Genomic DNA, 57,671 nt, shown 5'->3' on the forward strand with positions numbered 1-57,671 from the left:
CAGGAACTTGACCACAACGACCGACACGAACAATACCTAAAGGCGGGTCACTTCTCAGTGCAAATCCCGGGTCAACTCTCAGCGCAAATCAACAGGCGGCGCCGTTCTGCCAGTGCGGGGAAACGAGAGTATAATTCTTCGCGGCGAGGGCGAAGGGCTATGTCGGATCGCGACCTGAGGCCAATCTCGAGGTTCTCGTCCACGGAAAGCGATTCAAACACATTGTCGCTCTGGGGGACATAACCCATTCCGCGCTTCACGAACTCGCTGGGCGCCATGCCTTCTACAAACGTCGAATCTAGCCTGATGCTGCCACTACGCAGCCGGGCCAACCCTATCAAAGCCTTTAGAAGAGTTGATTTGCCGGCACCGTTGGATCCGACAACTGCCACGATCTCATCATGGGAGACAGTCAGGCTGATATTATTCAAGATGTCAGGATCAGCCTCATAGCCGACTGTCAATTTCTCGGCGACGAGGAGCTCCGTCATCACAGCGACCCGAATTGCAGGTCGCCCATGTAGGCGTCGATGACCCGTGGGTCCGAGGAGACGGCTTCCGGGGTGCCTGAGGCAATCACACAGGCTTCAACCATCACCAAGACATGATGAGCGTAGGTCATGACCGCCTCGAGATCATGCTCGATAAATAAAAACGTGGTCTTCGACCGGCCCTGTAGGGAAATTATCGTTTCGAAAATCGTTGATCGTAACCCTTCGTTCATTCCGCTCATTGGTTCGTCAAGCAGGACCATGGACGGCTCGGTCATCAACACCTGAGCGAGGTTGAGAAGCTTTTTTTGACCGGCAGACAACGTGCCGGCATATTGATCCGCCTTCTTTTCAAGCCTCAGTTTCTCCAGCATTCCTTCGGCGGCGGCGCGTCCGATCGTTTCCCGATCACGGACGGATCGCGGCGCGACGAAGAGTGACGCCAAATGCTCTCCCGGTTGTCCCGGACATGCCACCATCAAGTTCTCGATCACGGTCATTCCAGAGAAAACTCGCGGAAATTGAAAGGACCGTGCCAAGCCGAGACGCGCAATACGATGGGGCGGCAGGCCCACGATACTCTGCTGGTTGAAAAGAATTTTGCCCTCATCTGCCCGGGAATGTCCGGTGATCAGATCGAACAGCGTGGTTTTCCCCGCGCCATTCGGGCCAATGAGCGCTGTCACAGATCCACGCTGAATGTCGAAGTTTACATTCGAGACGGCCCAACGTCCGCTGAAAGCTTTGGAGATACCTGCTACTCGCAAGATGGGCATATCAGTAGTCATGGTCGCGTGCCCGTCCTCTTCTGTTGCCCAAGAAACCATGGGGGTAAACGCGACTTAGGACGATCAGCAAAAATCCAACCACCAAGAAGCGGAGAGACGCCTGTTCGGTCGCGGAGAGCGACGTCTCGATGAGCCGTGACCCCTCCATCAGCGTCCAGAACACCACGCTTCCCAACATTATTCCCCAGTAGTTTCCGAGGCCCCCAATAAGCAGGATGACAAACCCGAAAAACGTAAAGGTCGGGTCAAAGATGCCTGGATATAAATATGTCACATCGAGAGCGATGAAGAATCCGGCCACCGCGGCGAGTGCTGCGCCTATTGCCAAAGATTGCATCCTGAACCACAGGGTGTTTTTTCCCAACGCGGCGATCGCTGTCTCGTCATCGCGAATGCCACGGAGGACCCTGGACCACGGCGTCCGTTCGAGCATCTTCATCAGTCCCGTTAGTGCCGCGAACGTGATCCACACAAACAGCAAGAGAGGGATTTGCTTGTATTCACCAAGACCGATCCCTGAGAATAATGAAGTGATCCACTCACTGGCCGATCGCCATTCCACATCGAAACCGATCAGGCCCTGGTTGCCGCCGCTGAAGTCAGTGTTTTGCAGGATGTGCCGAACGATCTCGGCAAATGCGATCGTCACGATTGCGAACTGATCCGGCCCGAGCCTGCTCGTTGACCATCCAATTACCATCGCGACAACGGCAGATAAAACCAGAGACGCCGAAAATGCCAACCATAGGGAAAACCCGGCTTCGGCGACCAGTATCCCTGCCCCGTAGGCACCGATTGCCATAAACCCTGCTTGGCCGAAATTCAGCAGACCCGTGAATCCGGTGTTAAGCTGGAGCCCGAGCGTGAGTATTCCGTAGATGCCCGCGATCACCCCGACATTGATCCAGAAATCCACGCTCATGGGCGGCGCTGCGCGCGAGCGAAGATGCCACGAGGTACAGCAAGGAGCATGAGAACCAGGAAAACCAGAGCCACGAGAGGCTTCCATTTTGCGCCGAGCAACAAAGCAGACCACTCCTGCGAGAGGCCAATCACCAAGCCCCCGAGCATTGCGCCGTAGATATTGCCAATTCCGCCAAGCGTGGCCGCGGCAAACAAGCTGAGCAACAAGGTCAGACCGAAATTTGGATTGAAACTTCCGACAGCTGTCGCATAGACAATGCCGGCGGCGCCAGCCAGCAGGCCCGACAAGAGCGATGTGAGATCTATGGTGTGCCCGACACCGATACCGCAAACTTCGGCAAGCAGACGATTGTCAGAAACCGCCCGCATCGTCTTCATCGCACCACTGATCCACAGGCCTATTGCAAGCATCGACAAAGCTGCCAGGGCCATGACGAAACCGAGCGCCTGTTGGGTCCCCACGCGAAAAGGCCCTAAAACCATCGTCGACAGGACGTCAATATCGAACGATCGTGACTCGCTGCCGCCAAAAAACTGAATCGTGAAGCGAATGAGAAAGCTTAATCCTATTGCGGACAAGAAGCATTGAAGTGTGCTTGCGCCAGCATTCCGTAATGGGCGCCAAACGAGTTTTTCGGCCAGAATCGAGAGAAGCGCTGTCCCCAAGATGGCCAGCAGCACCGACAGCGGCAGTGGCGTACCCAGCGCGGTGAACATCAACGTGAAGTATGCCCCAGCCACGAGAAAATCACCGTATGCGAGGTTCACGAGTTTCATGACGCCCATTATGAGCGTCAGCCCCATTGCACCGAGGCCGACGTAGCTACCAGTTACAAATCCGTTGATCGTCGCTTGCGAGACTTTCACGGTTCCAAAAAATGCAATCAAGCAGAGGAAGATAAAGAAGAGAGATACCAGCAGTTTCGCCGGTTTCGGCACTCCCGTGAAGTAGGCTTGCGCGGTAGCTGACACTCTCAAGCCTCGGCCACTCCTCCGGTTCGTCAAAGCTTACCTCACGTCGATTTGCCTGACCGTCACCTGCTCGCCGTTCCGATACTGGAATATATCATAAAGACCGCTCGTGGGATCTCCGTTCGGCGCAAAGCGAAATGCTCCCGACACCCCGATATAATCAATCGGTCTTCCCGCCGCGGCATCCTTCACGGCCTCCGCCAATGTCTCAAGGGTGAATTGCCTCGCCCCTTCCCTTGTCACCTCTCGGACCTTTTGGCGAATGAGCTCTGGATCGGTTGCACCAGCCTCAATGGCCGAAAGAACACAGAGAATGCCCGCATCGAACACGTTCGCCGCATAGGAACCGGCTTCCGCCCCTCCCGCCTGCCGCCAAAGTTCGTTGAATAATCGGTATGCCGGGGTTCCACGGGGGGATCCGCCGGCAACGCCGTAAGCCCCGTTGATGGCCCGCGCCGGAATGCTCTTGGGCACTCTGGCGAAAGACAACGCATCCGCAACAAACAGTTTGTTTGGGTCGAATTTACCGCTGCGGACGAGTGCTGCCCCGAGCCTCGCGTAAGTGTCGGGATAATCGATGACGACGTAGGCGTCGGGATTTTCGTCGAAAAGTTGAGCAGCCTCGGAATCGAAGGCTTGCTGCGTGGGATCGAATGCGATGCTCGAGACAATCGTTCCACCGCTTGCCTCCCAATCCGATCTGAACGTGCGAGACAGAGCGTCGCCGTATGGCTCGTTTCGAAAGAGGATCGCAACCCTCTTGCGGGCACCGACATAGGTCTCGATTGCCCGGACCAACGCCTTCGACTGGAGGTCATCCGGTGCGAGTGTGCGGAAAATCGTTCCGCCGTCTTCGACAGCGCGCAGCCGCGTGCTGGATGCCTGCGGCCACAACGTAATCCTTCGCTGTAATGTCACGCCGTTGAGGACGGCGATTGACTCGGGCGTGGTTGCCGGTCCGAGAATGCACGAGACGCCCTTGTCCACGAGCGTCCGCGCAGCAGAGACGGCCGCCTGAGGGTTTCCTTGAGAATCCGCGCTGACCAGATAGACCGAAAGATCAAGTCCGGCCTCCTTCGCAGCGATGTTACTCACCGACACCGCAAGTTTCGCTGCTTTTTCAACGGACGGCCCCATTTCCGACATCGGCCCCGATGCTTCAATCAACGCACCGATGAACATGTCTTTCGCATTGGCGATGCCCGCATCAACGGACACTAGGGCGACGCCCACCAGACAGCCTATGAAAATCGCGGCTTTGGGAAACAAACTCATCAGGAGAGCCCATTTTGTGTCCGAAACGCGATTAAAATCCAACGCTTTCAAAATATCAATGCAGGTCAAGTCCTGCGGAACTGCCTGGCATGTCCCATGGACAAACGGCAGCATTCGGTTTCTAATCGCTGCCAATCAAGCTCGTGACCCAACAGGCCCGATGAGACGAGCACCTGGGTTAAGCGATCGGCAAAAGCGATGTCTGCCGGCGTCTGACAGACGGGGCCGACGAATGCAGGCCTCTAAGTGGACTTTGAGCGGAGACGCTCCTCTCATTCATTTATTGTGACCACATCGCAGCATTGAGATGCGGGCCTCAAAGAAAGGCCGCGGCAAGCTTTCTTTTACAGCTGTATTGCCGACCTCACCCGGTCGGGATGATCGCCGGCAACAGGATGTAATGGGGCCAACGAAATTGAAGCAGCTACAAAACGGATTTTTTATTCTTGTGATCGGTTGCGCTATAGCGGACGGTGACTCAGACACGCTGGGTAGAGACTTCCAGGACGGTTGTCATGTGGAATGAGAGCGATCCGGACACCAGCAAGGGTCTCTATTTCGGTCCGTTTCAATTAATCGCCTCCGAACGTTTGCTGGCTAAGAACGGCAAACAGGTTGCAATTGGCGGCCGTGCGCTTGATATCCTCATCGCGCTGACCCAACGACCCGGCGAGATCTTGACGGGTGACGAGCTGACAAAGCTCGTCTGGAGGGGCCTCACGGTCGAAGAGTCGAACCTCAGGGTTCACATCGCCTCCCTGAGAAAGGCCTTGGCAGACGGCGAGGACGACACACGCTATGTATTGAACGTAGCAGGGCGCGGATATACTTTCGCAGCACCAATCCGTCGAGGGCCGGTCACACCTGAGAGATCACCGACTGCTGAGACGAGCGAGCTGCGTTCTCAGAGCCTTCCCCATGCATTGCCATCTCTTTTTGGTCGAACAGAGACAGTGAATGTCCTGTCGCTGCTGGTTTTGTCACGCCGCTTTGTCACAGTCGTAGGTCCAGGAGGCATCGGAAAAACCACCGTCGCTGTGGCGGTCGCTCATTCGCTTCGCCAGGAATTCGAAGGGAGCGCGATTTATTTCGTTGATCTCACTCTGGTCCAAGATGCCCAGCAGGTTCCAAATGCAGTCGCCTCAGCTCTCGGCTGTTTTGTCCAAGGCCCTGAGGTAGAACCGTTCATCCTGGCGTTTGTATCCGGGAAGAAGATCCTCGTGGTGTTGGACAATTGTGAGCATGTCATTTCGGCCGCCGCAGCCCTTGCGGAACGCCTTTTCCATGCTGCGCCATCGCTCCATTTATTGGCCACCAGTCGTGAGGCGTTGCGCGTAGAGGGTGAGAACGTGCACTTGCTTCTGCCTCTTGATACGCCGCGCGGCGAAGTGACAACGGCTTCCCAGGCCCTTGGCTCTCCTGCTGTCAAACTTTTCATGGAGAAAGCTGCATCTTCTGGGCATAGGTTGAGCCTTACTGACGCAGAGGCACCGACGGTCGCCAATATCTGCCGCCGCCTCGACGGCATCGCCCTGGCGATCGAGCTTGTCGCAAGCCGTGTCGGCACTTTCGGCATCCAGGGTACATTCGATCTCATGGGTAACGACGCCGAGCTCCAGTTGCAGGGGCGCCGCAATGCCGTACCTCGTCACCAAACGCTTCAGGGTATGCTCGATTGGAGCTACAATCTCCTGTCCAACATTGAGCAGGAGGTGCTGAGCAGGCTTTCGATTTTTGTCGGACAATTTACCTTTGAGGCTGCTATCGAAGTCGCCGGGTCCTCGGAAGACACAACCCGGACCACCAATGCCATTGCGAGCTTGGTGGACAAGTCTCTTATCTGGATATCGCCCGCCAACGGGATCGTCACGTATCGGCTTCTCGACACGACACGCGTTTATGCCGCCGCCAAACTTGCGGCCAGCGGCGAAACGGACGCGGTGGCGATGCGACACGCACAATATTTCGCCGACTTTTTGAAAATGCATGAAACCGATGATCTCGTTTCGCATGGGCACAATGTCGAGGCATACGCGCCGCATATCGGCAATATCCGCCAGGCGTTGGGCTGGTGTTTTTCCAGTTCTGGAAGTGTCTGCATCGGCATTGAGCTCACGTCCCATGCCGCTCCCTTGTTCCTTGCATCTTTCCCGCTGCTCGCCGAATGCAGTAACTGGTGCAGCAAAGCGATGGCGACACTTCTGCCGAGCGATCGCGGCCAACGAAGAGAACTCTACCTGCAGAAAGCACTCGCGCTTTCATCGATGTACCTGTGGGATGACAGCGAAAAAGTCAAAGCAGCTCTCGAACGTGGCCTGGAGCTTTCTGAAAAGCTTGGCGAGGATCGGCTTCAGCATTACCTGCTTCTCGGCTTGAATGTCTTCTTTACCCGTCGTGGCGAGTTTACGAGGGCCCTGGGCGTTGCAAAGCGCGCTGCAGCCCTGTCGGAAAAATTTGGGGGGGTGGCGGAGAACGCAATGAGCGAATGGGCCCTGGCGGCGTCCCACCACATTGCGGGAAATCAGTCCGCTGCTGTCATGCACGGTGAGCGGGGGTTTAGACTTGCTGTTAACACCGCCCCATCAGAATTTGTGTACTTTGGGTACGACTACCATGTCCGGGCGCTCGGCACATATGCTCGCTCGCTCTGGATCAGCGGCGCGCAGACGAAGGGTATCGCAAAGGCACGCGAGGCGATCTCGCGCGTGATTGATTCATCGCACCCGGTGCTGTTTTGCGCGGTCCTCCTGGATTCCATTCCGGTTCTGCACTGGGGTGGCCAATCTGAAGAGGCGTTTTCGTTTTGCGAACAGGTTATTGCTCACGCCCTCAGATACTCGCTCCATGCGCAAAAAGCTGTCGGCCTTGCGCTACGTGGTGAGCTCATGATTGCGCGCGGTGAGGTCGAACCAGGCGTCAACATGCTACGCGATGCGCTGAAGACAATGGGCGATAATCAATATCACGTGCAGACACTGGCGACACGGCGTGCGCTCGCCGAAGGCCTGAGACGGCTAGGTGATTACGACGAGGCATTGTTCATGATCAACGACGCCCTAAACCAGGCCGATCAGGCAAGCGCCACACTTTGGCTGCCAGCCCTACTGCACGCAAAAGGCGAAGTGCTAATGGCAATTTCGACACCTTCCGCCGAAGCAGAAGCTTGCCTCACCCGTTCCATCGAGATTGCTCGCCGGCAGAATGCTTTGAGCTGGGAACTAGGAGCAGCGACCTCGCTCGCTCGCATCTGGGCCCAAAAAGGAAAATCCGTGGAGGCAAAGTCTCTTATTCTAGCTGTGCATTCCCGGTTCAACGGCGACGTTGAGGCTTGGGAAGTCAGCTCGGCACGCCAGCTGCTCGACGAACTCCGGTAACATCCGTGCGCCTCGATTTGGGATCGCTTCGCCGCAGCGCTTCGGACCTTCACAACGATTCACAAATCTAAACTCGTATTTCCCGGTATAGGTGTGTTCCATGCGAGAGAACGGGAGATCTCGTGCTTCCGACCGGCCATTTGATGGAGGCGCGACGAATGCTCTCGGGATATACAGTTCCGCTGACGCCGGACGGTAAGTCCTCACTGACCCCGCCGCCACCTTGGCACTATTCCGGCGATTGCATCGCCGTCGAATACTGGGCGGATCCCGCCGCTGTCGCGGCCCTACTTCCTATGGGTCTGACGCCGGACGACGAATCGGAGGGGCGCACGTTCTTCTGGTTTCTCGACTGGCAGTTCACAGGCTCGAACGACGAGCACACGGACCCGGCCCGCTATCAGTACCGCGAGGCGTTCATTCTGGTGGAAGCACGTCTCGAAGGCCGCCCAGTCAATTTTTGTCCTTTCATCTTTGTCGATAACGATGCGGCGATCGCACGCGGCTGGATTCAGGGTTATCCCAAGAAACTTGGCAGCATCTATCAAACAAGGAGCTTTTCTGCGCCGGGTGCCGCCGCCTGCCCGCTTGAACCGGGAAGCCGTTTCGGCGCGAGTGTTTCATCTCACGGAGAGCGAATGGCAACAGCTCGGATCGAACTCCGGGAAAAGGTGATGGACCCGGCAAAGGTGTTCAATCGGCCGACCACGATACGGAGGTATTTCCCATCGCTGAGCGCCAGCCAGCAGGGCAGACCCGCGGTCGACGAATTGACGCTGTCGCTGATGGACAATCTTACGTTTTCGGATTTCTGGACGGGGTCCGCAGAACTTTCGATACCCCATGTCGAAGGTGAGGATATGGATGCCCTGGCGCCGCGAGAGGTGGGGCGAGGATTTCGCTTCGGCATGTCGTACTCGGTCTCCGATCTTCCCATACTCAAGGACTATCTGGCCTAGAGGGCTCGCTGCACCTGCTGGTGGTGCTGTGCGACCATGTCGTCGCACGGCACATGGCGAATTCGTGCACACAAGCGGACGCCCCCCATGGATGTCTGGTCCGGAACCGGTTCCCAGAGCGGCCGAAAGGCTATGTCGGTCTCCTTGTCCTTTCCATGCAATGGTCGTGCCCGTCCTACACCTAGGTGTGATTCTCGAACGGGACCATCGAAGCTAGTTTTCATGCGGAGAAAACAGCCTACCCAATCACATGCCCATTTCACGACCAGGTAGCGACGCGGTTTGATGCCGTTGTCGGTGACTGCAGCAAGGCGTGATCGGATTTCTGCAACAGAATTCCAGTTCAGTCGCATGACTTACTTTTTGTGCTCGCAAGATGCCGAGCCCTGTCTCAATGCAACCACACAGGAAGCCATAGCCATGAAACAGCTCAAGACCTATGTCACCCTTGCAGCCACCCTTCCATTCATCGCGCTGGCGGCGCCCGCGAACGCTGAAACGCTCAAGAATATCGTTCTGGTGCACGGCGCCTGGGTGGATGGCTCTGGTTGGAAACCCGTCTACGAAATCCTGACCAAGGAGGGTTTCAAAGTCACGATGGCCCAGGAGCCCGAGACGTCCTTCGCGGACGACGTGGCTGCAACCAAGCGCGTTCTCGACCTTCAGGACGGCCCGACACTTCTCGTCGGTCACAGCTACGGCGGCTCGATCATCACCGAGGCGGGCGTCCACCCGAACGTGACAGCGCTGGTTTACGTCGCCGCACACGCACCCGATGTCGGCGAAGACGAAGGCACCCTTGGAAAGAAAACTCCAAGCGTCCTGGCCAAGACCGAAGGCGCAATCAAGAAGACGCCTGACGGCTATACGTACCTGAACCCGGTCGACTTCCCGAAGCTCTTCGCTCCGGACATGCCAAGAGGGCAGGCAGAATTCGAGGCCCGGTCGCAGGTGCTTGCGGCAGCCGAAGTGTTCACCACACCGCTGACTGCAGCGGCATGGAAAACGAAGCCGAGTTGGGCAATCGTCGCGGGGAATGACCAGATCATCAACCCGGATCTGGAGCGCTGGTACTACGAAAGAGCGAAGAGCCGCACGATCGAGATCAAGGGAGCAAGCCACTCCGTATACGAATCCCATCCCCGGCAAGTGGCAGACGTGATCATCCGAGCTGCCCGCGAGGCTGAGCAAGACGCCTCGACCGCCAAGAAGTAACGCGCCTTGCCATATAGCCGCAACCGCTCGCCCACAGATGCGGAGACATTCCTCCGGACGCAGATCCCAATCGGTCAAATCGAAACCACGCGGTTGTCGACCGACTGACAAGCAGGAGCCCAGAAGACGATGAACTGGCAACGACACCGCGAAGAGCACCTTGCCCGCATCAAGGCGGGAAGTGCTCTGGCGAAGGGAAAAATCGTCGAGGCACGTGACGCGACCCGGCTGTTGGAGGCGGTGGTCCGTCCTGGCGATCGCGTGTGCCTTGAGGGTGACAATCAGAAGCAGGCTGATTTGCTCAGCAGCGCATTGCTGGCCGTCGACCGAACAAAGGTCAACAACCTTCACATGGTACAGTCCGGCGTGGTTCTTCCCAGCCATCTCGATCTGTTCGATCACGGCATCGCCAAGCGGCTCGATTACGCCTACTCAGGTCCCCAATCGGCACGCATTGCGAAAATGTTGTTCGGCGGCAAGATCGAACTGGGCGCGGTTCACACCTATCTCGAGCTTTTTGCCAGGTATTTTATCGATCTCACGCCCAATGTCGCGTTGATCGCCGCAGTCAGCGCTGATCGCGACGGCAACCTCTATACGGGACCGAACACGGAAGACACGCCCACCGTCGTCGAAGCGACCGCCTTCAAGGACGGGGTCGTAATCGCCCAGGTCAACGAGATTGTCGATCGGATCCCCCGTGTCGATATCCCCGGAGATCGCATTGATTTCGTCGTCGAAGCCGACAAGCCGTTTTTTGTGGAACCATTGTTCACGCGCGATCCGGGCGCTATCACGGAAACGCAGATTCTGACGGCCATGATGGCCATTAAAGGGATCTATGCTCCATACGGCGTGAAACGTCTCAACCACGGGATCGGATTCAGTACTGCCGCGATCGAACTCCTTCTTCCCACATTCGCAGACAAGCTCGGCCTTAGGGGCAAGATCGCATCCCACTTTGCTTTGAACCCCCATCCCGCGTTGATTCCGGCGATTGAATCAGGCTGGGTCCAACAGATCCACTCGTTCGGTTCGGAAGTGGGGATGGACGACTACATCCGCGCCCGACCCGATGTCTACTTCACCGGAGCGGACGGTTCCCTGCGTTCTAACAGGGCTTTTAGCCAGGTAGCTGGTCTCTATGCCTGCGATATGTTCATCGGCTCGACACTTCAGATCGACCTCGACGGCAACTCATCCACGATTACGACCCAACGTATCGCAGGCTTCGGCGGTGCGCCGAACATGGGTTCCGACCCGCGGGGTCGGCGTCATCCGAGCGAGCCATGGCTCCAGGCTGGCAAGGAAGCGGATCCCGATATCCCTGCACCATTGCGCCGCGGTCGCAAGCTCGTCGTTCAGATCGGTGAAACGTTTGGAGAAAAAAACGTCCCCCTGTTCGTCGAGAAGCTGGACGCGTTAGCCCTCGCTGAAAAACTCAAGCTCGATCTGGCGCCAGTCATGATCTACGGCGATGACGTGACGCATATTGTTACGGAGGAAGGCATAGCAAACCTCCTCCTGTGCCGGGATAGCCGGGAGCGTGAACAGGCCATCCGCGGAGTGGCAGGCTATACCGACGTCGGCCGCGCGCGCGACAAGAAGATGGTCCAGCACCTGAGGGAACGAGGCGTGATCCGACGCCCGGAAGATCTCGGCATCGACCTTCTCGACGTGGATCGAAATCTGCTGGCAGCTCGCTCCATCAAGGATCTCGTCCGATGGTCGGGCGGTCTTTATTCCCCTCCCTCGAAGTTTCGCAACTGGTGAAAGGAACACGTGATGGAAGATCTTACCTTTCACCACACGACCAACAGGCGGGCTTCCGGCGACAGAAGACTCGCAATCGTTGGTGTAGTGGCCTCCGGAAATCTCGAAGTCCTCGCCGAGCGTGTCCTGCCCGACAACCACTGCCAGGTCGAAATCAGGACGGCAGCCGAAGGGTTCAGAGAAGTCTGGACCGCTGTCATCGATGACTTTGTCGAGCGATACGCGCCCGGTGGGCTCAAGTTGTCCATCAACGATGGGGGCGCACGGCCGGATACGGTGATGCTGCGATTGGCGCAAGCGGTCAGCGTGATGGAGGAACAAGAATGAGCTCTGGAGAAAAAACGCGGCCTGCAAAACCGCAGGATATGTCTTCGAGCTGGTATGAGGCTTCGGCGCGCCAGCGTGTCGACTTTGTGCTGGATGCAGGAAGCTTCCAGGAATTCCTCGGACCGGAAATGCGGGAGGTCAGCCCCCACCTTCGCGTCTTCGATCTCCCCGAGCAATTCGACGACGGCATAGTCATCGGACGTGGCCTGCTCGCAGGATCGCCTGTGTTCATTGCGGCCCAGGAAGGCCGTTTCATGGGCGGCGCGTTCGGCGAGGTCCATGGGGCCAAACTGACAGGCCTCCTGCGCGCGGCCCGGGATGCGAAGTCGATACCCTTGTTGATCCTTTTCGATACTGGCGGCGTGCGGCTTCAGGAGGCAAATGCCGGAGAGCTGGCGATTGCCGAAATAATGCGGGCCGTTGTCGAAGCAAGGACCGCCGGCGTGAAGATCATCGGACTTATCGGCGGCCGCGCGGGCTGCTACGGCGGAGGCGGTTTGACAGCCGGCTGCTGCTCCGCTCTCGTCGTCTCCGAACAAGGACGCATTGCCGTTTCCGGACCGGAAGTCATCGAGACGAACCGAGGGATCGAAGAATTCGATGCCCGCGATCGCGCTTTGGTGTGGCGAACGATGGGCGGAAAACACAGACATCTGATCGGCGCAGCCGATGTCTTTGTCGACGACACGGCAGAAGCGTTTCGAGAGGCGGCGTCGACACTCGTAGAAACCGTAGCGGGTCTCACCCTCGAGACCCTTTTGAACGAGCAGCTTCGCCTCGAGAAGCGCTTGCAAAGCTTTGGCGCGTCTGGCGACGCGCTCGATATCTGGAAGGCGATCGGTGTGCCCGAGGCCGCTTCGGTGCCCGGAATGCCAACTGAAAAATTCATATCCCTCGCCGACAAACTGCGGAGCACCCACCATGACGCTCGATGAAATCTTGGCCTCGCTTTTTCCCGACGGCTGCAAGGTGGAGAACGACAACGGTATCCTTACCGGATACGGCTCCCTCCAAGCTGGAGGCCAGGGCCTGGTGATCGGGGTTTCGGACCGGACCGCATTGGGCGTAGACGAGGCGATCCGCCTTTCAAGCTTCGTCCTCGGCGCCCTGAAAACGGGCAGCGGCCCGATTCTTGTTATCGTCGACAGCGACAGTCAGCGGATGAGCAAGCGCGACGAGCTGCTGGGCCTGAATGAATTCCTGGCGCACCTCGCCAAATGCCTGATTTATGCCGACATACACGGTCGGCCGACCATCGGCATCCTCTACGGCCATTCCGCGGCCGGGGCGTTCCTCGCGACGGCATTGGCAACACGGGTGTTGGTCGGGCTACCGGGGGCATCTCCTGCGGTCATGGACCTGCCCTCGATGTCGAAGGTGACAAAGCTTTCTGTCGAGGTTCTCGAAGAAAAAGCGAAATCGACGCCGGTTTTCGCGCCCGGCCTCGAAAACCTGGCACAGACAGGGGCGGTTCACCGAATATGGAGTGAGACCGACTCTCTTGCGGCACAGCTCAATGCACTGTTGGCCGATCTGCCGGACATTCGTGATATTCGCGATTCATTGGGCAAGGAACGCAAGGGCCGTATAAAGGCTGCCGAAATTGCGGAGCGGGTTCATGCGCTCGCACTCGCACGGTAACATCGTGCCGCCGAGGCGGCACGATTTGGTATCGTTGGATCCGCAGTCATGGACCTCGATAATCGAGGACAATCCTTGCCTTTCTTCCGAGCCGCTGATTGCTGAATGGCGCAGACGCGGTTGGCCCGTGGTCGCTCGCAGGCCGGAGGCGGGAGGGCCGGCAGGCATTTCCGTCGGCCTGCCCTTGCCTCCATCTGCCGGAAAGAAACGGCTCTCCCTGGTAGTTCAAGAACATCAGATCCTGTCAGTTGATCGCCCTCCTGTTCTGGAAGCGGTCCACCCCAAATCACCCAGTGAATGGATTCCGACGCTGCGGGAAATCGGCGACTTGGCGTCCCGGCACGCGATCGAAGTCAGGGTCTTTGGCAGTCTTGGATGGAGTGTCATTACGGGTCTGGATTATCTGACCTCCAGCTCCGATCTCGATTTTCTGTTTTATCTCCATCGAAATACGAACGCCGTTTCCTTGGCCAACGATCTGGCGGGCATCCAGTCGATGGCTCCGATGCGATTGGATGGAGAGTTCATCCGCGATGACGGCGCCGGAGTTCACTGGCGGGAGTTTCTTGGCTCAACTGGCGACATTCTCGTCAAATCCATCTCGGGAACGATGCTGTGTCACCCGACGGCATTTCTGAACGGGGGTACGCACCTATGAGAAATTTCCTGATGCCCCCTCCCGCCACGCACGAACGATCACATGCCAGAGATAGGCGGCCAGCAAACCTCAACTACATCGCGTCCACAGCGACGGCCTGCCTTTTATTGGAGCTCGAAACCTGGCCGAAACCGGGGCTCGTCAGTCACATTGACTGCGGCAGCCACGACGACATGAATTGCGAGACGTTTCGTGAAAGCGCCGCAGCAATAAGCCCCTTCCTCGGAGCGCTGGCGGAAGCCGGGGCCCAGGACTGTGAAATGGGGCGCCTGCGGGTCATCGGCATCGAGGCGGAAGCCGCGATGCGTGCCGCCACCTCCGGCATCAATACCCATAGGGGTGCGATATTCGGGATGGGACTTTTGTGCGCGGCAGCGGGTGCGAGAGCAAGCGGCGTTGTCGCCGACGACCTTTCGCTTGGTGCAATCGTCTCAGAACGCTGGGGGCATGACATTCTCGACGGTCCTATCCTGTTGCACAGCCATGGCGACAGGGCGAGACGTCGCTTTGGCGCCGGCGGTGCGCGCCTCGAAGCGGCGGAGGGTTTTCCGACCGTCTATCGGGTTGGTTTGCCCGCCCTACGAGATGCCATCAAGGCGCGTCCGGATGATGCGGAGGCTGCTCGCGTCCAGACTTGTTTCGCGCTGATTGCGGCTCTCGACGACACCAACCTGCTTCATCGGGGCGGCCCGGATGGCCTTCTCTACGCGAAGCAACTCGCGCAGGAGTTTCTGGACGACGGCGGAATCCGTGCTCCGCAGTGGAAACGTCATGCCGCTTTGATCCATCGACAATTTCGCGATCGCTGGCTCAGCCCCGGCGGTTCGGCAGATCTCCTTGCGATGACGTTGTTTGTCGACGTGCATGAGAGACGGGAAATCTGATGGCACATACGATCTTACTCGCCCTGCTTCCTATTTTCTTTGTCATGGCGCTTGGCTACCTTGCTGGGCGCTTGGCTATCGTCGACAATCATCATGTTGAGGGACTGAACGTCCTCGTCATGACCTTTGCCTTGCCCGCGTCGCTGTTCGCAGCGACAGCGACCGCCCCGCGTAGCGAAATGCTCGCGCAAGCACCGCTTTTCCTCATCAGCAGCGGCGTCATGCTCGTCGTGTTTGCCGCCTGGTATCTACTTCAAGTACGCTACATGAAGATCGGCAAGGCGGACGCCTCGCTGCAGGCACTCACGATCGCGTTTCCGAATCTGGCAGGTGTAGGTCTTCCTATTCTTAGTGACGTGCTGGGTCCCAGTGGGACTGTGCCGCTCGCGATCGTACTCGCAAGTGGCTCGATCATCATTAGCCCGCTGTCATTGCTTCTCGTCGAGATGCATGTCGACAAGCCCGGCGGGAATAACGGGCAGCGGCCCAAGATCTCGCACAGTCTGTGGCATGCCCTGACGAAGCCTGTCGTCGTCGCCCCCTTGCTTGGAATACTATTTTCACTCAGTGGGCTGAAAACGGGTGATGTCGTCGATGCCAGTCTGCTTCTAATTGGTCACGCAGCCCCCGGCGTAGCGCTGTTCCTGACAGGTGTGGTCCTTTCCGCGGAGGCTTTCAAACTCGACAGGAAGGTCATAAGCGCGACCGTCATGTCGAACCTGGTGCGCCCCATCCTGACGACTGGCGTCGTACTGGTGTTGTCGATCCCGTGGGACGCAGCCAAAGTCGCCATCTTGCTGGCGGCTGTACCTTCCGGCTTTTTCGGGATCCTGTTTGCTGTCAACTATCGCCTTGACTCGCGTGCGACGGGATCGATGGTGATCGCAAGTACGGTCTCGAGCATCGTCACATTGGCCATCGCTGTGGCCATCCTCTTTCCGAGGTGAAAGCCCGCCATGCCAGTCGCCATCCTGTGTTCCGGACAAGGACACCAGAATTCTGCGATGTTTTCTCTCACGGAAAGTGCACCGGAAGCCGATGAGCTTTTTGCGTATTGCGCGAACTTGCTTGGCGGCGTCGACCCTCGCGAACTCGTCAAACGAGAATCGATCGAGACGCTTCACGGCAATCGAACCGGCCAGATACTTTGCACGCTGCAGGCGCTGGCGACATTCGAGACCTTTAAGTCGTACCTGCCTTCGCACATGATCGTTGCCGGATATAGCGTCGGAGAAGTTGCGGCTTGGGGCATAGCAGGGCTGTTCTCACCCAAGGAGACCCTGGACCTCGTTGCGCGCCGGGCAGAGATCATGGACGCCGAAAGTACTCCGGGTGACGGCCTTCTGTTCATACGTGGCCTTTCACGGAATGCGGTCGACATTCTCTGCGCTCGTTACGGAGCAGCAATCTCGATTATCAATCCCGGTGACGCTTTTATCGTCGGAGGTCGCCGACCTGCCCTGGACGCCATTGCCGAGGCAGCTCGTGCCGCAAATGCTCAAAGAGTTGCATTCATACAGGTCATGGTCGCGTCTCACACAAACTTGCTGCGCAAGGCTGCGGATGATTTCCGCGATGTCCTGCTTGCGGCGGTCTGCTCTCCGCAATCTCCGGGAGTTCGCCTGTTAAGCGGGATCGATGGCACGACCGTCGTCGATGCCCGGACAGGTCTTGCCAAACTCGCGCGACAGGTGTCGCAGACTGTCCTGTGGTCAGAGTGTCTCCGCAGCTGTGTAGAAGCGGGGGCAACATCGTTTCTCGAGTTCGGTCCCGGGAGAGCTCTAAGCGAAATGGTGGCTTCGTCTTACCCCGACTTCCCGAGCCGAAGTATCGACGAATTCAGCTCCATTGCGGGCGTCGTAAATTGGATCGGTTCGCATAGGGTGCCCTAAGCCATGCTCGCCACGACGGCGGCCGCGACCCCGATGTGGTCTAAGAGCGGCAACGACAGCTACAATCGGTGATCGGAGCATGCATGAATTCGCCCATTCACCTGCTTCTGTCTCTACAATCGAATGAAGGAGGCCCGGAATTGCGATCTTCCAGGCCTTCAGGGTTAGCGAACCCAGAATGTCATGCTGCCGTCGGCTGCCTGCTCGGCATTGACGACGTCGATCTTGACACCGCGCTCGCCGAGACGCCTGACCAGATCCTTGTTTCCCTTGATGGAAGCCTGGATGTGCTGAACCCCCGCATCGGTGCGCGGTTGAGCGGCGTCAGAACCTTCCGGCTGATCCCTGTAGTTTGCGTAATCATCGATATCCCGGACGTCAAAGTTGCTGCTGAACGTCTGCAGCGCTTTTTCGATCTTGGCGCCATCGTTCATATCCAGGCTGTCGGCTCGGCTCACGCCTGCGAAGGCGAGCGAGGAAACGACAGCAACCACTGCAAATTGCCCAAAGCGGCTCATTGTATATCCTTCCGATGAGTGTCACGAGCCGCAACTTGGGACTGCGGCCGATCTTGTTTCCCGTTCATCGCCGGACTTCGGCGACCCGAGAAGCTTATTGGCGGGAAGGCTTGCGAGAAATCATACGCTGGTCCGCGAAGACTAGACTTAGGGTTTGACCGGAAGCTCCAGACGCGAAAGCAAGTTCAGTTGGCCCACACTTAAGTGTAGTTCCGACATCCGTTACAAAGATCTAAATTAAACTGGTCTCTCGGGTCCTCCCACCGAGGGCACACTGGACCCGATCTCGCTCCGGCAACTTGGTTCTCCGCCCGCCGAGGCCGACGAAATCGGACCATCGGCAGGTCGCCTGCCCAGCCGGCGACCTGCCCGACGTGATGTCTATCCTAAGGAGGGCCACCCGACGGTCCTTGCGTCGCCAATTGGATTTGGCGCTGCGGCCAAAGAGCTCACGCTTACCCCGGAGCAAGCTACATTGAGGCTTCTCCAATAGGATTGATATTCGATGATCATCAGGCTCAACACTAACAAACGCTTGATCAAAACGAGACCCCGCTGGCTGGAAGCAGGCTTGGCTTGCTTTTTGGCAGTTGCATTTGGCGCATTGGTATGGGCTTCATTATGGCTCGACCAGAGGACCGATAATGCAGACGCTCAAACTGTCGGGACCTTTTCTCCTTCGGTACAGATCGCAAAGCCGTTCGCAAGTGACTCGGCTGGTTCGAAAGCGGACGCTCGTCGAACTCTGTGACCATTCGACCTGATCAAGCCAACGGGCTGCCCAAACGGTCTCCACGCGCGGGCGCTTCGGTTTGGTGGTACCTGGCGCTTTCTCTGACCGGGCCTCATCCGACACGAAAAAATCGAACTGCTGCGTCATTCACTCCCGGCCGACGCGAGGCCTTTTCCTCACCAGCCCGGTCGGCTACCGCGTGCAGATCACGCTCTGATGCCACACGGCACCCTGAAGTGGATGCACCCCGATTTCGACCAGAGCATCATCGGACACGAGTAGAGGCGGCTTGCAGCCAATGTACGCTATCGCACCAACCGGCGATTGTTGTCATGCATCGGACTTTAGTCCGGTTGATGAACGCACCTGTGCCCCTACCTCACCCCTCCCGACCGATGTCAGGTTGGGGTGCAACCAGCTCGTGAAGCGTCATGCAGATCAAGGACTCAGACCGAATTCTGTTCAACCGCGTATGGGCTCTCGGCGCCAAGGCGGTGAAGGACAATCGCGTCACAGCGCTGACCTATGTCATACTGAGCACGCCCACCTTGGAAGAGTATCAGAACAGCCATGGCCAGCGGATGACCGATCTGATCAAAGTCGTCCAGCTTGGGATCTCGCAACTTCGCGAACGCGGTGAACTGGAAGCCGAACTCGCGCAGCTGCCCTCGGTCCCGCGCCGCGCGTCCTAACCTGGATTACCTTCGGAATATTCATTGTCGGCCTCACGTCTCGCCCAAGCACGACCCTGAAACGCGGCCGTTGAATCGGAAGGAGAGCTGCATGCCCATCCCGAATTGCCTTCGCGGGTCAATTCCCCGCTACAAATCGATAACGAGCTCGCCGTCCGGCTGCGAGCAGCATGGGAGAAAGTTGCCAGCGGCAGGAGCGTCGATGGGATCAGGACGATAGCGCACTGCCCCGGAAATCAAGCCTGTCTCGCAAGTGTGGCAAACACCTGTCCTGCAAGACCAGCGCACAGGCACGTCGCATGCCTCAGCAAGCTCGAGCAGATTGTCGAACTTCGGGTTCCAAGCAACGCGCACACCACTGCGGGCGAACGAGATCACGGCACCTGCGCCTGGAGGTCCGGCCGGTTGGTGCGGCTGCCGGCCCGACGAAGCCGCGATCCCCGGAGTGATGGAGCGGCCCGATCCGAACGTTTCGGTGTGAATGCGGCTGCGCTCCACTCCGAGCTTCTCAATCCCCGCGGCAAGATCGTCCATGAAGCTTGGCGGCCCGCAGAGATAGAAGTCGCCGTCAAGCGGGAGCCGCAGCGACTGGACCGCTGCAAGGTCGAGGCGAGATCGCCTATCGTAATCAATTCCTGTCTTATCGGCCGGATCGGGTGCGCTGTAGCAGACAAGACGTTGGGCATTTGGAAGGAGTTGCAAAAGCCCTGTCACTTCATCCGCAAACGGGTGTTCTCGTTTGTTGCGCGCACCATGGAGCCACCAGATTTCCCGGCCCGAACGGTCGATTGCCAGGGCATGAAGCATGGCAAGGAGGGGCGTCGCGCCAATCCCCGCACTGAGGAAGACGAGCGGCGTCGCGCCCTCTGCCAGGGTAAAGCTGCCCCGCGGAGCGCTTGCCTGCACGGTCTCGCCGATGCGCAGCTCGTCCTTGACGTAGGCGCCGGCGACGCCGTGATCCTGCCGCTTGATACTTACTCTGTAAGACCTGTCATTTGACGAGCCTGACAGGGAATAGCTCCGCAGCAGGAGCGGAGCCTTTCTGGGCTGGAAGCCGAGAACAATGAACTGGCCTGGGAGAAAGTCCGGCAATCGCTTTCCGTCGGCTGGCTCAAGCTCCAGAGACGTCACGCTTTCACTCTCCGATGTCATTCGCGACACTTTGAACGAACGAAGTCCGTCCCACGCCGGCGCGATGGATTCCGCTCCCGTAAGGCCGGCGTTTCCAGGCGAAGATCCGTTCTCCTTAGATTGCGCCAGCAAGCTCTGGAACGATCGCCGCCAACCGGGGCTGAGCGCCGGTATCCGCAAGGCACGTTCCAATTGTTCGCGAGGGTGGCCAGGCTTGTAGAGCAGATCGTTGATATCGGCGACCGTCATGCGCTCCTCTGCCGATTCTACCTGTTCGACCTCGTCGCCCGCCTGAACCTTCCCTTCCTTCAGGACACGGAGGTAGAATCCTGGCCTTCGATGCGAGACGAGAAGGGCAGGCATTTCCGGCAATCCCATCCGGATACCGAGCCGATAGCAGGTGACACGCGGCTGGCTCACCTCGAAGATAGCTTCGCCGATACGGTATCGGTCGCCGATGCAGACTTCGGCGTCCGGAAGACCGTCGAGCGTGAAATTCTCGCCGAACTGGCCATGGACGAAGTCATGTCGGCCCAGTTGCTCCTGCCAATACCGATAGGAATCGGTCTGGTAGACATAAACAGCGCGGTGCTCACCGCCATGGCCGGCGCGATCCGCCTGGCCGTCGCCGTCGATGTTCAGGCGGCGCACCATGCAAGGCCCCTTGACGGGCATCTTCCAGATCGCGGTATTCACGAGCCGCCCCTGCCACTCGACATCACGCGGCAGGCCAACGTTGACCGAAAGCAAATGTACCATGACGCTCTCTTTCGATGACTATGACGAAAGTATTGGGGGGCGACGTCGGTCCGGTGTCAAGCCACGCGGCCTTCGCTTTGCCGGCGGCGGGTCGGAGCACAACGCGACGGCCAATCACGGCGATAGCCGCCTGAAGACTTGCGAAAAACGAGGCGATATCGCAGCGGCACAGCCGCCTTCAAAGCGCCGTTGAAGTAGCGGGAACCCATACCCGGGTGGCTGGCGTATGACCGGCCGTCATCGCCAAGCCGCCGATCATCGCCGCCATGACGACCAGAACAAGGATAAGTGGAAACGCGAATCCGGAAGGCTTGGGTTCATTGTGGATCATGGAAATCCTCCTGCGGCCCCGGCGGTGTCGAGGACACCGCCGGGTGCTGCCTGCTAGGCCGAGACGATGTAGACGATCGTGAGAGCATCGGGATCGACGATAACGATCCGGCCGTCCGCAAGGAGGAAGAAGCGGTAGCCTTCGTATGCCGGCACGATCTTCACGATACGCGGCGGTAGCCGTTCGAGGCGGACCTTCTTCGGAATCCTGGTTCCGACGGACACCGTGAAGTCGGCTTGCTTCACAGGCTGGACATGAACTTCCTTCACGACCTCTCTGATTTCAGTCTGTTGCTCGACTGTGACGTTGACGTTGGTCCTGGTATTGTTCGTGGTAGTATTGTTGACGTTCGTTTCGGTAGAGCTTTTGTTGGACGTCGACGTGTTCTGATCGGTCGACTGCTTCGACGTTTCACCGCTCTTCGTCATAGTGCCGGACGAATTGGAGTCGCTCTTCGAGCCTGTCGTGGCGGATCCGCCGCTCTCGTTCGTTTCCTCCTTGGACTTCTGCTCGGTCGTGACGGCGCCAGAAGCGTCCTGCGAACCGGACTTGGATTTCGTTTCCGTGGAAGACTTCTGTGTATCGGAACCTCCACTCCCCTTCTGTTCCGACGACTGGCCCTTGCCCTTCGGGCACGCGCCCGAAGCGTCCGGGGTACAGTCGCTACCCGTGGCTGCTGCGCCGGATTTCGACTGTTCCGTCTGCGAACCCGACATGGTGTCAGTCTTCGAACCGGAACCCGATTGCGTTTCGGCCTGCGAGCCAGACTGGGTCGTACCGCTGCCCTGTGCTGCAGCAGGCAGGGTGGCCAGTGGCGATACGCTGAGCGACAACGCCGCCACGACCAAGGCGAGATGATTGGTTCTCATGGTTGATCTCCGGGTAATGGGCACGACATCTCGTCTCCGCGTCCTTGCGAAGTGAATGCGTGTCCTTGTTTTTAGGAATGGACGGCAAGCGCCGCCTGGGGGTCAGTTTGGTGACATGGAGGTCACTGGATGACCTGGATCACCTTCCGCGAAGAAGGCTCGACGATTACGCGCTCATCGTTGACGATCGCATAAGAGTATTTGGGTTCATCGGGGATCGGCGTTACGACGACGGTCTCGGGGAGCGGCTGCCCGACGACGACCTTTTCCTTCACGACGACGTGCGTCTCGGGCGCGGGCGCTTGCTGCACGTAGGTGACCACCTTCTGCGGTGGCGGATCGATGACGCTGCCTGCTACACCGCCGACAATACCCCCGACAGCGGCGCCGACCGGACCACCAACGATAGCGCCGGTGGCGGCACCGCCGGCTGCGCCCGTGACGGTCGATGATTGAGCAAACGCAGTGCCGGACACCATCAGAAGGGCGGCCGCAATTCCTACTGCTTTGATATTCATTTGTTTCCTCCTTTAAAGCGGTCTTTTTCCGCTGCGGGATCAAACCGAAAAAGGAGGCGAGTGTTCCAGACCAGGGACTTCAGTCCGTGCGGATTAGGACCTTGGTCTGATCGCCCCGGGCGCCCTTATTGGCTCGGGAAGCGGCTCAGCATCCGGTCCTGGACATTGTGAAAGCCAACGATGATGGCAGCGATCGAAATCGCTTTATCCCGGTCAGCCGCATTCGTGATGTAGCCCTCGAGGAGGGCGACCGGTCCCAGCATTCGGATCGTGATGGCACTGCTGTCAATATCCGGCTCCGCTGATAGGGCGGCCTGGATCGCAGCGATGGTCGACGCAGAACTATGGCCTTGCGAGCAGCACTGTTCGTGGCCGAAAATGTCAGAACCAAATTTCATACTACCTCCCGGTTCCTCCCCTCAAAGGAACATCGTATCTATCGTGATACTAATATGAGTGACCCGGCCAAAGCCTGCCAGACGGACTTAGGTCCCATTGGACCATCGAACGCGTGGAAAGGCTCCTCAGTACAATTGGCTCGGGTCACTCCATGGTGGCTCGGCATGACGGCGCTTCGCTCCGACTGGCGTGCCAATACTCTTCGGTTGCATCGCCATGGCCGTGCACGGCGTGAAGTGGATTATCTCGACCTAGAATCGGGCTACAGCGTCAATCCCGGCTTGGGACCGGCTTTCCTTCATAGCGGACCCGAAAATTCCGCCTGTGAAAATCCTGCTCGAAGCAGACGAAGACGAGTTCAAGGTCATTGTCGCTGTCGCGCTTGCCGAGCAGGCTTAGCGTGACGACGATGACGCCGCTGTAGCCGCGCGTGAGATGGAAGGCGGCGTTTCGGATGTCGGTGGCTTTGGCATCCTTCCGCTCCTCGCGGCGCTCGTAGATAACCCAGAAGCGGGCTGCATCCCATGTCGCTCTCAAGATCTCGCTGACTTCGCTCTTGAACTCTTCGGCGTGCATTGCCGGCCCCCAGGACGTTGCGGTCTCCCCCGCATCGCTGGCGACATTGAGGTAGCCGTCATATTGACTGGCGCCGGAGAGCGCCTGTTCGATCATCTCGAAAGCCGAATTTTCAGTGATTACAGTCTTGAAGAGGATTGCCATCGAATCGCTGCCGTCGTCATGCCAGAATGGACATTACGAAGCTCGTCGAAAAACGCGAGCCCTTCGTAGCCGACCGCATTCTTCATATCGTTCATCCTGTAGAGTTTCAGTCCCCCAATCCGAGGACAGACTGAGGATGGACGAGTCCAGTTTCGCTTTCGATCGTTTGGGACATCTCGTCGTCCGCCCCACCTTTCGTCCGCATTCTGATCAACACCCCCTGCCCGTTCTGCGATTCGATGATGGTCTATGTTTTGCATGAGGAATTACGGCGCCAAGCCATTCGTGGAAGGGGTTTTTAAAGGTGATCGACAGGAAGCGCCGGCTTCCGTAACCACAAGCATGACATCGCTTGATTCCAGTGAAGTCAGGGGTAAATTCCAGCCTGAGAACGAATTGACCAAGTCGCTCGCGGGTGCCATCTTCCGCGATGGAAACAACGATACAAGCGGCAGATCTCGATTGCTTACACGCTGGATCAATGCCGCTCTTGCACTGAAATTTATTTCCTAGCATCGCAGATACTGACAAGAACGGAGAGTCTTGGATGCCAAGCCCGCAGCGTTCCGCTCTAGGATCGATTGTCTTGATCGCTGCCGTTGTCGCCTTCGGCGTCGGCGCGTTTGCCTATACTGCAGGGTGGCTTTCGCCCGGCCGCCTTACTTCCACAAAGCTCGTTGACGCCTTGGCGCCTCCAGACGGGGCCGCTCTGGGGCATCGGCGCAATCACGCGAAGGGCATCTGTTTCACGGGCGTGTTCGAAGCGAACGGGAACGGCGTTGAACTCTCGCGGGCAATGGTGTTCGCCGCCGGACAATATCCGGTCCTCGGTCGTTTCAATCTGGCAACTCCCGACCCGGATGCGGCGGATCCGACAGTGCGGGTGCGCGGGCTCGGTGTGCAGATCTCGACACCGGACAGGGACGTCTGGCGCATGGCCCTGATCGATCCCCCCGTCTTCGCGGTCTCCACTCCTCAAGGTTTCTACGAACTGCTCGAAGCGTCAAAGAGCAAGGATCCCGAAGCGATGAAGGGCTTCGTGACGGCCCATCCGGAGTTCGCAGCGTTCGGCGCATGGGCGACGACGGCTCCTTGGACCGCGAGCTACGCCGAAGAGACGTTCAACAGCCTAAACGCCTTCATTTTCGCGAATCGTGACGGCGCCGAGCATGCAGTGCGCTGGTCGCTGCGTGCGCAAGCCCAGGCGATACCGATTACGAGCGAGGATTTTGCAAAGCTCGGCCCCAACCATCTCGAAGACGAAATTGCCGAACGCGTCGCGAAGTCGCCGCAGCGCTGGACGCTCGTTTTGACGGTGGCCGAGCCGTCCGATCCCACGGCGGATCCGACCAAAGCGTGGCCGCCTGAGCGGCGAACCGTGGATGCCGGTACACTAATTGTCCAGAAAATCGAGCCGGAGGCCGACGGCCCGTGCCGGGACATCAATTTCGATCCGACTATTCTGCCTGACGGCATAAAGGTTTCCGATGATCCGTTCCCGGCAGCCCGTTCGGCCGCCTATGCCAGATCCTACGATCTGCGTACCTCGGAAGCGAGCCATTATCCCCGAACGACAGCGAGCGCAAAGCCATGACGGGCACCAACACGCACTTCACCATCGTCCAGCGTCTGTTGCATTGGCTGATGGCGATCGCCATCCTAGCAATGCTGTTCATCGGCGTCGGAATGGTGTCCACTGTCGGACGGCAATATCTGCCGCTGCTGGTGACACACAAGACACTGGGCATTGCCATTCTCGTTCTTGCCTTGGTTCGTCTTGTGGTCCGCTTCATATCAGGCGCACCTGCGTTGCCTGCAGATCTGCCCGAACCGATGAAACTTGCCGCGTATCTGTCTCACCTCGCCTTGTACGCGCTGATGATCGGCATGCCTCTGATCGGGTGGGCCATGATGTCCGCAGCCGCTTATCCTATCGTGCTGTACGGCGGAATAAGGCTTCCGGCAATCCTGCCGCAGAGCGACAGCCTGCACACACTCCTTTGGACCGCGCACCAGTATCTTGCCTTCGCCTTCTTCGCTCTCGTGTTGTTGCATCTCGCCGCAGCCCTTTTTCACGGACTCGTCCGCCGCGATGGAGTCCTTGGTACAATGTTGCTGGGCAAGTAGCGGCGTGTACCGGCTGAACTGTGGTCAAGGCTAAGAACGAAGTTGATGAGACGTCGAGATCCTGACCATCGACAGAGCCACGGCATTTGACATGACCGACACCGTTGTTCTCCTTCACGGCATCAGGAGGACTAGCGCTTCCATGCGCAAGTTCGAAAATTACCTGCAGACCCAAGGCTACATTACTCGCAACGTTGACTACCCTTCGTCCCGCTACCCCATTGAACGGCTGGCAGAGATCATTGCGGAGGAAGTCGAAGATGCGTCTGAGAGCAACGAAGAAGGCCGTCTTCACCTGGCGGGACATTCCATGGGCGGATTGGTCATCAGGGCCATGTTGAAGAACTATCGACCATCAAATCTCGGGCGGGTGGTGATGATCGGGACTCCAAATAATGGCAGTCAGGTCGCAGATTTCTTGAAAAAGGTGCCGCTGTATAAATCAGCCTACGGCCCTGCCGGCCAGCAGCTCGTTACCGATCAGAGTACATTCGCCCATATTTTCGGTCCGGTCGATTTCGAACTGGGTATCATCGCGGGTACCCGAACCATCGATCCCGTCTCGTCCTTGATCATTGGCCATCGAAACGCCAACGACGGTAAGGTGACGGTAGAAAGCACGCGACTTGTCGGAGCTGCCGACCATATCGCAATCGTGGCCAATCACACTTTCATTCCATCAAGTAAAATCATGTGGGCGCAAGCCCTTTCGTTTCTTCGAGATGGCAAGTTCCACCGATGAGCCCTTGACGGAACCTGCCTCCCATTTGGTTAGCGGGGGCCGGATTGATCGCGATCGCAATTTGGCTAGCCGGCGCGCTGCTTTTGGGATGGTTTGCCTCAAAATACCTTAATTGAGTCGGATAGGTCCGCCCTCGATCTCAGCCGACACCACCGAGGATGTATAATGTTCAGCAGGGGAGAAAACCCCATTCGATCTTCTCTTCGGAACGGTGAAAATCATCTACCCTATCGGGCCGATATCGACGGATTGCGCGCTATCGCCATCTTGCCGGTCGTCCTCTTTCACGCTGGCGTACCCGGTTTTGGTGGGGGTTTTGTCGGCGTCGATGTGTTTTTCGTCATCTCGGGATACCTGATGTGCAGCCTGATCACAGGCGAGATGGCACTCGGCAAGTTCAGTCTCGCGGGCTTTTATCAACGGCGCATCCGTCGCATCTTTCCCGCCCTTTTTGCCATGATGCTGACGTGCGCTGTCGTGGCATGGTTCGCCTTCATGCCACAGGAGCTTCTGTATTTCGCCCGAAGCATGACCGCCGCCTCCCTCTTCGCGTCGAATATTCAGTTTGCCAAGGAGGCGGCATATTTCGACATCGGTGCCCAGATGAAGCCGTTGCTGCACACTTGGTCACTTGCGGTTGAAGAGCAGTTTTACATCGGCTTTCCTCTTCTCATGATCCTGTTGCAGAGGCTGGCGCCGCGGCAGATCATGCCGGTCATGCTCGTCGCGCTGGCCGCATCCTTCGCTGCCAGCATCGGGGTGTTGAACCAAAATCCGACGGCGGGCTTCTACCTTTCGCAGTATCGCGTCTGGGAGCTTCTGATCGGCGTCATCCTGGGCCTGGGGGCCATTCCCGAGCTGCGCAGCGAAACAGGCCGACAAGTTCTGGCGGCGATCGGCCTCGTGCTGATCGGCATTGCGGTCTTCGTCTTTACGGAGAAAACGGCCTTCCCGGGATTTGCCGCATTGCTGCCCTGTCTCGGCGCGGCCTGCATCATCCATGCGCGCGCCGGCAACGGCATCGTCGGCCGACTTCTGGCGCTACGGCCGATGGTCTTCGTGGGGCTGATTTCCTATTCGCTCTATCTCTGGCACTGGCCCATCATCGTCTTTACGCGGTATTTCACGGATCATGAACTCACGCCCGCGCTGCGTCTCGTCGTTATATTGGCCTCGCTCGTTGTCGCCGTCGCTTCGTGGCACTTCGTCGAAAGGCCGTTCCGCAAGGGCCGTGTCCTGCTTACGGGCAGGCTTCTTCCGGCAATAGCGGTTCTGCTCGTCGGGGTAACGGCGGGTGCCGGGGCCTTGGTGGTCATGAGCGGCGGAGCGCCCGGCCGATTGCCGGCCGATGTCCGCGCCATCTATGCGGCAACCTATGACCGCAGCCATTTCTATCAGGCGGGCTGTTTCAGCGAATCCGATCACAAGGGGCCATCCGATGCCGATGTCGAAAGCGGCAGGGTCTGCGCCCTCGGTGACCTCAGCGATCTCGGTCCTGACTTCCTCGTCTGGGGCGATTCCCATGCCGCCGCGATGGCGCCGGCAATCGATGCCGCCGCGGCCGCCGGAGGCTTCGGCGGCATGTTTGCTGCCCACGCCTCCTGCCCGCCGCTTAACGACGTACCACTTGCGACCAAGGGCGACACGCGCCGTTGCGCCGCTTTTAATGACTCGGTGCGTGACCTGATCCGCGAGAAGCATATCCCGCTCGTGTTCATGCTGGCCTATTGGCCCAAATACGTTCACCAGTCCGAATTGCCGAACCAGGGCGATTATTTCGACGCTTCCATTCCCCCGAACCTCGCTGATTATTCAAAGCCCGTCGCAACGGCGCTTGACAACACCCTGGCGCAGTTGAAGCAGGAAGGCGTCAAGGTCGTCCTGGTCATGGACGTGCCTGAGATGGGGCATTTTGTGCCAGAAGCACTTGCCAAGGCCAAGCTTGAAGGCACCTCACCGGACATTGCCCCGCCTCTGTCTTACATCGCAGAACGGCAGGCGCTTGCTCGCTCCGTGCTGGAGAAATCTGCCGCCGAATACGACGCGATGATCGTCGATCCGCTGCCTTCCTTCTGCGATAACGCCCGCTGTCATGCGTCGCGCGCCGGCGTTCCGCTCTATATGGATGCCGATCACATCACCGCCTCTGCTGCCAAAAGCCTCGGCTACCTTTTCACATCCGTGTTCAAGGTGGCGCAAAACATCTGAACGAGCGCCAGGCGAAGCTGAGAATCCGGATCATTTTGCCGGAGGATCCCACCAATGTGCTCGGCTGTCTCCCCCGCCGCCGGAACTACGGATAACGTCGGACAGAGACGACAATCGCCGCGATACGGACATTCGACCGGCATGGCAGCCGCGCCATTCGGTTTGCACATGAATTTTCTCCTAGCGTTGCGGGCAAGCAGCGGGCGATCTGTCGACTGCCCGCCGCCCGCCTCTCAGGCTGCCAGCTTCAGTGCATCGGCAAGCTTGGCGAAATCGCCGGCCGAAAGCCCCGGACGGACGGCGAAGTCGATGACGGCCTGGAAGATTTCCGGGGGCGCATCCTTTTTCATGGCGCCCAAAAGTGCAGCGCGCTCGGCCGGATTGATCGCCGGGATCATGATGCGCATGAAGGCCATGCTCTTTTCCGGCGGCAGGGAGCCGATGATGCGCATCTCGATGCCGAATATTTCCTGGTCGTTGAAGTGACGCCACAGCAGAGGGCCGGTCACCGCCTCTTCCTCGTGCATATGCGCGAAATCGTCTGCGAGATACGCGGCAAAGGCGAGATAGAGCTTGCGGCCGCAGGCGGACTTGTGCAGCGGCCAGGCCTTTTCCCAGGCGACAACGAGTTCTTCCAGCTCCCGGAAGGCGGTGCGGTGGTCGTCGTGCTGCTCATCCAGCGTGACGGTCGAGACACCCTTTTCGGCGAGTGCCACGTGGATGTTGTCGTCCTCGTGCATGACGTGGGAAGCGGCAAGCATCAGGTAATGGCGCAGGTCGCCGATCAGGAAGACCGTCTCCTCGACGTTCTGGAAATCGGCCGTGCCGAGGCGGGCGAGCAGGTCGCAGCCGGCCTTGCGCAGGCCTTTGTGTATCGCGCCGTAAATATCGTAACGACCGTTGAGATCGGGGATGCTGGTAAGCGAGAATTCATGGCTCATGTTGGTCTTCCTCTCGTTGGCCGGCGCCTCTTTCTCTGCGCCGGGCTGATAAGCGGGAGATAGCCGAGGCCACTGCGAGGCGCTTCCTAAAACCATCCTAAGCAATTGGAACGATTGCTAAGAATATCCTAACTAACTATCATCGCCTGGTCTCAGGGAGGGAAGCATTGCTCGGGCCGGAACTGGTGGAATTCATAGAAAGTCCCGTCATGATACTGTTTGCGACGCGCGACGAGGCCGGCCGGCCGATGATCGGCCGCGGTTCCGGCGTGCGTGTCGACCGGCAGAGCGGGCATCTGCATTTTCTCGCCTCCCGCAGCCAATGGCCAAGAGCCGTGGGGGAGGCGCTGGTGGGCCGGCCGATTGCCACGACCTATGTGCGGGCCACCGACTACAAGGCCTGCCAGATCAAGGGCCGGGTCGTGGAGGCGGGGCCGGCAGATGAGGCCCATCGGGCACGGGGCGAGGCCTATGTCGCAGAGCAGCTCGCGCGCATGATGGCGCTCGGTGTCACCCGGATGCAGCTCTCCAGCACGCTCTCGGATCAGGAACTCGTCTGCCTGACGATCGCACCGCAGGCGATCTTCGAGCAGACGCCGGGGCCGGGCGCCGGACGCAGGCTGACGCCGGAAGCTGCCGCATGATCCCGCTCGATAGGCTGCGGGACAGTTTTGAAGGCGTCATCCCCTCCGTCATCGCCACTACCGATGACGACGGAATGCCCAATATTTCCTACCTCTCGCACGTGCATTACGTCGACGAGACGCATGTCGCGCTCTCCAACCAGTTCTTCTCCAAGACCGCCATCAATGTGGCGCGCAACGGGCTTGCGACCGTGATGGTGGTCGATGGCTATAGCGGCCAGCAGCACGTGCTCGACCTGGTGTTCACACGCTCCGAAACAGAGGGCGAGACATTCGAGCGGGTAGCGATCCATCTGGCGATACTGGAAAGCCGGATGAGCGGGATCATGAAGCTGCGCGCTGTCGACATCTACCGGGTGGAGGACTGTCGGGCCGTGCCTGCGGCCCATCCGCTGGTCGAGCCGGAGCCACTGTTTTTGCCCGACCTGATGGGCAAGGTGGCGCGGCTGACGGCGCGGATGTCGGATTGCATCGATCCGGAAACCCTGCTCGACGCCACGCTCGAGGGCCTGGGTGAGCTCTTCGGCTATCACCATTCCATGGTGCTGGTGCCGGACGGCGAACGCGGCGGCCTGACGACGATCGCCAGCCGCGGCTACGACCAGTTCGGCTTCGGTGCCGAGGTGCCGCTCGGGCGCGGCATTATCGGGGCCGCAGCCGAACAGCAGCGCAACGTGCGGATCACCGACCTCAGCCGCGGCCTGCGCTATATCCAGGCGGTGCGGGCCATGGCGGGCGTCGACGATGCGACGCCGATCCCGCTTCCGGCTCTCGACAAGCCGCTCAGCCAGATCGCGCTGCCGCTCGCCGCACGGGGAACGCTCGTGGGCGTGCTCTTCCTGGAATCGACAGAACGCTTCACCTTTCGGCACCGAGACGAAGAAGCGCTGACGGTGGTGGCAGCACACCTCGCCACCGCCCTCTCCTTCCTGTCTGATGGACCAGAGCGGCCCGAGACGAGCCGGGGCGCCGAGGGCGGTTCGCCGGTGGAGCACGTGCCGGCCGGTCGGCGGATCGCAGTGCGCTTCTATCAGCGCGACGGCTCGTTATTCGTTGACGATGAATACCTGATCCGCGGCGTGCCGGGCCGGTTATTACTGCACTTTCTTGAAGATTACCGGCGTAGCGGCAAGCAGGACTTCCTGAACCGCGAGCTCCGCCGCGACCGGCGCCTACAGTTGCCGGATTTCAAGGACAACCTTGAGACCCGGCTCATCCTTCTTCGCCGGCGGCTGGAGGAGAAGGCCGGGCCTATCGTGCTGGAACGTGCCGAGCGCGGCCGCCTACGCCTGTCGCTCGCCGGCCTACCAGAGATCGAGGTCATCGAGGACTAAGCCATCCTGGCATATCAGCTGCAGACAGCCTGCTCCTCACCCCGAGAAAGCCGATTTGACCGCCAGAGCACAAGGCGCCGTGGACGAGTTTCTCGATATGAAGAGGCTTTGGTGACAGGCATTTCCGGAGGCGCGCCCGGTTCAGACGAAGTTTTTGCAGCGCAACGCTCTCCCGATCAACGACGTTTCCGTCGGTGAGTGTGATGTGTGGTTTCGGATACACTACTTGCGCTCGACCTGTCATAAACTGTCACATTGTTGCGTGAGCTCATAGTCCATGCGATCCGATCTCGTTATCGTGACGCCTCGTTTTCCCAAGGATCGGCGCCTCAACGAAAAGGGATCATCATGAACATCAAGAGTATCCTCCTTGCCGCTGCAGCCGCTATGGCAGTGGTTTCCGGCGCTCAGGCTGCTGACGCGATCGTCGCTGCAGAACCGGAACCGGTTGAATACGTCCGCGTCTGCGACGCCTACGGCACCGGCTACTTCTACATCCCGGGTACGGAAACCTGCTTGAAGATCAACGGTTACATCCGTCTTCAGGTTGACGTTGCTCCGAACGCAAGCTCCATCAGCGCGAGCGGCGGCGGTTCCGTTCCGAACGATTCCGACTGGGACGCCCGCACGCGAGGCCAGGTTCAGTTCACGGCAAAGAGCGATACCGAATACGGCCCGCTCACCGGTCTCATCGTCATCCAGACGAATGCCGACAACGCGACAGACCAGAAGGCCCAGCTCGACTCCGCCTATATCGATATCGCCGGCTTCCGCGCTGGTCTCTTCTACTCCTGGTGGGACGATGGTCTCACCGGGGAAACCGACGACATCGGCTCCCCGGTCACCCTGCATAACTCCATCCGTTACCAGTATGAGACGAGCGACTTCTACGCCGGCATCAGCGTTGACGAACTGGAAGACAGCCCATTCTACCGTGGTGAAGCCGCCAACAACTGGGGCGTAGGAGTCGCCGTGGCTGGCAGGGCAGGTGTGTTCACGTATCAGGTCACGGCTGGTTACGACACCGACAACGAAGAAGGCGCCGTTCGCGCCATGGGTACGGTTCCTATCGGCCCCGGCATTCTCAGCCTCGCCGGTATCTACTCCAGCAATCCGAATGCCTATTACAACAAGGCTGAGTGGGTTGTCGCTGGCGAGTATGCTGTCAAGGCGACCGACAAGCTGAAGTTCACTCCGGCGTTCCAGTATTACGGCCACTACGGCATCGTCGGTGACGAATTCAACGACGACAACGATGCCTGGAAGGTCGGGTTGACGATCGACTACCAGTTCGTCGACAATTTTGCTGCGAAGATCTCCCTTCAGTATCTCGATCCGGATGGTGCCGAAGACGTCACGTCGGGCTTCCTGCGCCTGCAGCGCACGTTCTGATCCGAAATCCGGTCTCGGCTGTGACGAGGCGCGGATGATAAAGATCGAAGGCCTCACCAGCCGCGGGGCCTTCTTCGTCGAGCATTTTGGCGCTGGTAGACACCGCCCATGCACGCGCGTTCTATATCACCTGCCCGGTTGCGCAAGCGAGCGACATCGATGATGTCTTCGCGGCCAGTGGTCGGATCTTCCCTGTTCCAGGTGGTCCCGAGCCCTAATTCAACACTCCTGACCTTCTCCGGGTCGAACCCGCACGAAGCCGATGCGGGTTGAATCAACGCCTGAATCGGCTGCCCTACCTATCGCCGAGATGCCAGGCCTCGAACAACGGGCCAGAGACGCCTTGCACCGGATCGGTTTCGGGCAGCGCGACCTCGGCGATCGTTTTGAGGAATTCTGCGGTCGCAGCGCTTGTCTGAACGTCAGCGTGTTGGCCTGGTGGGTAGGCACCAACCACTCGAAAGTCACTGCTTGCGCCCAGGTTTTGATGTCCCGTCCCCGCTGGAAGGACGAGACAATCTCCAGCGTGCACCTCGAACACCTTACCGGTAGGGCCGCCGATCAGAAGTTTCGCCGTTCCTTTTCCGACACCAAGCACTTCGTGAGCACCCGCGTGATAGTGTTGATAATCGAAAACACCATCGCGCCAGACACCTTCCCATCCGTGCGAGGTGAATAGACGCGCGAATTCCTCACAACCATCATCGCAGATGAAGATTTCACGATAGACGATAACCGGAAGCGTCTGGTTGTTGGGCACCCAGTCGCTTTTATCAAAAAAGATCGTTTGCGCTTCCATGTCTTCCCCCATCACAAGAACAATGCGGAATAATACACCCGCGGAGCGGAAAGCCCGGCACTTGGGCCGAGCTTTGCTTCAATCCCGATGCTCGGGCATGTCTTTGAGCTGATCCTTGGTCCAGCCAGTCACGGCGTGAATGACGCCGTCCTCATCTCTCATCCAGTCGAAATCCTTGAATGGGACGGCAACTGGCTTGGCTCCAATACCGAGGAACCCGCCGACGTCGATAACGGCGAGGCTGGTCCCGTGGATGTGATCTATCGTTCCAACCTTCTGGTCATCAGCTCCGTAGACGGTCGCGCCTTCGAGGTTTGTCGGGGTGAGTTCATCCGGTGTCAGCCGAACATGATTGCTATGGTCCATGAGATTCCTCCTTTGTTGTGTGAGGCATGAACCGCACAAGCTCTCATTTGTTCCTCTTCGTCTCGGCAGGCGGCGCTCTCCGTTCGCCGCAATGCTTGACGTCACCGCCGCGTCAAGTAGCTTTCATGCTAAATTAGCTTTGCAGAAATCCACCACGTCGAGCGAAACAGCCATGGCAGCAGGAAACAAACCATCCCAGGCGGCGGCACCACAGAAACGTCGCCACAAATTCAATCCCAAGCGAGACCCGAAGCCACAGGTACTCGCCCAGGCCAATCGCACTGTTTTACGGATGGCTTCAGTGGTCGTGGTTGCATTTATCGTCGTTGTCGTCGCCGTTCAGGTATTCTGGTAGCCGCCCACGCGGTTCCGAGGCCATGAGCTCGAATGTGATAGGCCATGCCGATTCCGGATCGTAGGACCGGCAGCCAATGGCAATGCGGAATTGGCCTTTTGCCACCTAGCATGCAGGAATGTCCCTGTGGCGCTCGTTCCCTCGAAGTCGGCGGCGATCCTCTGCATAATCACATCTGTAGCTGCACGCGGTGTCAGCGCGCATCCGGCAGCGCACTTTCGCACGATCTAGAACGACCATGAAAATGTCCATGGATCATACCTCGTTGATTTGGCCATGGATTGTCTCCTTTCCGCGCATCCGGTCCCGCCAATTCCGCACACCCATCGGCACGATGCCGAATTCGGCCATCAGCTCTGCGGCCTGCCGGCTGCGGAAGAACTCATATTCTCCCGTCCGGAACGCCGCATCGCTCGCCATGTGCTCAATCTCGCCGGGTGCATTGAAATGCAGCGCAAGCCAGCTCACGCCTTCTCGCACACGTGAGAACAGGTCGCGATAGGCCGCCTCGATGCCCTGCGGCCATGCCCAGGGCGTTTCCAGTTGTAGGTCGACAATCGGATTCCCGCGCTGGCGCGCCCTTCTCGATGCTGCGTCGAATTCCGCAGTCGTCACCGGACCGACATAGTCCATGACGGAGAACGTCATGTAGTCCTTCATCAAGAGGATCGGCAGGCGGTAATCGGCACCCAGCCGCTCGTAGACGGTAACGAACTCGGGCATCATCGCGGTACCCATGTGGCAATCGAGGTGGGTCACATCGATGCCTGCAGCAAGCGCCGCCTCAATCTGGGCGCGCAGCTCGCGCTCCACCGCCGCCGGATCGGCGTTGCGGCGCACGTCGGGGACCTCGGCCCAGAAATAACCGTCGGGATCGGTGAGGCCCTTATCCGAAACACCGGTCAGCGGACGCCAGCGATAGGGCTTCATGTCCGAGTTGAGGGTCAGGTGCACGCCGAGATCGAGTTCCGGATTGTCGCGGGCGATGGCAGCGATTTCGGCAAACCACGGGCACGGCACCATCACCGAGCCGGCGGTGCACAGCCCCAGGCGGGCGAGCTCGAGGAAAGCAGTATTGGCGCCGTGGCTGATGCCGACGTCGTCTTCGTGAACGACAACGAAACGGGAATTGGATTGCGAGGACATTCTGGTCACCCTTTCTCGCGGCCGCCGCGACATGCGCCGGCTTCATCGAGTTCGGGGGACCAGGCGCCGTAGCACCGGATTCCAGGACGCTTCTGCGACGTCCCTTTTTCGCTCCATAGTGATTTTGCACCTGCAGGTCCGGGCTTGCAAGTCGAACGGGCTTCGCCCAGTTCTGCAGGGTCAAACACGAGGGGATATTTCGTCTTGTCACTCCCTGCGGCGGGGCGATCGAATAAGGAACTATTCCTCGCGGAATGCCCGGCTGAACTGATCAGTGAGCGGTTTGGCGAGAAACGACATCGCTGTCCGTTCTTTGGTCGAGACGAAAACTTCAACAGGCATGCCGGGAAGAAGCTTCTTGTTTCCAAGTCTTGCGAGCTCTGTTGCGGTCACGGCTACGTCGGCAAGGTAGAATATCTGGCCTGTCGCTGGATCTGTGCTGGTGGCTGCGGAGACATAAGCGATGCTGCCGTCAAGTTCCGGCGTTGCACGCTGGTTGAAGGCGGAGAAACGCAGCCTGGCGTCCTGGCCGATGAAAACCTGGTCGATATCGGTGGGGGAGAGCCTCGCCTCTATCTTCAGCGAAGCGTCGGCCGGCACCAGTGTCACCAGCTTTTCAGCCGGTGTAATGACGCCGCCGATCGTATGCACGAAAAGCTCGTTCACTGTCCCGGTCAGTGGCGCCCGAATATCTGTCCGTGACAGCCGGTCTTCGACAGCGATCCGTCGTTCCCGCAATTCGGATAGCTTCGGTTCGACGACACTCAGCTCTCGTTGCGCCTCGGTGCGCGCAGCTTCATCGATGGCAATGATCTGGACCTGGATCTCGCTCATCCGCGCTCGCGATCGTGCAATATTGGCCTGGATCTCCCCGCTCTCTCCCGTCAGCTTCGCGAGCTCGCGGTCGATCACGTATTTGCGGGACGTGTCGACCAGCTTCTTGTCCGCCAGGCCCTTGATCTTGCTATGTTCGACCCTCACGAGATCAAGTTCGTCGGCCTTTGCCTGATGCTGCGCGACGAGGCCTTTCAGTTCCTCCTCAAGTTGGGATATTCCGTACTGGAGCTGCTGTTTCTGATTTTGCCGGTTGCGACGATTGCCATCGAACAATCGCAGCTCGCCGGATGAGATAAGGGGAAACTCGGCGCTGAACGCCGGCTCGAAAACGAGTTCCTCCAGATTGTCCCGTTCGGCGATCAGGCGCGCCTGGCGTGCCGCGAGCTCGACGAGTTGCGTCTTGACGATCGACAATTCGGCGCGCGTCTGGGCATCGTCGAGGCGCAGCATGACCTGCCCCTTGCTCACGACGTCCCCTTCCTTGACTGCGATCTCACTGACGATCCCGCCATCGCGATGCTGGATCGACTTCAGGTTTCGATCGACCTTGATGACGCCTGACGCGATGATCGCGCCTTGCAGCTGGGTCGTCGCTGCCCAGCCGCCTGCTCCTGCAAAGAGCAGGAGGCCGAGCGCTATGCCGGCAAGAACTCGCGATGTGACAGGGAAAGTGTTGTTTACCTCGGGTGAGGGAGTAGATTGAGTTTTCGGTTGCTTTGCAGACACGTCTTGTCTCCCCCTCAGGTATTCTCGACGATCACGAGGAGATGGTGCCCCGTCAGATTGATCGTCATTTCGTAATGTTGATCCTTGTCCATATCGACTTCGATGAAGGTGCGGCTCATGTCATCCGTTCCCTCATGACGTACACGTATCGGCAGGGGCTCGGAGTCGGCCTTCTCGCCGTAAATATCCTCGAAGCGATCCTCCAGCCCGTCCATGACCTCCTCGAAGATCTTGTACTTGGACACGTCGATACGGTCCCCGACCATGAAGTCCAGAATCTGATGGACGACCTCGGCACTTTGGCTTGCAGGAACGCTGAACTCGAACGTGTCGCTGCCCGCCCCGCCCTCGACGACAATAGCCACCGGTCCGGCCCGGACGACGTCATCGCCCGAACCACCGATAATTTTTTCAAATCCCTCGATGCTGTCATGACCGACATCGAAACCGGTGGCCTTGCCGGTCGTCAGGTCGATAAGCACGCCGTGGGCGGCCTGGGAATAGTCGATCGTGTCGAAACCGTCCTCACCCCGGAAGTCGTCATCCGCCGCATCGGCAGCCGCGGCGACCGTGTCATCGCCCTTGCCGGCGAGGAAACAATCGGCATCGTCGCCGTCGCGCAGGAGGTCGTCACCTTCGCCGGTGCTGATGATCTCGAAGTTGCTAATTCCATCGGTGCCGATCTCCTGACCGGATGCGCTACCAGCAGCGAGATCAACGACGACGGACATGAGTGCGGCTGAGTAATCGAGCGTGTCCGTTCCGCTTCCGCCATCGTAGCTATCTGCCACGCAATCGAGGTCGCCTGTGACGACATCATCGCCATCGCCGCCGTTGACGACATCCGAAGCGCCTCCGCCGCTCAGATGGTCATTGCCGCCGTTGCCATGAATTTCTTCGGCCCCGGCACTGCCAGTAACCATGTCATCGTTTGCGCCAGCGCGTACGATTTCGAAGTTCGAAATCGAGTCGGTGCCGATCTCGGCTCCGGAAGCGATGCCATCTGCCAGATTGATCTCGGCTACCTCCACAAGCGCAGAATAATCGAGGCTGTCGGTCCCGGCTCCGCCGTCGTAAGTATCGTTCACCCGGTCGGCATCACCGGCAACCGTGTCGTTGCCATCCTCGCCGTTGACCGTGTCCTCGCCGCTGCCGCCGCGCAGCACATCGTTGCCGGTGCCGCCGGCTAGGCTGTCGTTTCCATCTCCCCCCTCGAGAACGTCGTTGCCGTCATCGCCTTTCAAAGCGTCATTGCCGGCGCCGCCGTGCAGGATGTCGCCATCGGCACCGCCACTCAGCAGATCGTCGCCGGCGTCTCCGAAGATACTGTCGCGACCCTCCTCGCCATACAGGCGGTCATTGCCGGCGCCTCCGAAGATGTGGTCGTCGCCGAGACCGGCGAGAACGATGTCATTGCCTCTGCCCGCAAAGATCGTATCGTCTCCGCTGCCGCCAACGATATTGTCGTTTCCATCGCCGGCATCCACGGTATCGCTTCCGTCTCTGGCGTCGATATTGTCATCGCCGGCCAATCCGTCGATATCATCGATGCAACTGGTACCGACCAGCAGGTCGTCTCCGTCAGTGCCGGTTATTGGTGCAGTCTCGACGACGGAGAAATGGGCAGTCTGCTGCACCGAGGCGGTGCCGTCGGTAATCTGGTAGTGGATGGTCACGGGACCAAGCCCTTCGGCCTGATAAGACCATCCACCGTCTGCCTGCACCAGCTTGCCGGATGAGACTTTGATGTCCTTGACCGACAGTGCGTCCCCATCGGGGTCCGATGTGCCGCGCAAAAAATCGGCCAAGCCGATCAAGGCAATCGTGCAGCCGGAAACATCGGCGAGTGTCACCGGGTTGCCGACCCGTGGCGCACGGTTGTGTGCCTTCTCCTGCTGAACCGGCTTGTCCTCTTTCGCCTGCGGTGTCGCTGAAGCGGCTCTGTCGGCACCTGTCCAGGCCTGATCCTTGGACATGCGCACGGGAACGATTGATGCTGGCTTGCCGACGGTCCAGGCATTGTCGTTGGATGCGTGGAAGGAAACGGAGATCCCGCCTGACGTTTTCAGGAGAGCAAGGCTCGGCAGGTTCAGCCTGCCGAATTCGATCGGCGGCGAGTCCGATTGCAGGTAGCTCACAGCGTTCTTGTGGTTGGACAGATGCACTCCTCCCGCCTTTCTTGGAGGCGGTGCCGCTTCCTCCTCGATCGCTGTTCCTGCCAAGGAGCCAGCGCTGGCGGGATCGGTCGCAGGCAGGCCCTCGTCGGCATCCATGGACGGGCGCTGAGCCGTCTCTCCTGCCGGCAGACCTTCGTGCTGCGCTGACAGCGCGCTCTTCAGATAGAGCGCGAATCCCGTGAGAAAGAGCGTCAGGAACATCGGCACTTTGCTGCTTTTGTCCTCATTCTTGAGAACATAGCGATCGTGCGCGTCGTGATCTTCCTTGACGGGTTTGGTTGCCTTGACCTCGATCATTCTGACATCCTCGCTGTCATACGCGAGCCGACCTGTGTTGCGGCCGCAGGTTTGCTGCCAGTGTCCGCAACCGATGGCTTGAGGATGTCGTCCTTGGGTCCGAACGCTATCATCTTTCCATTCTGGATGACGGCAACCATATCAACGGCGGCGAGTGCGCTCGGCCGGTGAGCGATGACGATTGCGATGCCACCGCGGGCGCGCACTGCCCTGATCGTCTGGGTGAGTGCCATCTCGCCCTCGCCATCAAGGTTCGAATTGGGCTCATCCATGATGACGATGAAGGGATTGCGGTAGAGCGCCCTTGCAAGACCGATGCGCTGGCGCTGCCCGGCAGAAAGCGAGATGCCCTGAGGCCCGAGGGCTGTGCGGTAGCCATCGGGCATGCGCACGACCATCTCATGAATACCCGTGGTTTGAGCGGCTTCGACGATCGCGCGCGGATCGACCTGCGGCTCCAGGCGCGAGATGTTTTCCTCGATCGTCGCGTCCAGAAGCGCCACATCCTGCGGCAGGTATCCGACGTGCTGGCCGAGATCCGCATCCGACCATTGCGTGAGTTCCGCATCGTCGAGCCTGACGCTGCCGCGAAGGGTCGGCCAAACACCGGTCAAGGCGCGTGCGAGCGTCGTCTTGCCGCCACCGCTTGGACCGATTATGCCAAGCGCCTGGCCTGCGGCGATCTCGAAGCTGACTTCGCTGAGAAGGACCCTTCCCGAGCCAGGCGCAGCGACTGTTATCTTCTCGACCTTCAGCGAGTGGGCAGGCGCTGGCAGCGCCATCGGCGCAACTGTGCCCGAAAGCGCGATGACCGTCTCCTTCAGCCGGTTGAAGGCCGTACGGGCGGCGACAAAACCCTTCCAGTTGCCAATTGCGAGATCCACGGGCGCAAGCGCGCGTGCGGAGGCAACCGAAGCGGCGATGATTGCACCCGCCGACAGCTCTCCCTTGATCGTCAACCAGGCGCCGAGGCCAAGCACGGCAGACTGCAGGATCATGCGGAGCACACGCGAAATCGCTCCGAACGTACCGCTGATATCGTTGGTGCGGGTCTGCAGCTCGAGATGGTCCTGATTGGCGCGGTTGAAGCGATCGACCGCGCGCCCTGCAAAGCCCATCGCCTTGAGGATATCGGCGTTGCGAGCATTGGAATCGGCAATGGCGTTGCGCTCTATCCCCGATTTATGCGTGGCGCTCGCCAAACGGCGCGTCATGAGTTCTGCCACGATCGTCAGTATCGAGAGGATGAACGCGCCGGCGAATGTGAGAGCTCCGAGATAGGGATGGAGCATGTAGACGAAGATCAGATAGAGCGGCACCCATGGCAGGTCGAAGAGGGCAACCGGGCCTTGACTGCCGAGGAAGGCACGAACCGTATCGACATCGCGTCCACGCTCCAGCGATTCAGCTGTCGAAAAGCCGAACCGCGGCATGTCGATCGCGACCTGATGCGCCATGGGAGCGATCCGACTGTCGAGCCGCGCACCCATGCGCACCAGAATTTGCGATCGGATGATGTCGAAGAATCCCTGGAACAGATAGAGGCCGATTGCCAGTGCCGAAAGTCCAAGGAGGGTTGGGACACTGCCGCTGGTCAGCGCACGGTCATAGATTTGCAGCATGTAGAAGGAACCGGTCAGCGCCAGAACGTTGATAACCCCCGACGTGATGACCAGGAACACCAATATGCCCCTTAATCCATGGGTCAGTTTCCCGATCTGTTTGCGCTTGCTGCCGGTGAGCGGAGTTTTGGGACGCATATCGTTCACCACTTCCTGCTTATATTGAGCTAAGCGGCGCGCCGGTCTGACCGGCGCGCCGCGTTTGGCGCATTACAGATTGAAGTCCGAAGTGGTGAGGTTGTGGTTCCCCTTTACGCTGAGGCGGAGTTCGGCACTGCTGTCGCCGTCAACGCTTGCCTGGACGACGGTGTAATCGCCATCGTCACGGGTCTCGTGGGTGACGATGAGTTGCGCAGCGCCGCTGAGCGTGGATCCGGCGACCAGTGTGAACGTCTGATTTCCGGAGACACCGTTGTTGGCGTCCGTGGCGCTGAGGTCGATCTTGTCTCCAGGCTGGAAGCCGATGATTGTATCGCCATCGGCATCCTTTTCGGACTGGAACACGAACCTGTCGTTTCCGGCCCCGCCATCCATGATGTTGACGGAAGCATTGGCGGTGATCGTGTCGTTGCCTGAGCCCGTGACGACGTTCTCTACGCTCCAGAGCGTGTCGTTGCCGGATTGGCTGCTCGATGCACTTCCTCTGCCCTTGAAGCCGCTTCCGAGATCGACCGTCAGGTTGGCGGTTATCGCTGCCATGTCCAGTGTGTCGCTGCCGGCATCGCCATAATAAATGTCGTCGCCGTCGCTTGCCTCGGCGATGAACGTATCGTCGCCGTCGCCGCCATGGGCCGTGTCGTTGCCGGCACCGCCGGAGACCATGTCGGCGCCCTCGTCGCTGAAGATGCGGTCGGATCCCGCATCACCATAGAGCATGTCGTTTCCACCGCCGCCCATAAGGTCGTCATTTCCGGCGCCGCCGAAGACCATGTCGTTGCCTGCCTCCCCACTGAGGAGGTCGTCACCGTCATCGCCCCGCATGATGTCGCTGCCGGCGCCGCCGGTCGCCACATCATTGCCGGCGAATGCTACGATCATTTCCCCACTTGCCGTGCCGACAAGCACATCGGCGGCGACAGTGCCGACGATCGTGGTTCCCGTTGCTGCTTCGGGAACGGGTGGTGTCGGCGTTTCCGGCGTCGGCACCTCTTCTTCTGCATCGACCTCGCCGTTGAATTGCGGCAGGCCGCCTTCGCTGGTGAAGCGAATGCTGTGCTGGCTGCTTGTCATTGTGGTCACGCCGTTTTCATCCGTCGTGATTTCGTAATCATCGGCACTCGTGCCCGCGGGCAGGTCGATGACGTCCTGCGGTCGCAAGGTGCCGACGATCGTGTCATTGCCACCGTTCGAGCGGAACACGATGCGGTGCGCAGAGGTGAGTGCCGAGATGTCGATCGTGTCATCACCGGCGCCGCCATCAATTGTGATCGTGTTCAGCCGCAGGCTTGTTGCCGAGAAGTCGCCGATCACCTGGAACGTATCGCCTCCGGCAGAGCCGGGTCCGGACGGATCGATACCGTTGATCCGGATCTCTTCGATCTCGCGCAACTCGGCGATAACAGAGGTGGCAAAATCGGTATTGGCGCCCCGCGTGATGACGATCTCTGTAGCGGCATTCAGGCTTGCGCCATTGTTGCCGGCCAATGCGTCCCATGCAGCGCGGGTATAGATGCGGTAGGTTTCTGCGACCGCGCTGTTGCCTGTGATCACGAAAGTGTCCCCGGCCTGCCCTTCCGTGCCGCCATTGACGATGTCGCGCCCGTCGGAATTGGCCAGCGACGTCGCTGTCGCGTTGTTGGCGTTCCAGTTGAACGTATCGTCACCGGCATCGCCGTTCAGGGTATCGTTGCCTGTGCCGCCGTTGACGATGTCGTTGCCGGCTCCGGCATTGACGGTGTCGTTGCCGCCAAGCGCATTGATCGTGTCCGCACCAGCGGTACCATTATGCGTCTGGCCGGCTGCGGCGCCGTTGATCACGTTTCCGGCAGTTGCGAGCGTGAAGTCGGAGATGTCGATACCGGCATTGTTGACCCCGTTGATCTGGATCGTGCCCTGGATGGTCGAGGCCGGCCCGTTCTCCCGGATGGTAATGATCGTGTTGCCGCCGCTGGCGGATTCGAACACCCGATTGGCGAAGTTCGCCGCCGTTATCCCCAGCCCGCTGAGGTCGATGCGATCCTGGTTTGCCGGCGTGCCGCCAGTGGCATCGAAGCTGTTGATGACATCGGCTCCGAAGCCGGTCGAATTGTAGATGATGGTGTTGACGCCGCCGCCTACATCGATCGTGTCGTTGCCGGCACCGCCGATGATGGTGTCGTTGTCGTCACCGCCATTCAGCGTGTCGTTGCCGTCGCCGCCGTCGAGCAGGTCAGCTCCGGCGGCACCATTGAGCGTATCGTTGTTGCCGCCGCCGAAGAGCTGGTTGGCGGCGCCATTGCCGTTGATCGTGTTGGCGAGCGTGTTGCCGCGTCCGGTGACCGCCGCGCCGATGAGATTGAGGTTCTCCACCTCGGCCCCGAGCGTGTAGTCGACGCTGGAGTCGACCCGGTCCGTGCCGCCTGCCGCCAGTTCCGTCACCACGTCGCCGGCATCGTCGACAGAATAGATGTCGTCCCCGACACCGCCCAGCATGGCGTCGGCACCAAGGCCGCCGTTCAGCGTGTCATTGCCGCCAAGCCCCGTCAGCGTATCGGCAAGATCGCCACCGGTGATGACGTTATTGCCATCGTTGCCGGTGCCGACGAACTGGTCGGCGTCGACACCCGTATAGGTCAGGTTCTCGACATTGGCGAAAGTGGCCAATGTGTAGAGTGCCGCTGTCGTCTCGACCGTGTCGGTACCGCCAGCCGCGGCCTCGACGATCAGATCCTCGCCGGTATCGTCGATATAGGTGTCGTTGCCGGCGCCGCCGACCAGCGTGTCGATATCGTCGCCGCCGTCGAGCGTGTCGTTACCGGCGCCGCCGACGAGCAGATCCTCACCAAGCCCGCCATTGAGCGTATCGTTGCCCTCATGGCCGAACAGCAGGTCGAAGCCGGTATTGCCGGTCAGGGTATCGTTAGCCGTCGTGCCTGCGAGTGCCGTGTTGATGCCGACAGCCGCCGTCCGCTCGCCGTTGTCATCCGTGCTAAGCGCATAGTCGCCGGTCAGAACATAGCCTTCGAAGGTACTGCCGTTGAAGTTGATGAACTCCACCGCTTCGCCGGCGGTGTCGAAGTGATCGGTGACGGTTGCCTGCTGGCCGTTGAACTGGATGATCAGGTCGTCGTTGCCGCCGCCGGCGGTCACTTCGAACATGTTGAGCCCGGTAAGAGCGGCCGGTAGTGCCGGCGGCACGGTGCCTCCGACAGTGATGCGGTCGGTACCGGCTGTTTCGTTGATGACGTCGATGCCGTCGCCGAGATTGATGACATAGGTGTCGTTGCCAGCGCCGCCGTTCAGTGTCTCGGTGGCGCTGGAGAAGGCGATCGACAGGTTATTGATCCCGACAAAGTCGCCGCTGTTATTAGTGCCGGCCACTACGAACCTGATTGCCGAATTGGCACCGAACGGTCCGTTCAATGGCAAGTTGATTATCGATCCTGTGTTGGATGCGCCGGTTATGGTCTGGATCGTCTGATTGAAGTTGACGCCATCGGCGGCAAACAGAACCGTGACCGTTTCTCCCGCGTCGAAGCCGCTCTCATTGTAGGTGTAGCTGATGGTGGCGCTCGATGCGCCCGACAGATTGACGGATCGGGTGATCGTCGCCGTGCCGTTGCCCGGATCGTTGTCATCATCGCGCAGGCGCAACTCGTTGGTACCGTCGTCAATGCGGATCTGGCCTGCGGCTGCGCTGTTCGTATTGCCGTTGTCTCCTGTTTCAACCCAAGACGTCGCCCATACTGCCGTCCCAGTCGATCCATTCAGCACGGTGTTGTCGAAATTATCGGCATAAGTGCCTGAGGCGCCTGCCGTGCTCGGCCCACCAACGAGGATGTCGTTGCCGTCGCCGCCGTTGAGGACGTCGTTGCCGCCGAGGCCTAGCATCAGGTCGTCGCCGGTTGTGCCATTGAGAACGTTGTTGCCTTCGGTACCGACGATTATGCCGACGCTGCCATCGGTAAATTGCAGGCGCTCTACATTTCGCAGCCGGTCGGAGCCATCGAGGTTGAGCTCGGTAACGTCTGTGACGGTGACCTGCCCATCGGCAGTCGCGCCGAACGTATAGTCGCCCCTCGCACCCTGGAACACTGCCGTATCGACATCACCAGCCGTCGTATCGGTCCGGATGGTCCGCACGATCGCCAGTTGGCCAGGGTTTATCGAACCGTTGAACATCGCGGCAGCCAGCGTCGTCATGCTGTTGTGCAGCGCGATCGGCTGACCGGTATGTTGCGTGTCGCCTGGTGCAAAGACACCGATCTGGACGTCGAGCCATTTGTCGCCGTCGATAATGTCGTCTCCGGCAAGGCCTTTCATGATGTCACTGCCGTCGCCACCAAGGATGATGTCGCCGGCGCTGAATTCCGTCACTCCCGCGCCAAGGATTTCCTGGAGGCCCTGGATGAGAGCGATGCCCTCGGCCGTCAGCGCACTGCCCTGATAGCCCTCGGTGCCGCCCTGAGTTGCGGGGAGCCGCTCTGCTGCGAGCGTGTTCGTGCCGGTCAGGACATCGCCGAATTTCGTGCCCGACAGACCTTCGACCGACTCGTATTCGTCGAGCGCAGCATTCTGGGGCAGCGTTGGTGCCTCGTCGAAGACGATCGGGATCGACAGATCGGCGTTCACGAAGTTCGGGTTGTCCTTGTAGGTCGCCCAGTCAAAACCGGACATGCCCACCATCTTGCCGCGACCGGCGCTGCCGACGAAGATATCGTCGCCGCCCTCGCCGATGAACTCGTCAAAGCCGCCATCGCCCAGGAACACATCGTGGCCATCGATCTCGTCATGCGAGAAGATTTCGTCGAAGTTATCCCCGGGTGCACCGTCGAATGTGCCGGTTTCGATCCAGTCATTGCCCTCGTTGCCGAGGATGCGTTCGGCATTCTTGTTGCCGTAGATGAAGTCGTTGCCGGTGCCGGCAAAGACTTCCGAGCCCATGTCCGTGCCGAGGAAGATGAAGTCCTGGCCGTCATTGCCCATGACGAGGTCGAGACCGGGGCCGGCGTGAACCACGTCGTTGCCCTTGCCGGCCTTGATATTGTCGTCGCCGCCGCTGTCGACGATGATGTCGTCGCCGTCGCCACCGTTGATGATGTCGTTGCCGAAGCCACCTTCGAGCCGGTCGTTGCCGCCATCGCCGAACAGCGTGTCGTCACCGATACCTGCGATTATGGTGTCGTTGGCTTCAGTGCCACCCATGACCACATGGTCGCCGCCGGTGTAGCGCAGGTAGTTGGTGTCTGCGCCCGGTGTTGCCGGATTGTTGCGGATGACAAGCTGCGTCAGGATGCCGTCGCCAACCGGATCGGTGCTCTCCAGAGTACCGTCGCCGTCGAGATCGTTGAACTGCCTGGTCTGGTTGACCTCGAGAATGAGACCGGGGGTCGAGAAGACATCGGATGGCAGGTGGGTCGCATCGGTATTGCGCATGATCATCGCGGCGAAGGAGTTGTTCTCCATCTCGCCGAAGAGATGCAAGCCATCGAGGCGCTGCAGATAGTAGAAACGGTCGCCGTTCTGCAGCTTTTCCATCTGCATTTCGAAGACGAAATTGAAGGTCGAGCCAAGCATGCCGCCGAAGGGCATGATCGCTTCGGCCAGGCCGCCGATCCAGAGATCGACATCGTTGAGGCCGCCAAGCGAACCGCCGGCATAGGCCCCGGTTGCGTTGAGGAAGTCGAGCCGATCGAGCGGAACCTCCATTCCACCGACCGACACGCCGGTGATTAGGGTAAGTGCGGCGTTACGTTTACCCTCAAGGGTCGTCTCGTCGGTGATCAGGGAATGCGTGCCATAAGCCGCGACGAAGTTGATGATCGAGGCCTCGTGCTTCAGATGGCCGGCGAAATCGACCCAGCTCTCATAGGGCTTGAGCAAGACATCCTGATTGGTCGCGTTGTAGAACTGCGTACGGGCCGCATTCAGCGACGGTACGCCGGTGTCACGGCCGCGGGCCAGGTTGATGGTGGCAAGATCGAGCGGTAGGCCGAGCAGGTTGTTGCGCAGGGCGCTGGTGACGAACTCGTCGATCTCGTTGCCCGCCTGCCGCGTCATGCCGCGAACGATGGCACCTGCCGAAATATCGGCATCGACAGTTTCCGTGCCGCCGTTGTTCTCGAACTGTAGGGGATTGAGGAAACCTTCGATCAGGCCGATATGGTCTGGGTTGAAGTTCGGATCGAAACGGTCGATTGATTCCGTCAGCATTGAGTGGCCGAAACGATAGACCACATGCGCGAATTCGGCGACGATCGACGGATCGATGGTGACGTCGTAGCCGTCGGGAACCAGGAAGACGTTGATGTTCGGCTGGATCTTGCGGGCGAATTCTTCGAATACGAGATGCTGATACTGCATCTCGGTGCCGAACTTGGCAGCCTGGAAGAGGCGTTCGCCGTCCCAGACGAGGCCAGCCGCCGTGGCTGGAACCTCGGCAACGTCGTCAATGAGCCATTCGTTCAGAAAGGCCACTGCCTCTGCCTGTGACGCGCCGCCGCCCAGCATGGCAACGGCATCCGTGAACACAACATCCTTTGTGTGTTCCACCAGCCGGTTGTGCTCCGAGTGGAACACGTGGTGCACCGCAGTCAGGCCGATATTCTCGTTGGCTCGGCCATCGCCGGCGACATAGTGCGCATCGAGCAATTCGTTGTCGTAGACTCCAGGCTCGTTGCCCGGGTTATCAAGTCCGATCTCGATGTCGCCGTCGGCCAGTCCACCCGGCACCGCATTATGCGCGATATCGGCAAGGAAGGCGTGGCCAGTCAGGATCGCATTTGCCGGCACGGCAACGCCCAATCCTCCATTGGCCAGAGGATTTCCTTCGACAAGGCCTGTGGTGGTCACCATCTGCGGGAAACCATTCGGTCCGCGGATGAATTCGCCATAGGGGTCCGTGGCGAGCAACGGAACGTTGCCGACATTGGCGTCGGCAAGCTGGATGCCCAGCATGGAAGCGGCCTGCGCCTTCAGGTCCGCCCATGTCGCCATGCCGCCATTGCCGCCCTCGATGAGCTTGCCGGTCGAGACCGGGTCGCCGGCAGCGTTGAATACATAGGCCCTGAGGAAGACTTGATGAGACGGATGGGACGTATAGGTCTGATTCTGATCGACGAATGAGGTCGTCGTGTTTACCGGACGATCGGTATTGTCGGCAGCTTCGTTGACGGCCGTTGCCGGGTCGTCATTCATGATGCCGTCGGCGCCGGGGCCGGCAAGGGTGGCGCGTGTGAGCACCATAAAATTGGTGTCGCTTCCTTCGACATAGAGCGGATCGTCGGGCATCAACGGGATGAAGACCGTGCCATTGCCGCCCTTGGCGACGAGGTCGAGACCGTGATCGAAGAATTGACCGAAGAGGGTGAACCAGGAATTGAACGGCGCCGACAGGCCCTCGTCAGGCGCGGCGTTGGTGATGACAACATTGACGCCTTCGAGTTCGACGCCGTTTGCCTCGAGCAGAGCCATCAAAGCGTCATCTTGCGCATCAAGCGCCGCTTGCGCGGTCGCCAGATTGGCCGCGGTCGCGGCGGCGGCGTCCTGCAGGGCCTGATTACCGGGGCTTGCGGACGCGGCGGCCTGTGCCTCGGCGTTTAGCCGCTCGGCCGTGCCCACGTCGTTGAACAATGGACGCAGCGGCTCGTAGGCCGCCGTGATCTGGGCGGTCACCGTCATCTGCTGCGCTGCCGGGACAATACCGGCGCGCTGCAGAGCCGTCAGGATCGCCGAAGGATTGCCGAGCGTCTGATCGACGATCAGGTTGGAGATCGTGCGGACCGTGGGGTCGAAGACGTCGCTGGGCCCCGCCGTGCCGGGTCCGTCATTGTCGACACCTGGCTGGTAGGTCACGGGAACCAGGGCGCCTCCCGGTCCGCCCGGCACCATGACCGTCTTGAACTGCGTACCGAGGTTTTCGGGAAACTCGTTGTCGGCCGCGCCCCATTCCGGATGCAGCGGATTGTTGTATGTGCCGTCGACAGTGCGCAGGCCCCAGGCGAGATTATAGGTCGGGATCGAGCCGCCAACTCCGAAAAGCGGCTTTGCCACGTTGTTCGGATCGCCGGTCGATGTGCCTTGCCGGAAAGCGGCATCGGCTTCCGCAATCTTGATCTGCTTCAAGATGAAATCGAGATCCGATCGAATATAGGTGACCATTTTACTCCCCCCTTTGGATTGCTCAGGAAACGGTTCGTTCCGGCAATGCTTCTTTCCGGCCTGCGATGGCAGACAGAGGCAGCTCTGCTGCAGATCTTCTACCGGCGTTTCGGAGATGAATTTGCGAAAGCCGATAGAAAATCTTCAGGATTGTCTGCGACGATCAAATATTGTCTTTTGGCAAGGCGAAGAGATAGTTCCAAAGGTCCGCAGACATTCACGGACTTTGGTCTTCAGGAGGCCGGGACGTTAGGCCCGGAAGAAAAAGTGACTTTCGTCCCGTTCACGAAGATCTGCGGCGGCTTGAGTTCCAAGATCCTGGCAACTTGGCACAGCCTTGATTTGACGAAGCAATTTTTGATTGTGGCGGGACTCGTCATCTGCAGTTCGATGGCAATCCTGGGAGAGTGGCTGAACGGCCAGATTGCGGCAAATCAGCTGAGAAGTCGGGCCGAATCCGGCGCCCTTTACATGGAGGGCTTTCTTGCTCGTCACATCGAGGGCACGTCGAGCGACCCCCAGGTGGCCGAAGCCCGCCGCAAGGAACTCGACGATCTGTTGATCGGCACCGATCTCGCGCGCCGTGTCGAAGGCTTCAGGATCTGGCGCAGTGATGGGGCAGTGATCTACAGCACCGACAAGTCTCTCATCGGGAAAACTTTCCCGTCGTCGGATATCGACCTGGCTTTTTCGGGCCAGGTCGTCGCCCAGCTTGAAGACGGCCATAACGACGGTGAGGAAGGAGAGGCGACCACCGGCCGACCGTTAATCGAAATCTACGCGCCGATCTATCGTTCCGGCACGCGCGACATCATTGCCGTAGGAGAACTCTACGAGGACGCCGCCGAATTCGTCGTCCAGCGAGCCCGGGTCCAACGCCAGACCTGGGCAATCGTCGGCGCAACAACATTGGCCATCATGGCGTTGCTGTTCCTCATCGTTCGACGCGCGAGCAATATCATTGCCAATCAAAGGATGACGCTGAAATCACAACTGGCCGAGGCTCAGACGCTGGCCAAGCAGAACACCGAGCTTCGCAAGGCCGCCGATCGGGCGCGCATGGATGCCTCTAAGTCCAACGAGCAGCTTCTCAACCGCATTGGTGCGGATCTTCACGATGGTCCTGTTCAGCTGCTCAGCCTGCTGATCCTCAAGCTTGGAGAAAATACAGAGGCACCGGTTTCATCGACCCCCGCGACCGTCGAGAACGCATCCGGGGTGCAAGAGGCCGATCTTGCTCCCTCACGTATCGCAAGCCAGGTGCTTACAGAGTTGCGTGAACTGTCGACAGGGCTGGTCTTGCCGGAGATAGAACATTTGCCGCTGAAGGCGGCCCTGCGCATGGCGATCGACCGGCACGAATATGCAACCGGTTCGAAAGTTACATCGGAGTGCGACGAGTTGCCCGAGCGTGTCGCGCATCCTTTGAAGATCTGTCTCTATCGGGTGGTCCAAGAGGGGCTCAGCAACGCATTTCGGCATGGCGGCGGCCGTGACCAGCGGGTCTCTGCTTCGGCAGACCTGTCGGCCATCACTGTCGTCATTGCAGACGGCGGCCCGGGCTTTGGAAAGAGCACCCCGAGAGGGAACCACAGACCGCTCGGCCTGCAGGGCATCCGCAATCGCGTTGAGGCCTTCGGCGGCCGTGTTCAGATTCGCCACGGCCCGCGCTCGGGAACCGAGCTTGAGGTCGTCGTGCCGATGGAAGGCAACAGTATCTAGTGGCGCTGAATGGTGTCTGTTCCACTCTCAAGCTTTTGAGCGGCGAGTAGGACTTCCAGCCGATTTCGCGCGTTCAGCTTCTGCATGAGTATCGTCATGTAGTTTTTCACGGTCTTCTCGCCGATCTGCAGGTCGGCTGCGATCTGACGGTTCGTGAATCCCCGCAACAGCATGCGGATGATCTGGCCCTCGCGGATGCTGAGCTTCACTTCCGTACCCGTCACTTTTCGCAGCGAGGCTATCTTGAGCTCTTCTATGACCTTGCAGGCAAAGGCGGGAGTGATGAACATATCGCCTCGGTGGACGGTTGCGATGGCCTGGATGAGCTCCTTGGCGCTACTGCCTTTGAGCACATAGCCGCTAGCGCCGGCATTGAGTGCTCGCACAGCGTAATCGCTGCCCGTCATGGCTGTGAAGACCAGGATCTTTGTTCGTATTTTTTCGACAAGTTTCGAGATTGTGTCGAACATGTTTCCCGGCATTATCAGATCGACGATAAAAACGTCGGGCGCCAGGCGCAGGCCAATCTCCAATGCCTCCTCAGCGCTCGACCCGGTCGCCGCGACAGCAAACGCCGGCTGCTTCCTAAGGATCTCCGTCAATCCTGCCAGCATTAGCGGATGGTCGTCGACCAACGCTACTGAGATTGGACTCATGTTATGCACCCTGTACCCAGTAATTGCTTAATTTGTATTCGCAATTTAATTTCCTGTCTATGTAGCCATTTATGGCTATTACTCTCATGGGTGGAGTATAATTCCAATCGCATACCGCCCTTGCCGGAGCTGCGTTCAATCCAGGCGCAATCCTAAGTCTGCCTCGGGTATGGCGAACCGTGTCATTGGCGGTGCGCGCATTCCGCGAAAGCAACGCTGAAAGCGCGAACTTTCCGCGCCGGTCAAAACGCTTGCCTATTTCGGGCTCGACCGCAACGAACTGAAGCAATGGAAATCTGGTGGAGACGATGAGGGCACGTCTTGCAACGTCGAGAGCCGTCACCTTCAGGCGGACGGCACCTTCTCGGCACCGGTGGAGGATGCCGCAAATCGGCAGGCTTGGAACGATAAGGCTGTTGTAAAATACGTTCGAAGGCGCGACAGCCGACAGTCAATCTTCTATCGGAAATGAAAAACCAGCTTTCACCCGATCCATCACCACCATGGTCTTGAAACCCTTAATATCGTGGTTCTCATAGAAGAACCTGCGTGTGAAGGCTTCGTAGTCCTCCATGTCCTTCGCGGTAATCACCAGGATGAAATCGGCATCACCCGTCACGTAGTAGCCGATCATCACTTCCTTGGTGGCGCGGATCGCCGCCTTGAAGCGATCGACGATGTCTGCCCGTTCGCGCTCCAGAGAGACAAGAACAATCATGGTGATGCCGCGCCCGGTAGCCTTGGGCGAGACGATGGACACGTCTGCCTCGATCACTCCTTCCTCACGCAGCCGCTTCAGTCGTCGCTGACAGGCAGTTGGCGAGAGATTGACGATCTGTGCCAGTTCTTCCGAGGTTAGGCGGTTGTTCTTCTGGACGGCGTCAAGCAGTGCGCGATCGGCCCTATCGAGAGTGGTCATGCAGAAATCCTGCGTTAAGTGTGCAAATTAAGCCCAATTCCTGCACAGAACGTCAATTCAATGCAGCCTCTCGATCATGATGCACGGCTAGTCTCCTTGTAAACCCACCTGGAGCTCCGCATGAAGGGTATCGCCAGCACTGCGCTGAAAAACCTGCAACGACCCGATCTGATCGAGCGCCGCGCGTTTCTCGACGGCAACTGGGCACACCGGCGAGAGACGCTCAGCGTCATCGATCCGGCAACCGGTGAGCACCTCGCCGATGTCGCGGCCTGCTCGCTCGAAGATGCCGATGCCGCCGTCGACGCCGCGAAAAATGCCTTTCTCGATTGGCGTGACAGGCTTCCAGTCGAACGGGGCCAGATCCTGCGTTCCTGGAGCAAGTTGATGCGCGACAACGCGCAGGACCTTGCAGTCATCATGACCGCTGAACAGGGAAAGCCGCTGGCAGAATCGCTTGGCGAGATTTCCTATGCCGCAAACTTTCTCGACTGGTTCGCGGCTGAAGGCGAGCGTGCCTATGGCGAAACGATACCGAGCCACCTGCCGGGCAGCCGCCTTTCAGTGCAGATGCAGCCGCTTGGCGTGACGGTTGCGATCACGCCGTGGAATTTTCCCTCTGCGATGATTACCCGCAAGGCGGGTGCCGCGCTCGCAGCCGGCTGCACGATGATCGTCAAGCCCGCCCCGGAAACACCTTTGTCTGCTCTTGCTCTGGCAAAGCTTGCTGAGGAGGCCGGGATGCCCGCCGGCGTATTCCAGGTTCTCACCGGGGAGGCGGCCCCGCTTGCGCGCCGCCTGCTCGAACACACGGATGTGCGTGCCTTTTCCTTCACCGGCTCGACGGAAGTCGGGCGGATCCTGCTGACGCAATCGGCGGCGACCGTGAAGAAGGCCTCGCTGGAACTTGGCGGCCACGCACCTTTCATCCTGTTCGACGACGCCGAGCTTTCCAAGGCTGTTAGGGGCTGTGTGGGCGCAAAATTCGCGACGTCGGGACAGGATTGCCTCGCCGCCAACAGGATTTACGTCCAGCGTGGGCACTATGATCGTTTCGTCGAAACCTTCGCCAGGGCGACCATGGAGCTCAACGTCGGTCATGGCCTTGCAGCCGGCACCGATATCGGGCCGATGACGCGCGCTTCGGTTGCCGAAAAATGCCGCCAGCAGATCGCGCAGGCGCTTTCGGCCGGTGCGCGTCTCGTCTGCGGCGGACAGGACAGCCCGCTTGGCGGCAATTTCGTGACACCGACCGTGCTCGCCGATGTCACTGACGAGATGCTGATTGCCCGCGATGAGACCTTCGGCCCGGTGGCAGCGATACTGCCCTTCGATGACGAGCAGGAAGTGCTCGCACGTGCCAATGCCACGGAAATGGGGCTGGCTGCCTACGTCTACACCAACGATCTCAGCCGCGCGATGCGTCTGACCGACCGGCTCGAATACGGCATGATCGCCGTCAACACACCGAAATTCACCGGCGCCCCGATACCATTCGGCGGCTGGAAACAATCGGGCCTTGGTCGCGAAGGTTCGCGCCACGGCCTCCTGGAATATCTCGAAGCAAAATATGTCTGCTTCGGCAACCTCGCTGCATGAAAGGATCCGCGCCATGACCGTCAATCCCAATCAGATCGCCGAGATGGACCGTAATTCGGTCCTGCACCCTTTCACGCAGCTCAAGGATTTCGCCAGCGGCAAGATGGGCGATCCGACGATCGTCGAAACCGGCAAAGGCATCCGTATTCAGGATGCGCACGGCAAGCAGCTGATCGACGGCTTCGCCGGTCTCTACTGCGTCAATATCGGCTATGGCCGTACCGAGGTCGCCGAGGCCATTTCGCGCCAAGCCTATCGCCTCGCCTACTACCACACCTATGCCGCCCACACGACGGATGAGCTCGCGATCCTTTCCGATCGGCTGGTGAAAATGGCGCCCGGCAAGATGAGCAAGATTTTCTACGGCATGTCAGGCTCCGACGCCAACGAAACGCAAGCCAAGCTCGTCTGGTATTACAGCAACCTGCGCGGCAAGCCGAACAAGAAGAAGATCATCTCCCGCGAACGGGGCTATCATGGTTGCAGCGTCGTCTCCGGCTCCATGACCGGCATGAGTTTCTACCATGACCATATGGACCTGCCGCGTGCGGGCATTATCCACACCGGTGCACCGCATTTCTATTGGGGCGCCGAAGCCGGCGAAACGGAACGCGAGTTTTCCAAACGCCGCGCTGACGAGCTCGAAGCCCTGATCCTGCGTGAAGACCCGGACACGATCGGTGCCTTCATCGCCGAACCCGTGCTCGGCACCGGCGGCATCACGCCGCCGCCACAGGGCTATTGGGAGGAGGTACAGAAGATCCTCAAGAAATACGACATCCTGCTCATCGCCGACGAAGTCATTACCGGTTTCGGACGCACCGGCTCGATGTTCGGATCGCAGCATTACGGCATCGAACCCGACCTGATCACCGTCGCCAAGGGTCTCACCTCCGCCTATTTTCCGCTGTCGGGCGCAATCGTCGGCGAAAAGGTCTACAAGGTGATGGAAGAAGGGGCTGATCGCGTCGGCTCTTTCTCGCATGGCTACACTTATTCAGGTCACCCGATCGGCGCCGCAGCGGCGAACGCCGTTCTCGACATCGTCGAGAAGGAGGATCTGCCGGGGAATGCCCGCACCGTCGGCAGCTATTTCCAGGAGCAGCTCAAGGCCAAGTTTGCTCAGCTCCCGATCGTTGGTGAAGTGCGAGGCGTCGGCCTGATGGGCGCCATCGAATTCGTGGCCGATCGGGAAAGGAAGACACGCTTTGCGCCCGGCATGACTGTCGGTGCACGGATCTCGAAGGCGGCGCGCAGTCGGGGGCTGATTGCCCGTGCCATGCCGCATGGCGATATCCTGGGTTTTGCCCCGCCGCTCGTCACGACGAAGGAAGAAGTCGACGAAATCGTCGCCATTGCTGAATCCGCCGTCCGTTCCGTGATGGACGAATTGATCAAGGCTGGCGAGAAGATCTGATGGAAGCATGGCCGGCGGGCGAGAAACTCTCGCCCGCAACTGCCGATTTGCGAGCAAAGTCGAGATGATCGTGATTATTTCTGAAGCAATCACGGCTCGACATGCATAGCGCTTCATCTTTTCAGAAGAAGCGTGCATAATGTCATGAAATGATCGTCCTCAAAACGAGACAATTTCATGCGACGTCAAGCCAATCCGCTGAACACTTCTCCGACAACGGCGACGAAGCCGGTGGTCTGGCGACCAAGTCTCGCCAAGCAAAAAGGCGAGACGAAGCATGCAGTCCTCACCGAGCGCATCATCGCCGATATCGATGCCGGCGTGCTCAAGCCAATGGATCGCATGCCGACGCATCGCGATCTGGCGCGTGAACTTGGCCTTTCCGTCCAGACCGTCAGCCTGTCCTACAAGGAGGCTGAACGGCTCGGCTATCTGAGCGGTGAGATCGGTCGCGGCACTTTCGTGAAGACACGGGTTACGGACCGGGCCGGGCGCATGATGCTTGATCATAGCGCCAACGAGGTGCTCGATCTTTCCATTATCCGCGGCGTCTATCTCGATACACATGAGACCGCATCGCGCGAGATTCTTCGTGAGCTCGCCGATGGCGACAATGCAAGCTTCATGCGCCCGTGCCGCCCCGTCGCAGGCCTTGATCGCCACCGAGAAACGGCGCGCGCCTGGTTGCGCATGCTCGGCGTCACTGCCGGGGTAGAGCGCATCCTCGTCACCAATGGTGCTGCCCATGCCATTTTTCTCGCCTTAAGCTGCATTGTCCGCTCCGGAGACGTCGTCTTGTGTGAGAATCTCACCGATCATGGCATCATCGGGCTTTCGAACGTCCTTGGCTTCAGCCTGAAGGGTTTGCCGACAGATAGTGAAGGCATTTTGCCCGATGCGTTGGAGGCCGTTTGTGCTGCAGGCGGTGTCCGAGCCCTGGTGCTGGTCCCGACTCTCAACAATCCGACAGGTCATGTCACGGGCGCGGCCCGCAGGAGCGAGATAGCCGCGATTGCGGCGCGATATGGCGTCTTCGTCATCGAAGATGAGGTCTATCGCCCATTGATCGAGGAAGACCTGCCGTCGATCACTGAGATGCTGCCCGACCTCGGCTTCTTCGTCACGAGCTTCACCAAAGCGGTGCTGACGGGGTTGCGCGTTGGCTATCTCGTTGTTCCACCCGCCTATTCCATTCGCGCCGCCTCGATCCTGCGTGTGTCGAGCTGGAGCGGCACCTATCTGACCGGCGAAATCGCCACGCGCTGGGTCGAGAACGGCACGGCTCAGCGGTTGGTCGAAATCCAGCGTGACGAAGCGCGAGCGCGCCAAGCTATCGCCAGTGAAATCCTCGGAGACCATATCGCCTCCAGTCATCCGCTCTCGCTCTGCGCCTGGCTCAAGGTTCCGCCGTACTGGACCGAGGACGGGCTGGTCCGTTCACTGACCAACCAGAATGTCGCGGTCACGCCGTCCGAACCCTTCATTGCAGGCCCCGGCCATGGCG

At 59.3% G+C, this 57,671-nt stretch carries 46 protein-coding genes (1 of these 46 running past the window's edge); 24 read left to right on the forward strand and 22 right to left on the reverse strand.

The window, feature by feature from the left end; genetic code table 11:
* Positions 1-71 precede the first annotated feature (71 nt).
* From FHX06_RS10965 to FHX06_RS10985, 5 genes are read right to left on the reverse strand one after another with little or no spacing between them, the layout of a single operon-like run.
* On the reverse strand, positions 72-491 hold the full coding sequence (locus FHX06_RS10965) for an ATP-binding cassette domain-containing protein (protein WP_246715532.1): 420 nt from the start codon (positions 489-491) through the stop codon (positions 72-74).
* Complete coding sequence (locus FHX06_RS10970; protein WP_183879251.1) at positions 491-1,279, reverse strand: ABC transporter ATP-binding protein; 789 nt, start codon at positions 1,277-1,279, stop codon at positions 491-493. The genes FHX06_RS10965 and FHX06_RS10970 overlap by 1 nt, the downstream gene beginning before the upstream one ends.
* Positions 1,269-2,201 (reverse strand): branched-chain amino acid ABC transporter permease, encoded by a 933-nt coding sequence (locus FHX06_RS10975; protein WP_183879253.1) that lies wholly within the window; start codon positions 2,199-2,201, stop codon positions 1,269-1,271. Before FHX06_RS10975 ends, FHX06_RS10970 begins: the two co-directional genes overlap by 11 nt.
* Positions 2,198-3,175 carry a branched-chain amino acid ABC transporter permease gene (locus FHX06_RS10980; RefSeq protein ID WP_312866569.1) on the reverse strand — a complete coding sequence of 326 codons (978 nt, stop codon included), beginning with the start codon at positions 3,173-3,175 and terminating at the stop codon, positions 2,198-2,200. The genes FHX06_RS10975 and FHX06_RS10980 overlap by 4 nt, the downstream gene beginning before the upstream one ends.
* 36 nt (positions 3,176-3,211) lie before the next feature.
* Positions 3,212-4,564: an ABC transporter substrate-binding protein gene (locus FHX06_RS10985; protein ID WP_183879257.1), complete on the reverse strand. Its 1,353-nt coding sequence runs from the start codon at positions 4,562-4,564 to the stop codon at positions 3,212-3,214.
* Positions 4,565-4,965: 401 nt separating this feature from the next.
* On the opposite strand from FHX06_RS10985, the gene FHX06_RS10990 reads away from it, so the two are divergent.
* The 11 genes from FHX06_RS10990 (at position 4,966) to FHX06_RS11040 (ending at position 17,173) form a co-directional block, all read left to right on the forward strand.
* Positions 4,966-7,824, forward strand: coding sequence for an ATP-binding protein (locus tag FHX06_RS10990; protein ID WP_183879259.1), 2,859 nt, complete (start codon positions 4,966-4,968; stop codon positions 7,822-7,824).
* Between the two features lie 122 nt (positions 7,825-7,946).
* Positions 7,947-8,783, forward strand: a complete 837-nt coding sequence (locus tag FHX06_RS10995; RefSeq protein ID WP_312866510.1) for an acetoacetate decarboxylase family protein — start codon at positions 7,947-7,949, stop codon at positions 8,781-8,783.
* A gap of 420 nt (positions 8,784-9,203) precedes the next feature.
* Positions 9,204-9,998, forward strand: coding sequence for an alpha/beta hydrolase (locus FHX06_RS11000; RefSeq protein ID WP_183879261.1), 795 nt, complete (start codon positions 9,204-9,206; stop codon positions 9,996-9,998).
* A 129-nt stretch (positions 9,999-10,127) separates the two neighbouring features.
* Positions 10,128-11,771, forward strand: a complete 1,644-nt coding sequence (gene mdcA / locus FHX06_RS11005) for a malonate decarboxylase subunit alpha (RefSeq protein WP_183879263.1) — start codon at positions 10,128-10,130, stop codon at positions 11,769-11,771.
* Positions 11,772-11,783: 12 nt separating this feature from the next.
* Positions 11,784-12,098 carry a malonate decarboxylase acyl carrier protein gene (gene mdcC, locus FHX06_RS11010; RefSeq protein ID WP_183879265.1) on the forward strand — a complete coding sequence of 105 codons (315 nt, stop codon included), beginning with the start codon at positions 11,784-11,786 and terminating at the stop codon, positions 12,096-12,098.
* Positions 12,095-13,033, forward strand: a complete 939-nt coding sequence (locus FHX06_RS11015) for a biotin-independent malonate decarboxylase subunit beta (RefSeq protein WP_183879267.1) — start codon at positions 12,095-12,097, stop codon at positions 13,031-13,033. The genes mdcC and FHX06_RS11015 overlap by 4 nt, the downstream gene beginning before the upstream one ends.
* Complete coding sequence (gene mdcE / locus FHX06_RS11020; protein WP_113211096.1) at positions 13,020-13,739, forward strand: biotin-independent malonate decarboxylase subunit gamma; 720 nt, start codon at positions 13,020-13,022, stop codon at positions 13,737-13,739. Before FHX06_RS11015 ends, mdcE begins: the two co-directional genes overlap by 14 nt.
* Positions 13,717-14,397, forward strand: a complete 681-nt coding sequence (mdcG, locus tag FHX06_RS11025; protein ID WP_183879269.1) for a malonate decarboxylase holo-[acyl-carrier-protein] synthase — start codon at positions 13,717-13,719, stop codon at positions 14,395-14,397. Before mdcE ends, mdcG begins: the two co-directional genes overlap by 23 nt.
* 11 nt (positions 14,398-14,408) lie before the next feature.
* On the forward strand, positions 14,409-15,281 hold the full coding sequence (gene mdcB, locus FHX06_RS11030) for a triphosphoribosyl-dephospho-CoA synthase MdcB (RefSeq protein ID WP_112969684.1): 873 nt from the start codon (positions 14,409-14,411) through the stop codon (positions 15,279-15,281).
* Positions 15,281-16,228 carry an AEC family transporter gene (locus FHX06_RS11035; RefSeq protein WP_312866513.1) on the forward strand — a complete coding sequence of 316 codons (948 nt, stop codon included), beginning with the start codon at positions 15,281-15,283 and terminating at the stop codon, positions 16,226-16,228. Before mdcB ends, FHX06_RS11035 begins: the two co-directional genes overlap by 1 nt.
* A gap of 9 nt (positions 16,229-16,237) precedes the next feature.
* On the forward strand, positions 16,238-17,173 hold the full coding sequence (locus tag FHX06_RS11040; RefSeq protein WP_183879271.1) for an acyltransferase domain-containing protein: 936 nt from the start codon (positions 16,238-16,240) through the stop codon (positions 17,171-17,173).
* A 164-nt stretch (positions 17,174-17,337) separates the two neighbouring features.
* On the opposite strand, the gene FHX06_RS11045 is transcribed toward FHX06_RS11040, so the two are convergent.
* A complete protein-coding gene (locus tag FHX06_RS11045; protein WP_113211091.1) occupies positions 17,338-17,691 on the reverse strand; it encodes a hypothetical protein in 354 nt (117 codons plus the stop codon).
* Between the two features lie 1,164 nt (positions 17,692-18,855).
* Between FHX06_RS11045 and FHX06_RS11050 the strand changes: the two genes are divergently transcribed.
* The gene (locus FHX06_RS11050) at positions 18,856-19,116 is read left to right on the forward strand and encodes a hypothetical protein (RefSeq protein WP_113148072.1); all 261 of its coding nucleotides are present in this window, start codon (positions 18,856-18,858) and stop codon (positions 19,114-19,116) included.
* Positions 19,117-19,245: 129 nt separating this feature from the next.
* Here FHX06_RS11050 and FHX06_RS11055 read toward each other — a convergent pair whose 3' ends face one another.
* From FHX06_RS11055 to FHX06_RS11080, 6 genes are all read right to left on the reverse strand, one after another.
* Positions 19,246-21,006 (reverse strand): MOSC and FAD-binding oxidoreductase domain-containing protein, encoded by a 1,761-nt coding sequence (locus FHX06_RS11055; protein WP_113211090.1) that lies wholly within the window; start codon positions 21,004-21,006, stop codon positions 19,246-19,248.
* A 178-nt stretch (positions 21,007-21,184) separates the two neighbouring features.
* Positions 21,185-21,337, reverse strand: coding sequence for a hypothetical protein (locus FHX06_RS11060; protein ID WP_183879273.1), 153 nt, complete (start codon positions 21,335-21,337; stop codon positions 21,185-21,187).
* A gap of 53 nt (positions 21,338-21,390) precedes the next feature.
* Entirely contained in the window at positions 21,391-22,206 is an 816-nt protein-coding gene (locus FHX06_RS11065) for a DUF1236 domain-containing protein (RefSeq protein ID WP_183879275.1), read from the reverse strand.
* A 122-nt stretch (positions 22,207-22,328) separates the two neighbouring features.
* Positions 22,329-22,724, reverse strand: coding sequence for a DUF1236 domain-containing protein (locus tag FHX06_RS11070; RefSeq protein WP_113013751.1), 396 nt, complete (start codon positions 22,722-22,724; stop codon positions 22,329-22,331).
* Positions 22,725-22,849: 125 nt separating this feature from the next.
* Positions 22,850-23,122, reverse strand: coding sequence for a BON domain-containing protein (locus FHX06_RS11075; protein ID WP_112542124.1), 273 nt, complete (start codon positions 23,120-23,122; stop codon positions 22,850-22,852).
* Positions 23,123-23,393: 271 nt separating this feature from the next.
* The gene (locus FHX06_RS11080) at positions 23,394-23,843 is read right to left on the reverse strand and encodes a hypothetical protein (protein WP_112542123.1); all 450 of its coding nucleotides are present in this window, start codon (positions 23,841-23,843) and stop codon (positions 23,394-23,396) included.
* Positions 23,844-24,390: 547 nt separating this feature from the next.
* Here FHX06_RS11080 and FHX06_RS11085 point away from each other — a divergent pair.
* The 4 genes from FHX06_RS11085 to FHX06_RS11100 all read left to right on the forward strand — a co-directional run bounded on the left by FHX06_RS11085 (position 24,391) and on the right by FHX06_RS11100 (position 28,920).
* Complete coding sequence (locus tag FHX06_RS11085; protein WP_113211087.1) at positions 24,391-25,437, forward strand: catalase family peroxidase; 1,047 nt, start codon at positions 24,391-24,393, stop codon at positions 25,435-25,437.
* Complete coding sequence (locus FHX06_RS11090; protein WP_112542120.1) at positions 25,434-25,970, forward strand: cytochrome b; 537 nt, start codon at positions 25,434-25,436, stop codon at positions 25,968-25,970. The genes FHX06_RS11085 and FHX06_RS11090 overlap by 4 nt, the downstream gene beginning before the upstream one ends.
* 91 nt (positions 25,971-26,061) lie before the next feature.
* Positions 26,062-26,712, forward strand: coding sequence for an alpha/beta fold hydrolase (locus FHX06_RS11095; protein WP_113211086.1), 651 nt, complete (start codon positions 26,062-26,064; stop codon positions 26,710-26,712).
* A 165-nt stretch (positions 26,713-26,877) separates the two neighbouring features.
* Positions 26,878-28,920 (forward strand): acyltransferase family protein, encoded by a 2,043-nt coding sequence (locus FHX06_RS11100; protein ID WP_183879277.1) that lies wholly within the window; start codon positions 26,878-26,880, stop codon positions 28,918-28,920.
* A 233-nt stretch (positions 28,921-29,153) separates the two neighbouring features.
* On the opposite strand, the gene FHX06_RS11105 is transcribed toward FHX06_RS11100, so the two are convergent.
* Entirely contained in the window at positions 29,154-29,861 is a 708-nt protein-coding gene (locus FHX06_RS11105) for a hypothetical protein (RefSeq protein ID WP_113115578.1), read from the reverse strand.
* 167 nt (positions 29,862-30,028) lie between these two features.
* Between FHX06_RS11105 and FHX06_RS11110 the strand changes: the two genes are divergently transcribed.
* The 3 genes from FHX06_RS11110 to FHX06_RS11120 all read left to right on the forward strand — a co-directional run bounded on the left by FHX06_RS11110 (position 30,029) and on the right by FHX06_RS11120 (position 33,231).
* Positions 30,029-30,505: a hypothetical protein gene (locus FHX06_RS11110; RefSeq protein ID WP_183879279.1), complete on the forward strand. Its 477-nt coding sequence runs from the start codon at positions 30,029-30,031 to the stop codon at positions 30,503-30,505.
* Positions 30,502-31,839, forward strand: a complete 1,338-nt coding sequence (locus FHX06_RS11115) for a GAF domain-containing protein (RefSeq protein WP_183879281.1) — start codon at positions 30,502-30,504, stop codon at positions 31,837-31,839. The genes FHX06_RS11110 and FHX06_RS11115 overlap by 4 nt, the downstream gene beginning before the upstream one ends.
* Before the next feature lie 348 nt (positions 31,840-32,187).
* Positions 32,188-33,231, forward strand: a complete 1,044-nt coding sequence (locus tag FHX06_RS11120; RefSeq protein ID WP_183879283.1) for a porin — start codon at positions 32,188-32,190, stop codon at positions 33,229-33,231.
* Positions 33,232-33,526: 295 nt separating this feature from the next.
* On the opposite strand, the gene FHX06_RS11125 is transcribed toward FHX06_RS11120, so the two are convergent.
* Together FHX06_RS11125 and FHX06_RS11130 are read right to left on the reverse strand one after the other, a co-directional pair.
* Positions 33,527-34,030, reverse strand: a complete 504-nt coding sequence (locus FHX06_RS11125) for a cupin domain-containing protein (protein WP_183879285.1) — start codon at positions 34,028-34,030, stop codon at positions 33,527-33,529.
* A 78-nt stretch (positions 34,031-34,108) separates the two neighbouring features.
* Positions 34,109-34,396 carry a PRC-barrel domain-containing protein gene (locus FHX06_RS11130; protein ID WP_183879287.1) on the reverse strand — a complete coding sequence of 96 codons (288 nt, stop codon included), beginning with the start codon at positions 34,394-34,396 and terminating at the stop codon, positions 34,109-34,111.
* 91 nt (positions 34,397-34,487) lie between these two features.
* On the opposite strand from FHX06_RS11130, the gene FHX06_RS11135 reads away from it, so the two are divergent.
* Positions 34,488-34,751: a hypothetical protein gene (locus FHX06_RS11135; protein WP_246715533.1), complete on the forward strand. Its 264-nt coding sequence runs from the start codon at positions 34,488-34,490 to the stop codon at positions 34,749-34,751.
* A 255-nt stretch (positions 34,752-35,006) separates the two neighbouring features.
* On the opposite strand, the gene FHX06_RS11140 is transcribed toward FHX06_RS11135, so the two are convergent.
* The 5 genes from FHX06_RS11140 to FHX06_RS36025 all read right to left on the reverse strand — a co-directional run bounded on the left by FHX06_RS11140 (position 35,007) and on the right by FHX06_RS36025 (position 49,854).
* Positions 35,007-35,897, reverse strand: a complete 891-nt coding sequence (locus FHX06_RS11140; RefSeq protein ID WP_183879289.1) for a polysaccharide deacetylase family protein — start codon at positions 35,895-35,897, stop codon at positions 35,007-35,009.
* 240 nt (positions 35,898-36,137) lie between these two features.
* Positions 36,138-37,460: an HlyD family type I secretion periplasmic adaptor subunit gene (locus FHX06_RS11145; RefSeq protein ID WP_183879291.1), complete on the reverse strand. Its 1,323-nt coding sequence runs from the start codon at positions 37,458-37,460 to the stop codon at positions 36,138-36,140.
* Positions 37,461-37,474: 14 nt separating this feature from the next.
* On the reverse strand, positions 37,475-39,934 hold the full coding sequence (locus FHX06_RS11150; RefSeq protein ID WP_183879293.1) for a calcium-binding protein: 2,460 nt from the start codon (positions 39,932-39,934) through the stop codon (positions 37,475-37,477).
* Positions 39,931-41,694 carry a type I secretion system permease/ATPase gene (locus FHX06_RS11155; protein WP_112542107.1) on the reverse strand — a complete coding sequence of 588 codons (1,764 nt, stop codon included), beginning with the start codon at positions 41,692-41,694 and terminating at the stop codon, positions 39,931-39,933. The genes FHX06_RS11150 and FHX06_RS11155 overlap by 4 nt, the downstream gene beginning before the upstream one ends.
* 72 nt (positions 41,695-41,766) lie before the next feature.
* The gene (locus tag FHX06_RS36025; protein ID WP_183879295.1) at positions 41,767-49,854 is read right to left on the reverse strand and encodes a peroxidase family protein; all 8,088 of its coding nucleotides are present in this window, start codon (positions 49,852-49,854) and stop codon (positions 41,767-41,769) included.
* On the opposite strand from FHX06_RS36025, the gene FHX06_RS11165 reads away from it, so the two are divergent.
* Entirely contained in the window at positions 49,774-51,576 is a 1,803-nt protein-coding gene (locus tag FHX06_RS11165) for a sensor histidine kinase (RefSeq protein ID WP_162738497.1), read from the forward strand. The two genes, FHX06_RS36025 and FHX06_RS11165, sit on opposite strands and share 81 nt — an antisense overlap.
* On the opposite strand, the gene FHX06_RS11170 is transcribed toward FHX06_RS11165, so the two are convergent.
* On the reverse strand, positions 51,573-52,232 hold the full coding sequence (locus tag FHX06_RS11170) for a response regulator (protein ID WP_112542104.1): 660 nt from the start codon (positions 52,230-52,232) through the stop codon (positions 51,573-51,575). The two genes, FHX06_RS11165 and FHX06_RS11170, sit on opposite strands and share 4 nt — an antisense overlap.
* A 451-nt stretch (positions 52,233-52,683) precedes the next feature.
* Complete coding sequence (locus FHX06_RS11175) at positions 52,684-53,151, reverse strand: Lrp/AsnC family transcriptional regulator (protein WP_113211075.1); 468 nt, start codon at positions 53,149-53,151, stop codon at positions 52,684-52,686.
* Positions 53,152-53,271: 120 nt separating this feature from the next.
* Between FHX06_RS11175 and FHX06_RS11180 the strand changes: the two genes are divergently transcribed.
* The 3 genes from FHX06_RS11180 to FHX06_RS11190 all read left to right on the forward strand — a co-directional run.
* Positions 53,272-54,750: an NAD-dependent succinate-semialdehyde dehydrogenase gene (locus tag FHX06_RS11180; protein WP_183851187.1), complete on the forward strand. Its 1,479-nt coding sequence runs from the start codon at positions 53,272-53,274 to the stop codon at positions 54,748-54,750.
* Positions 54,751-54,763: 13 nt separating this feature from the next.
* Positions 54,764-56,167, forward strand: a complete 1,404-nt coding sequence (locus FHX06_RS11185; protein WP_183879911.1) for an aspartate aminotransferase family protein — start codon at positions 54,764-54,766, stop codon at positions 56,165-56,167.
* A gap of 177 nt (positions 56,168-56,344) precedes the next feature.
* Positions 56,345-57,671, forward strand: partial view of a PLP-dependent aminotransferase family protein gene (locus FHX06_RS11190; protein ID WP_113211073.1) — the 5' portion only. Its footprint extends 122 nt past the window's final position; only the first 1,327 of its 1,449 coding nucleotides appear in the window; its start codon is at positions 56,345-56,347; the stop codon falls past the right edge of the window.

The organism is Rhizobium sp. BK512, assembly GCF_014194915.1.
Lineage (GTDB): Bacteria > Pseudomonadota > Alphaproteobacteria > Rhizobiales > Rhizobiaceae > Rhizobium.

What these genes read in the sequence shown, in the direction of transcription:
- FHX06_RS11080 (WP_112542123.1), bottom strand. Translation starts at nt 23,843, where the DNA reads ATGGCAATCCTCTTCAAGACTGTAATCACTGAAAATTCGGCTTTCGAG.
- FHX06_RS11055 (WP_113211090.1), bottom strand. Translation starts at nt 21,006, where the DNA reads ATGGTACATTTGCTTTCGGTCAACGTTGGCCTGCCGCGTGATGTCGAG.
- FHX06_RS11125 (WP_183879285.1), bottom strand. Translation starts at nt 34,030, where the DNA reads ATGGAAGCGCAAACGATCTTTTTTGATAAAAGCGACTGGGTGCCCAAC.
- FHX06_RS11140 (WP_183879289.1), bottom strand. Translation starts at nt 35,897, where the DNA reads ATGTCCTCGCAATCCAATTCCCGTTTCGTTGTCGTTCACGAAGACGAC.
- FHX06_RS11185 (WP_183879911.1), top strand. Translation starts at nt 54,764, where the DNA reads ATGACCGTCAATCCCAATCAGATCGCCGAGATGGACCGTAATTCGGTC.
- FHX06_RS11045 (WP_113211091.1), bottom strand. Translation starts at nt 17,691, where the DNA reads ATGAGCCGCTTTGGGCAATTTGCAGTGGTTGCTGTCGTTTCCTCGCTC.
- FHX06_RS11100 (WP_183879277.1), top strand. Translation starts at nt 26,878, where the DNA reads ATGTTCAGCAGGGGAGAAAACCCCATTCGATCTTCTCTTCGGAACGGT.
- FHX06_RS11105 (WP_113115578.1), bottom strand. Translation starts at nt 29,861, where the DNA reads ATGAGCCATGAATTCTCGCTTACCAGCATCCCCGATCTCAACGGTCGT.
- FHX06_RS11000 (WP_183879261.1), top strand. Translation starts at nt 9,204, where the DNA reads ATGAAACAGCTCAAGACCTATGTCACCCTTGCAGCCACCCTTCCATTC.
- FHX06_RS11015 (WP_183879267.1), top strand. Translation starts at nt 12,095, where the DNA reads ATGAGCTCTGGAGAAAAAACGCGGCCTGCAAAACCGCAGGATATGTCT.
- FHX06_RS11035 (WP_312866513.1), top strand. Translation starts at nt 15,281, where the DNA reads ATGGCACATACGATCTTACTCGCCCTGCTTCCTATTTTCTTTGTCATG.
- FHX06_RS11040 (WP_183879271.1), top strand. Translation starts at nt 16,238, where the DNA reads ATGCCAGTCGCCATCCTGTGTTCCGGACAAGGACACCAGAATTCTGCG.
- FHX06_RS10965 (WP_246715532.1), bottom strand. Translation starts at nt 491, where the DNA reads ATGACGGAGCTCCTCGTCGCCGAGAAATTGACAGTCGGCTATGAGGCT.
- FHX06_RS11070 (WP_113013751.1), bottom strand. Translation starts at nt 22,724, where the DNA reads ATGAATATCAAAGCAGTAGGAATTGCGGCCGCCCTTCTGATGGTGTCC.
- FHX06_RS11135 (WP_246715533.1), top strand. Translation starts at nt 34,488, where the DNA reads ATGCTTGACGTCACCGCCGCGTCAAGTAGCTTTCATGCTAAATTAGCT.
- FHX06_RS11060 (WP_183879273.1), bottom strand. Translation starts at nt 21,337, where the DNA reads ATGATCCACAATGAACCCAAGCCTTCCGGATTCGCGTTTCCACTTATC.
- FHX06_RS11065 (WP_183879275.1), bottom strand. Translation starts at nt 22,206, where the DNA reads ATGAGAACCAATCATCTCGCCTTGGTCGTGGCGGCGTTGTCGCTCAGC.
- FHX06_RS11175 (WP_113211075.1), bottom strand. Translation starts at nt 53,151, where the DNA reads ATGACCACTCTCGATAGGGCCGATCGCGCACTGCTTGACGCCGTCCAG.
- mdcE (WP_113211096.1), top strand. Translation starts at nt 13,020, where the DNA reads ATGACGCTCGATGAAATCTTGGCCTCGCTTTTTCCCGACGGCTGCAAG.
- mdcB (WP_112969684.1), top strand. Translation starts at nt 14,409, where the DNA reads ATGCCCCCTCCCGCCACGCACGAACGATCACATGCCAGAGATAGGCGG.
- FHX06_RS11090 (WP_112542120.1), top strand. Translation starts at nt 25,434, where the DNA reads ATGACGGGCACCAACACGCACTTCACCATCGTCCAGCGTCTGTTGCAT.
- FHX06_RS11085 (WP_113211087.1), top strand. Translation starts at nt 24,391, where the DNA reads ATGCCAAGCCCGCAGCGTTCCGCTCTAGGATCGATTGTCTTGATCGCT.
- mdcC (WP_183879265.1), top strand. Translation starts at nt 11,784, where the DNA reads ATGGAAGATCTTACCTTTCACCACACGACCAACAGGCGGGCTTCCGGC.
- FHX06_RS10975 (WP_183879253.1), bottom strand. Translation starts at nt 2,201, where the DNA reads ATGAGCGTGGATTTCTGGATCAATGTCGGGGTGATCGCGGGCATCTAC.
- FHX06_RS11115 (WP_183879281.1), top strand. Translation starts at nt 30,502, where the DNA reads ATGATCCCGCTCGATAGGCTGCGGGACAGTTTTGAAGGCGTCATCCCC.
- FHX06_RS11050 (WP_113148072.1), top strand. Translation starts at nt 18,856, where the DNA reads ATGCAGATCAAGGACTCAGACCGAATTCTGTTCAACCGCGTATGGGCT.
- FHX06_RS10970 (WP_183879251.1), bottom strand. Translation starts at nt 1,279, where the DNA reads ATGACTACTGATATGCCCATCTTGCGAGTAGCAGGTATCTCCAAAGCT.
- FHX06_RS11120 (WP_183879283.1), top strand. Translation starts at nt 32,188, where the DNA reads ATGAACATCAAGAGTATCCTCCTTGCCGCTGCAGCCGCTATGGCAGTG.
- FHX06_RS11095 (WP_113211086.1), top strand. Translation starts at nt 26,062, where the DNA reads ATGACCGACACCGTTGTTCTCCTTCACGGCATCAGGAGGACTAGCGCT.
- FHX06_RS36025 (WP_183879295.1), bottom strand. Translation starts at nt 49,854, where the DNA reads ATGGTCACCTATATTCGATCGGATCTCGATTTCATCTTGAAGCAGATC.
- FHX06_RS11180 (WP_183851187.1), top strand. Translation starts at nt 53,272, where the DNA reads ATGAAGGGTATCGCCAGCACTGCGCTGAAAAACCTGCAACGACCCGAT.
- FHX06_RS11155 (WP_112542107.1), bottom strand. Translation starts at nt 41,694, where the DNA reads ATGCGTCCCAAAACTCCGCTCACCGGCAGCAAGCGCAAACAGATCGGG.
- FHX06_RS11150 (WP_183879293.1), bottom strand. Translation starts at nt 39,934, where the DNA reads ATGATCGAGGTCAAGGCAACCAAACCCGTCAAGGAAGATCACGACGCG.
- mdcG (WP_183879269.1), top strand. Translation starts at nt 13,717, where the DNA reads ATGCGCTCGCACTCGCACGGTAACATCGTGCCGCCGAGGCGGCACGAT.
- mdcA (WP_183879263.1), top strand. Translation starts at nt 10,128, where the DNA reads ATGAACTGGCAACGACACCGCGAAGAGCACCTTGCCCGCATCAAGGCG.
- FHX06_RS10985 (WP_183879257.1), bottom strand. Translation starts at nt 4,564, where the DNA reads ATGCTGCCGTTTGTCCATGGGACATGCCAGGCAGTTCCGCAGGACTTG.
- FHX06_RS11170 (WP_112542104.1), bottom strand. Translation starts at nt 52,232, where the DNA reads ATGAGTCCAATCTCAGTAGCGTTGGTCGACGACCATCCGCTAATGCTG.
- FHX06_RS11075 (WP_112542124.1), bottom strand. Translation starts at nt 23,122, where the DNA reads ATGAAATTTGGTTCTGACATTTTCGGCCACGAACAGTGCTGCTCGCAA.
- FHX06_RS10990 (WP_183879259.1), top strand. Translation starts at nt 4,966, where the DNA reads ATGTGGAATGAGAGCGATCCGGACACCAGCAAGGGTCTCTATTTCGGT.
- FHX06_RS11130 (WP_183879287.1), bottom strand. Translation starts at nt 34,396, where the DNA reads ATGGACCATAGCAATCATGTTCGGCTGACACCGGATGAACTCACCCCG.